The organism is Paenibacillus stellifer (genome assembly GCF_000758685.1).
Taxonomy (GTDB): Bacteria; Bacillota; Bacilli; order Paenibacillales; family Paenibacillaceae; genus Paenibacillus_AQ; species Paenibacillus_AQ stellifer.
The window spans coordinates 894,825-952,495 of record NZ_CP009286.1 but is presented as its reverse complement, the minus strand read 5'-3'; the positions used below and the strand labels follow the sequence as shown (position 1 = coordinate 952,495).

Here is a 57,671-nt window from a genome sequence, read left to right as displayed (position 1 = left end):
CCGGCGGAAAGCCAGCAGCTGCTTGCGCGGACGCTTCACGCGGGATTGCTCTGCGCGCCCGTAGAGCTGCACCACTTCTTCGCCCGGCAGGCTGCCGGTGTTGGTTACCCGGCAGGTCAGATTGATCCCCTGATCTGCCCCGGCCGATAGATGATCCTCGGCAAGGCGAAGCTCATCATAGCGGAAAGAGGTGTAAGATAAGCCGTGTCCGAATGGATACAAAGCTTCTCCTTCGAAATACTGATACGTTCTGCCGTTCTTGATAATATCGTAATCCATGAAGTCCGGCAGCTGGTTAACGGATTTATACCACGTCATGTTAAGGCGTCCGGCCGGGTTCGCATTACCGAACAGCACATCGGCCAGCGCATGGCCGAGCTCCTGACCGACATGGGTCGTATACAGAATGGCAGGCACATTGGCGTCCACCCAGTTCAGGGCGTACGGATAGCTGCCCACGACAACGACAACCGTATTCGGGTTGGCGGCATACACTTCCTGAATCAGCTTCTCCTGCGATTCGGGCAGCGTGATGTCCGGCCGGTCGATCGTCTCCTTGCCGTTGATCAGCGGGTGGTTGCCGACGAATACGATCGCCAAATCCGCTTCGCCCGCCGCTTCCTTCGCGGCTTCCAGCTTGTCCGTGATCATTTCGACTTCGAACACTTCGGCGCTGATCGCCTTCTCTTCCTCGTCTGACACTTCGGCGGCACCTGCCACGTTAATCTCGTTCGCCGTCTCCGCAGCCTGGCCGTCGCCAACCAGCAGCTCGCCCGATTCGGCGTTCACCGTCACCGGAGTACCGTTCCACGTCGAGAAGGTTACACTCTTCGGCTCGCCCGCTGCCGGGTTCACCAGGAAGACTTCCTTCGTGAACCACTCCCAAATCTGATCCGCCGACGCTTTCACGATACGATCGTCAGTTGTGAGATAGCGGCCGTTCTCTTCAGCGATCAGCGTGTGGCTGCCCCAGCCCCAATCGGTCATCTCAAATACCGAAGCCTCTTCCGCATTATCCGCTGCAGCCGCCAATGCCGCCTGCTCTCCGGCCTGAATCCGCACATACTTGCCGGTCTTCTTCGACTTCAGCCGGATGCGGTCCGTTCCGCCGGCGAAGAGCGTCTTCCCGGCTGTGCCAGCTCCGTCCAGCTTCTCCTGGATGCCCTGAAGCGGCGTTACCGCATACGGCAGCGAGCCGCTGTACCAGTCGCGGTATACGGTGCCGCCGAGCGGCCCGATGACGGCGACCTTGCTAAGCTTATCCGCCTGAAGCGGAAGCAGTCCGCTGTCATTCTTCAGCAGCACCGCCGCCTTGCGTGCGGCTTCCCGGGACAGCTCGGCATGCTCCGGACGCAGGATGACAGACTCATCGATCGCCGCATACGGATTGCCTTCCTCGGGATCGAACTCGCCGAGCCGGAAGCGGACGCGGAACGTGTTGCGAAGCGCCTCGTCCAGGTCGCCCTCGTCCAGCAGTCCTTCCTCAAGAGCCTCGCGCAGCGCCTGCTTGATCACGACCGAATCGTCCGTGATGCTGTCAATGCCACCTTCCTTGACCGAACGGGCGACCGCTTCCTGTAACGAATCGAGGTAGCCATGGTCGCGCACTGTGCCCGTTACGTCAAAGGCGTCGCTCACGACGAAGCCGTCCAGGCCCCATTCCTGCTTCACGATCGCTTTCACATCCGTGCTCAGGTTGGCAGGCACACCGTTGATGGCATTGTAGGCCGTCATCATCGACTGGGCGCCGCCTTCCTTGAACGGAATTTCAAATGCTCTCAAATAATATTCGCGCATATTGCGGGGATCGATGCTGACCGAAGCGTCGCCCCGGCCCACCTCGTTGTTGTTCGCTATAAAGTGTTTCAGCGTAGCAACCGCTTTCAAGTAAACGGGATGATCGCCCTGGATACCTTGAACGAGCGCGGATGCCAGCTTGCCGGTCAGGATCGGGTCTTCGCCATACGCTTCTTCCGTGCGTCCCCAGCGCGGATCGCGCTCCAGATCCACCGTCGGCGCCCACAGCGTCAGTCCGTTGATCTCCGGATTGCGCCGGTAGAAGCCTCGCGCCTCGTCGCCGATCACGCTGCCAATGCGCTTCATCAGCTCCGTGTCCCAGGTGCATCCGAGACCGATCGGCTGCGGGAAGCCCGTAGCCTCTCCGAGCCAGGCCATGCCATGCGCCGCTTCCGTTCCGTGTTTATACGCTTTCACACCAAGCCGCTCGACAGCAGCCTGATATTGAACCATCAGCTCTACCTTTTCCTCCAGCGTGAAGCGGGAGACCAGGTCATTTACCCGCTCTTCGAGCGGCAGGGAAGTATTTTGAAATGGAAATTCAGTTAGTGCAGACATCGCTATCAACTCCTTCAGGCGTATTGTAAGCCAGATCGATGGGAGCCGATACCCGCAAAATTAGAGGCGTTTTCATAGAGAATTCGACAAAAAAAGAAATAGGCCGCCCTGGCAAAGAAAGCGGTCCTGTTTAGGGAGTAAACTTATTAAGCCTTCCACTCTTAGAAGTGGCTGTGCTGTAATTTAGTGTTTTATATCCATAATATGATAATTAAGTGAACTTCTATGTTATATCTATTGGCACAAAGTCTTTCTTCTTATCACACATTTCCTTAACAATATAAAATCTATGACTTCGCTCTAAAAAGTGCCGGTCCGCTATTGCCATTGAAAAAATTCTCGAATACGTGGAGATCAAGGGCATGCGAATGCTGCGTATGTGTTGGATGAATGCGTGATGATTCCTATACGGAAGTGAGGAGTATCTCTAATTCCGGACTGGCTTCCTTCATTTCACACAAAAACCCGGACATTTCGTCCGGGGCATATCTCTTCGTATCCAAGAGTATCTCCTACTCCTCAAACCTCAACACAAACTTCATCTTCTCCCACACAAGGTCCCCGGCATGCACGGGATAGACGATCTCCGCCTTCGTGCCGGTATGCAGCAGCACCGGCTCGGGGGCGTCGGCCTCGACGGCGACCGTGAGGCCGGGCAGATTCCACCGGCCCGGCGCAATCTCCACGCCGCTGACGTCCTCGCCGCCGATTTCGAAGACGAGCTCGACCGGAGTCTCGCTGTGGAATTCCGCGGCGATGTCGAGCCGCCGCTCCGAGGCCTCCGCGTTAAAGGCCATGCCGCGCAGATGCGAGTTCCATGTCTCGCCGGCCGCCCGGCGGACCATGCGCATCGTATACCGCTTGCCGTCGCCCGCGAGCCAATGGGCGGTGGCGTTATGCATCTGCCCGTTCGTGTTCCAGCTGCCGGACATGCCGCCGATCATCAGCGCCGGGGTGATCCAGGCGCTCGCCGCGCAGACATGGCGGTTATGGCCGGGCAGATCCCGCTCGCACAGCTCCTTGAACCTTCTGAGGACGGTTCGCTCCCCTTGGGAGGCGCACAGCTTCATGCGCACGGCCTCCGGCACATCGGTGCCGACCAGGGCAATCATCGGGTCATGGCTTGTCTCGCAATTCACCCCGGTCAAATGCCGGTAATCCTCCCCGAGCGCCAGATACAGGAACACTCCGATTGAGCTGTGCTCGGTGATTTCATTCTCATAGCTGCGGGCAAAGGGACCGCAGAGATTCTCCAGATTCGGCTCGTAGAAATCGGCGATATCCTCCCACAGGCCATGCTCCAGCTCCTGCCCGATTCCCTTGAAGGAATCGGTCCGGCTGTAGCGCCGCCACATCCCCAGCACGGTCAGATCGACGCCGTAATACGTGCTGGAGTTAAACTCGGCGAACGAGTGAAACTCCCGATAATCCTGCAGCAGCCGCATGGCGCCGAGCTCGGCATGCACCGTCCATTCCAGCCGCTCATACCGGTGTCCGTAGTAATGCGAGATGAACAGATGCATCAGCTCGATATTGGTATTCGTAGGAATCGATTGCGACAGGAATCGTTCGAGCGAGGCCGAGACGGTCCGCTTCATGGCACGGTCGATCTCCTCCACCTGCTCTGCCGGCAGCTTCTCTTCAAAATGCTCCAGAATCAGCGCGAACGTACACGCAATGAACTCCCGCCAGTTCGGGTCGAAGCTTCTCCACACTCTGGGATAGACTTCATCCGCCGCTCGGCGGAACGCTCCGAAGAGCTCCGGGTCCTTGAGGCCCGCATACTGTGCAAAACGCCGGTACACCTCATCCATCGCATCCGAATTGGCATACCCGTAACCCGGCGGGAAGACTCCCCAGGCCGTATAGCCGACAGGAGGCCGGGGCCGCTGCGGGGACTGAACGAACGTGCCGTCATAGATTTCACCGTCGGCTGTAAGCTGCATATCCAGCACGCGATCAATTACCTTGACGGCGGTTTCGGCATCCTCCCCTTCATCTCTCAGCAGCAGGCCCAGGGCGTAGTGGGCGCTTTCTCTTGTCGCATGACACCACTCGCCCTTCACCTCTTCGCAGACCATATATCCTTTCCGGTCAAAATGGGCGTCCATTTCCTTCATCGCCTGAGCGACTAGGTACAGCTGTTGTTCCGTCATCTCAAGACGGGGATTGCTCGGCATCTGTCATCGTCCCTTTCTGTGTTCTCGTAATGACAAGCAGCAGCAGCGCGCCGAGCGCAGCGCTGATCGTACAGGCCAGGTTCATGGCGGACGGTCCGCCCGCTTCCAGCAAATAGCCGTTCAGCAGATTGCCGATCATGCCGGCAAGTCCGGAGAAGACAATCGACAGGATGCTCTGCCCGGTCGTGCGCAATTCCTCCGGCACGATCCGCACCATGAATTCCACCGCCGTCACGTACAGAAGACCGAAGGACAGGCCTTGCAGCACCTGCACGCCCACCATCACGGACGGGACCGGGAACATGAACTGGATGCCCCAACGCAAAATATAGGCGAGTGCTCCGAGAAGCATCGTTTTTTCCACACCGAAGAGTCTGATGATATACGCCGACAGGAACATGGAGGGAACATTGGAGAAAGCGGCAATCATCAGGGCGATGCCCGACCATTGGTAGCTGCCGCCCGCCATCTGAAAGACCACCACAAAATAGGTGTTAAACGCAGTCAGCGTCTGATTGATGAGCAGGCAGGCCAGCAGAAACAGCAGCACCGTCTTATTGTTCAGCAGCCCGGACATTCCGCCGGAGAAGCTCTTGGTCTTGACCTTGACCTCCGACTGCTTGGGAAAGCCAAGAATGATGAGAATCCCGATTACGGTAAACAGGAGAAACGGGATGCCCAGATATTTCGGCGCATAGGCCGCAACGAACGACCCTGCGATATAGCCGCCGAACGCGTTCCCGATGCTCTGGAAGCAGCGGATCGTTCCATAAGATGAACCTGCGGCATAAGCCGCCGTTACAGCGTAGGCGTCACTCACCGGGGCAAGCGGCGCGGTAAAAGCAATATAGATCATATAGCTCATAATCATCAGCGTGACCGACGGCAATTGGAACAGCAGAGCGGCGATAGCCGGAACGCCCAGACTCAATATGAGAATCAGCTTGGTCATGCGGTACTTGTCCGCCATCCTTCCCCAGAACAACTGGGCAGCGATAACGAGAAACGAGGAGACCGCCATGATCATGCCCACCCGGTCCCGGTTCAAGCCCTGATCGATAAAAATCGTGCTGATATACGGATTCAGCAGTCCTCCGGCCAGCCCGGTCAGCAGATAAAATCCCCGCAGGCGAAATAAAACGCTAGGAAAGCCTTGCAGCCATGTTGGCCTTGTCATTGTCGGCCTTGTCATTATGCACACCTTCTATTTGACATTCATTATCCCTTCACTGCGCCAACCATGGTTCCGTTCACGAAGTAACGCTGCAGCCACGGATACACGAGCAGAATCGGAATGGTTGCAAAAATGACGCTTGCCGCTTTAATCCCTTCCGGCAAAACCTTGAACATGCCAACCCCTTCGCTGCGCATCAGGTCGCTGGCCTGGGCATTGCTCACAATCTGATACAGCTTCAGCTGCAGCGGGTACAGTTCGGGCTTCGTGATGTACATGAGCGTATCCTGAAATCCGTTCCACCGGTTCACGGCATAGAACAGGCTGAGCGTGGCCAGTACCGGAGCGGACAGCGGAAGAATGACGTTCCACAGCGTTCTGAAGTGGTTGCTTCCATCGATTTCGGCCGCTTCCTCCAGCGATTCCGGAATTCCCTTGAAGAAGGTAATCAGAATGATGAGGTAGAACGGGCTGATCAGATTCGGCAGCACGAGCGACCAGGTGGTGTTGACCAGTCCCAGATCACGGATCAGCAAATATTCCGGAATCATGCCGCCGCTGAAGAACATCGTGATGACGATAATGAGCATGAACAGGCTTTTCCAGCGCAGACTCGATTTCGCGAGCGGGTATGCCGCGAGAATCGTCATCAGCATACTGGAAACGGTCGTGACCAGCGTAAGAAAGATCGTGTAGGCGAGCGAGCGCAGCATGGAGCTGTCGCCGAACACCTGCTTGTACGCTTCAAAGGTAATCTCCATCGGGAACAGCGTAACTTTGCCCGACATGATCGACCGGGACGAACTAAGGGATATCGCAATAATATGGAAGAAAGGTGCAATACAAATCACTACGGCCAACGTAATGAGTACGATATTCGAAATATCGAATAGGCGATTGGCATGTTTTTCACTCATGAATCCCACTCCCTGTATCTCTATTAGCTGTCTTTAGATAATGCCGTCGCCCGTCAGCCTCTTCGATGCGAAGTTCGCGATCAGCAGGAAGATCAGACCGACAACCGCCTGGAACAAGCCGACAACCGTCGCAATCGTATACTGTCCGGACTCGATGCCCATTCGGTATACAAAGGTGCTGAGCACATCCGAGTAGTCGCGCACCGCCATATTGCCGATAACGTAAGGGCGTTCGAAGCCGATGCTGATCATATTGCCAAGCTGGATAATGAGCAGGGTGACAATCGTGGTCTTCAATCCCGGAATCGAGATGTTCCAGATGCGCTGGAAGCGGTTCGCACCGTCGATCTCGGCCGCCTCGAACAATTCGCGGTTAATGCCGGTCAGAGCGGCCAGATACAGAATGGTTCCCCAGCCTGCGCTCTGCCAGACGCCTGTGATGAGATAGGTGATCAGCCAGCTCTGTTTTTCCGTGAGAAAAGGAATGGCATCCATGCCAAACGCTCCAAGCATATTGTTGATCATGCCGGATTGGGTGCCGAACACCTGATAGACGATACCGCCGATGATCACCCAGGAGATAAAGTGCGGAATGTACAGAATGGTCTGCGACAGACGCTTGAACCAGTTGATATTCAGTTCATAGAGCATAATGGCGAGGATCAGCGGAGCCGGAAAGGAAACCAGCAGATCCAGAAAGTTCAGCATCAGCGTATTGCGCAGTGTTTTGAAGAACTCCTGATTGTTAAATACTTCACGGAATCCGTCCAGGCCGATCCACTTGCTGCCGGAAATGCCCTGGAAGAAGTTGAAATCCTTGAATGCAATCTGCACGCCGTACATCGGGCCGTATTTGAAGATGAAGAAATAAATCAGAGGGAACAGCAGCATGGCATACAGACGCCAGTATCTCTTGTAGTAAATGCTCGCTCTCACGGGGGACGCCTCCTTCTTGAACGGTCCTTAAGGGCTGACTGCCACATTCGCGGGCGCCAGCCCCGCCGGACTTGAACTTTAGAACTTAGAACTTTAGATCAATGCTTACTTCTTAATCATTTCGTTGTAGACTTTCGTGCGCTCATCCTGGATAGCCTGTCCGCCGCCCGCCATGTATTCCTTCATCAGCGAGTCGTAGGTGCTGTCAAATTTGTCGGTGCTGACCATGGTCGCCTTGACGACGATTTCTTTATATTTGCTCTCGAGGCCGCTGCCGTACTTCGATTCAGCTTCGATCGGCACCGGCATAACGACCGGCTCGATCTTGTTCGTGTTGGAGATTTCGACGGATGTTCTCATCAGATCCTGATATTCTTCCGGAACCTGGCGGATATAGGCTTCGGCATTGCTCTTGTCATCGCCGATATATTTGCCGTTCACGATGATCGCCATATCGCCGTAGTTGTACAACCGGTCGGTAATCTCCTGCGGGGCATCAGCCTTCGCTACCGGGATACCGTCAACCATGGTGTAGTTCTCGCCTTCCACGCCATTTTGCATGAAGAACAGGTTGTTGCCCGAGGCCATCCAGTCGAGATATTTGATCGCCTCTACCGCATGCTTGCTCGATTTCGGGATCATGATGTACATGGCGTTCGGAGTGTAGCCCGGCTTAGCCGTTACTCCTTCGGAATTCGTATAGAGATCGATCGGCGTCAGCTTCGCACCGGCCACATTCGTCTCGAGGTTCTTGTTCGTGTTGTTGTATTCAAAATACAGCTCGCCCGCATCCTCCGTATAAGCGCCGACCAGTCCGTTCTGCACGTCCTGCCACAGCTGCTTCTTGTCTTCGTCGAGCGCAAAATCCTTGCTGATCAATCCTGCGTTGTACAGTTTATTCATATAGCGCAGGCCTTCCTTGAAGCCGGGCAGCAGAATCGGATCGTCGCCGGAGCCGAGCTTCTGCGTCAAGGTGTACTTCTGTTCCTCGGTAAGCGGCTCAATGAAGGACCAGAGCAGCGGCTCGAACTGCGCCGGAGCGATGCTCATGCCGAGCGGGATGACTTTGCCGCCTGTCTTGCCGGGGTCTTTCTCCTTGAACGCTACGAGTGTGTTGTACAGCTCATCGGCCGTCTTCGGCACCGGCAGATTCAACGCGTCCAGCCAGTCCTGGCGGATATAGGAAGCATATTTGCCCAGCACGAGGCGTCTTCCGGGAATCGACAGCTGAGCTCCGTCCACCTGGCCGTAAGCCAGCGTGTCTTCACCCAGGAACTTCTTCAGATTGGGGCCGTACTCATCGAGCAGCTTCGTCACATCCGTCAGCCCGCCTTGGGTCGCATAGCGGTAGAACGTACCGGAATCATAGGTGAACACAATGTCGGGAACGTCGTTGGCGCTCGCCATCATCACGTTCAGCTTCTGCGTCTCTTCGGAGCGGGGAACCGGAACATACTCCACATCGATGTTGTTCGGGGTGCCGAATTTCTCCTGCACATAGTTCGTCATATAGTTGTCGCTGATCGTCATCCCCGAAGGAGAGTTGCCCCGGTCGAAGACTTCTACTTTCAGCTTAACCTTCTCCGACGAACCGCCGCTGGCTTCAGTCGCCGAATCCTCCGACTTGGAACACGCGGATAATAATAAGGATGCGCTCAAAGTCAAAGGAACCATCATCTTCGTTACCTGCTTGAACCTGCTCTTGCGTTGTACCATGCCACTACACTCCCCTATCCGATTGTTTGTTTGTCTGTCCCGGCTGCCGCCTGTCACGGCGCATTCGGAATATCCACAGTATGGAGTCTCACATGAAAAAGGATCAATAAACTTGTTTTCCGCCGCTAAACCGGAATGAGTGTCACTATTCATGACGCGATAAATCGAATTTAAGCAATAAACCGAAAAAAATCGCATAACCACGCGGTTTTTTTCGGTTTATGTAACATTATATAACATAATAATGAGAGGGTTAATGAGGCCTATTCGCTGAAATCCGTCTCCGATACAAGGCAGTTAACCGGCATTTTGCCTGCGGAATTCACCCGGTGTCATCCCGGTTACGCGCTTGAACATCCGCCCGAACGTAATGGAGTTGGAGTAGCCCACGAGCGTAGCAATCTCCTGCTGCTGCATTTCGGACTCCAGAAGCAGATGCTTCGCCTTCCCGATTCGCAGCTGCAGAACGAAGTCGCCGAAGTTCTCGCCGAAGGCTTCTTTGAAGAGCTGGCTTACATTTTTCCCGTTCAGTTGGAACCGGTCGCTTAAGTGCTTCAGAGACAAATCCGGGTCATCGAAATGCGCCATGATATACTCGCGGATTTCAAGCATGGTCGAATGGAAGCCGCCGCCTTCATAGATCGCAACATACTCCCCATACGCGGCATGCAAAATCTCCTGCACCTCATCCTGCAGCGCATTCAGATCGTCGAACTTCAGCCGGGCCCCCGGCTCGCTCCCGCCGTTCCACAGGGAAGAGTTGTCGTCCAGAACGAGTATTCCTTCTCCCGCTTTCTTCTGTATCCATTTCATCAGCGATCCGAGCATCATGAAGATCGTCTGGTCGTTCATGCTCTGCGATTTGAACTGCTCGAAGAGGAGCTCCACCTTGCCGGACCAGCCATCATTGCGCATCTGGAACATTTCCGCGATCTCCGTGACCGCCGGCCAGAGCTGTACCCATTTGTGCTGCGCTTCTTCTTGAATGCGGTCTGCAAAAATGACGGTCGCGCAGCGCCGGGTCAGGCGGTAATCCAGCGCTTCCTTGGCCCCCAGGTAGGAACGCGGAACGTCACGCCACTGCTGGAAGGCATACCCTGCCCCGAACGTAAAGGCGAGATCGAACTGGCCCTTCACCCAGTCATAGCATTTGCCGGTCAGCGCGATAATGTCGGCTTCCGAATATGGGCTGCTTCCGGTAGGCGCGATAATGCCGAGACGGTTCCCGTATATCCATTCGCACCAGGAAGGCGACTCCTCGCTGCTGAAGAAGTCCAGCAGCATATTTTGCAGCGCGAGCCGGACCAGGGATTGTCCCTCCGCATCCAGATTCAAGCTCTCAAGCTCGATATCCGCAACGAGGAACAGCTTGTACTGGTCTGCGGTCTCCTCCTGAAGCAGGGGAATCTGCTCCCGCCAGAAGTCATCGAACTCGGTGACGGAGCCTTCGATCAGATCGATAAAGAGCTGCCGTTTCCTCGTCAGGAGATTGTCCTGGCTCTCCCGCTCATACTGCTTCATCTGGTCGGTCAAATCCTCCAGCGCATGCTCGATGAACCGCACGTCGCCTTCCTCGGTCTTGTTCAGAGCGGACTTCAGCTGGATCGTCTCCAGCTTGTTCAGAATAAGGGCGATCGGCTTGTAATTCCGTTTGGAGATATACACCACGTAAATCGTGCTGAGCACGACCACCGCCACACCGACCACGATCCAGGTGTAGGAAATCAGCTCGAACCATTGAAAGAATTGGCCGGATTTGATGCCGCTGCGGATCGTCCAGCTTGTATTGTCAATCGGTTGCTGCGCGAGAAAGACAATCTTGCTCCGGTCCTCTTCACTCTGCACGGTCTTCTCTGACGTCAGCACGACCCGCCCGTCCCGGTCCACAACATCCAGATAAGTGAGATTCCGGTTCTTGCCCATCTGGATGTCATTTGCGAAGCCTTCCACATTCACATTGATGACGGCGAGGCCGTCCTGGCCGAAGGGGATCGGCAGGCGCTTCACGAGCGAAATCACCGGAATGTGCTGGTCATCGTAATAGCTCGGAACGGTGCGGACCTCCGACCATTCTTCCGTGTTCGGGGAGCCTGCCAGCTGGCGCTTCAGGAAATCCCGGTCGTAGAACTGGCTGATCTCGGATTTGCCGTCTGACATAATGACCAGTCCGTCGCTGGCCCGGTACAAATAAATGGATTGAATGAGAGAATAATCATTCTTCAGCGAGCGGAGGGAAGAGGCGACTTCATAGAGCTGGATATCCTCCTGCCGGGAGGTTGACTTGCCGTCCAGAAAGTCCATGACGCCATCATTCAGCGTGAACTCTTTCAGGAACGCCTGCTCCACTTCATCCAGGGAGCCGACGATCATCTCCGAGATATACTTGGCAAAAATTTCATTGGCCCGCTCGGTCTCCCGCCGGGAAATGTCCGAGACCGTGACCATCCCGATCAGCACGATCACCGTGATCGTTAACAGAAAAATCGGAAAATAGGACAGAAGCTGTTTTTGATACCAATTTTTCACCCGTTCCACCTCTGTCAGTTCATCTGTTTAATGGTTAAATATTTAGAAACAATGATAAAGGGATTGCCCCGTTTGGGCAATCCCTCTTTGCCGATCCTTTTTCCCCCAGAAACATCGGGAGATATGGAGATCATTCTTTACCCTAGAATTCACAGGACGCGGCGCCGCCTTTTCTCCTGTGCTTGTCTTCGTACATCCGCCGGTCCGCCTCGGCATAAAGAGTCTCCATGCGGCCAATAGATACTTCGCTGAACGCGAAGCCGACCGACAGCTCGAGCGGAATATCCCTTCCTTCATTATAAAATGACAAGTCCCGAACCAAGCTCTGCAGCCATTCCTCCAGTTCCTCCCGCCCTAGGTCCGCAATCATGAAGGCGAACTCATCTCCGCCGATTCTAGCGGCTTGAACCATATCCGAAGAATAGGCCTTCATGAATTCAGCAGCCGCCTTAATCAAGGTGTCCCCTGTCCGGTGCCCCTTCGTATCATTCACAATCTTCAGATTATCCAGATCAATGACGACAAGGGCTACCGCGGTATCATCGGTCTTGTCGTAGGTCTCCTTCCATTTCTCAAAATAATCCCGGTTATACAGTCCGGTCAGCGTATCATGCGAGATGCGGTACTCAAGCTGCTTCTGGAGTTCATGCTTCTCGGTAATATCGCGCAGAATCCCCTGGAGCGCCACCAGCTCTCCATCCTTGTAGACCGGTGTCGTGTATTCTTCGAACAAAGTATATTCGCCCTTTCGGGCCGCCTCATTCCCCATCGCCATCCGATAGATGATAGGGAGATTATAATCCACTTCGCCGCGCAGCTTCTTCAGCAGCATTTCCCGGTCATCCGGGTGCACACGCTCAAAAGCCATCTCGGGATGGTCATATACCAGCTTCCCCTTCTCCTCACCGAACATCTGCTCAAAGGGAGGATAGGCATAGCAGTAACGCCATTTGGGCTGAAGCTCAAAATAATAAATAACATCCTTCGTATTCTCCACCAGCCCGAGCAGCCGTTTCTCGTTCTCATCGGTTGGGATCACCGCCTGCAGCCGGCTGCCTCTGGCAGCGGCGTAACGGAAACAGGCAAAGGCCAGCACTGCCCCCGCCAGTACTCCCGTTATAAACTCGATCATTGCGATCCCTCCCCAATGCCCATTCGAAGGCCACTCATACTAATGCACCAATTTTACCATGACTATAGGACTAGCGATATAGGTTTTTCCAAAAAATGATGCAAATGAATCCGCCTTCTTCGCCCGGCTGCTTTCGTATGGCTATAGCCGAACAGTTCGCCATATCGTCTCATAGATTGCGTAATTGCAAGGAAACGAAACATACGTAGCGGACATTGATCAACGGTAGCCAAACATGATGCTGTACAAAGGGCGGTTACCAATCATATCTAGCTTTCGCATTTGCGAAAATTATCAAGTTATGGTCCATCTGTGGAAACCTTATTCTACTGCACCGTCTGTTTCCCCCACGGACCGAATAGATATGAGTTATCAGGCTTCCAAGACTGTCACATTACAAATTCTCAAGGAGGGATGCTCTCTTGAATACCGTTCCATCCGGTTGCGCCGATGCCGATCCCCGGGTCCTGGCCACATTCCGGGCGCTTGTCGAAGCGATCGTTCCGAACACCCCGGTACTTGCTGTGTACGGACCCTGGCAAACCTGTGGCGCTGCCGATCTATGCGTTCATGAATACATGATCTGGGAATTGGACCACAGCCTTTCAATTGTAAGCGGACTTAATTTGACCATTATGCCGCTATCCGCTTCCACTGCCGGAATGCTGAATGCAGCGGCCGTTCAATTCATTGCCAAGAGGCAGGCACAATATGCCCCCTGTTATCCGGTCCGGGAGGTCAGCCTGTTCGCCTCGCTGTCTCCTGCCGACCGTATCCGTGTGCTTGAGATGCTGGAGGAATTGAAAGTGGATCTTGGGGTACTGCCGCCGCCAATTCCTGAACGTCCGCAACTGGAAGAAGATGATCTGGTTTGTTGCTCCGGTCATTTTTATCTTTGCGTTAATTCCGCAAGATGTTACACAAGCTTCCACTCATTATTTGCAAAATTACTGGGTGCCGGTCGCTATGCCCGTCAATATGCTTGGTCTGCCCCTGCTCCTGCTCATCGCCGGAAAGTGGAGACAGCGGAAAAGTCCGGCACCGGCGGCGCCGGCGGATAACGCATCATGACAAACTCCCTCTTCAGGGACAAGAAGGCCTCCGGACAATCGGTCACAACGAAAAAAGACCCCCGGTCCATGAAGCCATGAACCCGGGGACCTTGAATTAAGCTCCCTTAAAATTCTTCGTATACCGCCGGGTCCTGATCATTAATGCGGCCGGATGCGCGGCTAAGTCCGTTGATGCGCTCCATCTCGTCCGCCGACAATACGAAGTCAAAAATATTCAAATTATCCCGCTGATGCCCTGCGGAGGACGCCTTCGGAATCGGAATCGCGCCGAGCTGCACATGCCAGCGCAGCACAACCTGCGACACGCCCTTGTTGTGGGCATTGGCAATGTCGGACAGAATCTCCTGTCCCAGTAAATCGGTGTTGCGGCCGAGCGGACTCCACGATTCCACCGTGATGCCCTGACCGGCATCCCACTGCCGCTGATCCTGCTGGTTAAAGTAAGGATGCAGCTCGATCTGGTTGATGCTCGGCTTGACGCCCGTCTCGCGGATCAGCGTCTCCGTATGCTCCGGCAGGAAGTTGCAGACGCCGATCGAACGCAGCAGCCCCCGCTTCCGGGCTTCAATCATCGCCTCCCACGCCTCCACATACTGGCCGACCCGAGGATTGGGCCAATGAATCAAATACAGATCGTAATAATCCAAGCCGGCGCGGTAGACCGACTCCTCAATGGTCTCCAGCGCCTCCCGGTAAGCATGCGGAATACAAATTGCCTCATCCCCACACGTCATGGAGCATGGTCCGGAACAAATCGTCAAGCTGCTGATCCTGGTTGCCGTCACCGGGCCGCATTCCGGATGCCGTCCGCTCATAATACGCTATTTTCTCCTCCAAAAAGTCATTGATCGGGTTGATTCTGGCTTCAAAATCCATCTCGTCGCCTGCTCTTTTGCGAACCAGGAGTCCGTCAATAACTGTCCGTAGCAAGCTCTCCGCCGGCACCAGTTCTTCGACAAGCCGGTCAAATTCGATTGGTGGCATGGCGTCGTACTTCTCAATCCATTCACAGGCCAAAATCGGACGGAGAACATAGAAATACTTCTTGATCTTGACCTGATCCCCTTGCAGGTAGTCGCGGTAGTTCCCCTTGGCCATATGCAGATAATGATGAATGCACGACTTGGGAGAAAAAGTTAAGGGCGAGATTTCCCGGATTTGTTCGGTTATCAGACGGTTCTCCTTGTACACGAGCGGCGATTGAAGCCACTCCAAGAGAGGCGGGTTCGACTTGCGGAATAGGTTCAGCGCCTTTCTCAAATCCCAGCCGTTGATATCGAGCCTATCGCTGATCGGCCGTTCAATGACATCCCGTTTATCAAAAATCGATAAATACCAATCCACAGGCCGGATATAGAGAAATCTGACGTCGTAGTCGCTGTCCTTGGAGGGGAACCCCCATGCACGGCTGCCCGATTCACAGGCATACAGAATCCGAACCCCTTCTTCCTCTTCGATGCTTCTTAACTCTTCCAGAATGACCTGGTTTATATCGGACATGGGTGTCCTCCTCCTTATCCATCTATTTTTCCCTTAATCGTCTAAACGAAGCCCTTCTATCTTCGCTCATTATGGAGACGGCGAACATGGCGAAAGTATTACGACGCTGAACTAAAGTTTTCCATTCCGCCCAAATCCCGCCCCTGTTACAATGAAGAGAGAGGTCTGGAACGGGGGATTAGTGTGGCTAAAGAGAGCTTTGTTGAACGTTCCCCCACTTAGCTAACACTTGAAGTGGGGGATTCTTGGGTAATCCCTTCTACTGAAGGGAATTTATATCGATATTTTCTCATGAAAAATCGTATACCAAGCGATCCCTGCGGTTCCCGCAGTTTTCCAAAGGAACATCTGTACGGGTCATTCCGACCGTTGTATGATGCCTTAGCCAAATATCTAAGGAACGGTGGTCTTGATGTTTAAACACCAAGGCTTTTGATGTTATGTGCGGCATTTTCATCTCGATCATGATGGGTATGGCATGATGGGCATGTCCATTCTCGCACAGACAATTTCTTTGCTTCGGGGTGGATCGTGCCGCATACATGACACCTTTGGCTCGTTGGAGCGAATGTATCCGCTACCTTCACCGTCCGTCCATACCATTCCGCTTTATACGCAAGCTGACGGGCAAATTCACCCCACGACGCATCGGCGATGGATTTGGCCAGCCGGTGATTTTTGAGCATGTTCGCCACTCTCAGATTTTCGATGCTGATCGTTTGGTTTTCACGAATCAGCTTCGTGGTGAGTTGATGCAAAAAATCATGGCGGCTGCCCACAATCTTTTCATGGATTTGGGCAACCTTCTGTTTGGCTTTCTGCCAATTGGAGCCCCCTTGGTTACGGCGAGCCATGCGGCGTTGCCAAAATGCCAGTTTTTGCTCATATTTGCGAAACACTTTAGGATTGGCAACCCGCCTCCCATCCGAGCAGACCGCTAATTCCTTGAGTCCAAGGTCAATGCCGATCTCCTTATCGGTCTGTGGCAGAGGGTTCATTTCCACTTCGCAGAGGATGGATACAAAATACTTGCCTGCCGCATTTCGCCGCAGGGTAGCCGAAAGAATGCGACCTTCACACGCTCTGGAGTTGGCAAAGCGAAGCCAGCCAAGCTTCGGAAGCTTCAGTCGGTTTCCGTTCATCGCAATGTTGTCATTGGTGTATTTGGTGGTGTAGCTTTGAACAGGATGCTTTCGGCTTTTGAAGCGTGGGGCCTGATTTTGTTTCTTGAAGAAACGTTCAAAGCTGTCTGCCACGTTTCGCACCGCCGATTGCAGAGCAATGCTATCTACCGATTTTAGCCATTCAAATTGCTGTTTGAGTGCAGGAAGCTGCGTGGCACAGGCGTTATAGGACAACCCTTTACCGGTTGCCGCATAGGTTTCGCTCCATTTGACTAAGAAATGATTGAAGACAAAGCGGCAACAGCCAAACATTTGATGGATGAGTTGACGTTGTTTCGGGTTCGGATAGATCCGATATTTGTAAGCTTTATGTACCAACATGCCACGGGGCCTCCTTTCGGTAGGATATTCCCATTATAGCACATATGTTCGCTTTTAGGTGCAAAAACCGCCGAGAAGACTCCTCCCTATTGAGGAAGGAGTCTTCTCGGCTTTTTAGATAAAATCTTCATGTGCGCTCCCCCAGTAAATCATCTTAACCAAACTGTACCATATCCTGGTTACAAATAACGGTCTATGCACCTAAATTCAAGGAACCTATTTCATTCTTTTGCGTCTATATCTTCAGACAACAGCAAAACTCTAATAAGAGGTGAATGATGAAACACTTAGACGGTCTCTAGCTTCCCCCAAGGAGGTTAGAGAGCTTATGAGCAGAAGTGTCAAAAAAACACCGGCATTCACAGATCATAGCACCCCAGTCACCCGCTGGTGCAAACAACAGGCGAGCAAGACCGTACGCCGCTATACAGGCGATATCCCGCACGGCAAATGGTACCGGAAATTGTACTGTTCCTGGACTATTTGCGATTACCGTTTCTTCAAGACACGACAGCAGGCGATATGGGAATGGGAAACGTCGTCCTATCCATGTAATCGTTCCTTAACCCGCGCTGAATTAATTAACGATTGGGAGCAGTCCTTTAGAAGAAAATAACCAAGAAAGCCGGACAGGGAAGCCCGGCTTTCTTGGTATTTTACCGTAAAGTGCGAATGGCCGGGTTGCAATCATACTGCATTTCATCCCGAATGGTTAATGGCAGCACATGACTCGACAGCATGATTTGTACGAATTTCTTGCGGCATATAGAGCAGCAGCCCTTTTTATACAGCTCAACAAGAATGTTCTGACATAAGGGAGATGGACGCTCGGTAAAGATATCCGTAATACTAGACCCAATACTATGAAATGAATATTTGCTGCGCTTCTTGAACACCACATGCTCCAGCAGCGGCAAGTCTTCTTCCCGGTAATGGTGTATGAACAGGTCAAGAGCTTCAATTTCAGTATTTGGCTGACGGATAAGCTCAATGCCGAGCTGACGAATGCGTTCGTCCTTCACCTTGATCTTGCTTAGAGCACGAATGGCCGCTGAGCGCAGCCGCCCGTTACCCGACTTCGCCAAGTCCATCATTTTTTGCGGATCATGTGGAAAAGCCCTGGTTCTAAATATTTGCAAATAAGCCTCCAGCCTCCTGGGGTCCTCTTCATCCAGCAGATCATCAGCCGCCTTTACCAGATCCGCCTCGGAAGCTTTCCTTCCCCAACTAAAGTACGGATAAAGCGGTCCCGGCTTGGACCTAATGGATGATTTCAATTCAGCATAGGAGACCTCAACAGGTTGCGATGGAACATGGCTCTGCTCAACGGAGGAGGACTGTATAAAGGCTTGAATATTCGCGTCACGAATGCCTTCCAGCAGAGCGATTACTTTGTCCTCTCCCAAGGATTCATAGGCATGCTTCAACAGAAACCCAAACTCTTCATAGTCGGAGGAACGTATTTTCCTGCCGATTTGATCCGCTACAAATAAGAAGCCCTGCTCTCCACCAGCATCTATGATTTCCTCATCCCCGATGAAACTGTTCCATTCCTCGTGATAACCAAATCCTTTTTTCATGGCTGCTAATGCATTTGGGTTGCCGTTCAAGGCAAATATCTTCGCCAGCCGATATACCTGTAACAGGTCCCATCCCTCTTGGGTCCCCAACGCCAGGAGTATTCGCTCTTGCAGCAGAGCCGATGTCCGGACAGCTGAATATTCTCCCAGAGATAATCTTCTCTGCTTGTTTCGCACTGAGGATCATATGCAGTGTTCTTGATGCAGGCATCGTATATGGCATCAATGTGCTTCTCCGTAAGTGCCGGAGACTGCCTCAGATAAAGGATGATGCTCCCTAGCCCACGCGCCAAATCATACCGAAATCGTCTGATTAACAATATATCCCCCCTATAACTCCATCACCATCAAACTCTCACTCGGCACCCGGTCAGCCAGCCACACTTCATTGCCCGCATAGTAAAAGGTAGACCCCTTTCTGTCAGACACCTCATCTACAGCTACAGCCGCGGGTCGATCTCCCGCTCTTTCGCTACTTCAAACAGCAGTTTGGCTGCAATCTCCTTATAGGAGTCATGCTCCGGAGCGATCTGATCAAATGGGACCGCCAGCATCCTCATGCCAAGCTGATATTCGCTCAGCGAGGTGCGCAGCTTCTGACTTACATTTTTTGCTTAAGCAGCTTCCGGTATTTATACGGGAACTTGTAGTCATAGCCATAGATAATAGAGAGATAATCCAGATTGCGCACCTTCATATAGGGTACCGTTGATCCGTCCCAGACCTCCGGCTTGATAACGATCCCTTCCATCCCGTTCTCCAGCGTCAGCCTGGAAAAATACGACTCGGCCTTCTCCAGAGCGTCCGGCTCAGACAGATCGAGCGTAAGCGCCTCATCCTCCGACAGGAACCCGTACATCTCCGAGGTCTTCCAGTCCGGAATTTCCTCATGTCCGTCCTCATATACGAGCTTCAGCAAGGCAAACGGCTTATACACCATGTCTTCGTCCTGCGCGTAGAGCTCCATTTGTTGTTGATACGTGTAATAGGCTTCCAGATGCTCGGCCAGAGGCACATAGCTTCCCTGAATGTCATGAATATGCTTGTAGTTCTGGTATATGAATGAACCGTATTTGTCACTTAGAGCCGATTTGGGCAAATGATACTGGTCCTTCTCGAACCCGCTCGCGCTCGATATGAATCATATTGATAAACAAGGTATGCTCATAGCCTTCCGTATCCCGCTCATCCTGCGCCTTAAGGGGGGCAGAGAAGAAATCGTTAATCGCATTCAGCGGGAACAAAGGCGTGTTGTACCTCGACACATTCAAATACTCAAAGTCTTCCTGTGCATGCTGTTTATAGGAAATTTCATTATCCGCGTCCTTGAAATACACGTTGTAGGTCTGTTCATTCGTGTACCAGCCGTAAGCCATCCCCTTGCGGACCGAGCGCAGCTGCATGCCGGAATTCGGATTCTTCTTGATCAAAAAAGAGAACTGCGGATTGGTGGAACTCACCTGGACAATCGCCATCTCCATCTACTCCTAAGCTTCATATTGCGAATCATTATTTCTGCTTGTATTTTCGCAAATAATGGAAGCTCCGAACAGGGAAAAAGTATTACAAGTCCCGAAAATATTCCAAACGCCCCATAAATCTATGATATGATTTCCTTAACGTTAACTTTATGGAAGGAATCCCTAAGCAATTGATGGTTGTGCTGCTCAATATTGCGGTGGTGCGGTTTTGCCAGTAGCCCAAAATCCCGAGCTCAGAAGAGCTCGGGATTTTGTTTTTACATCACACCCAAAACTAACCACTTGTCGAAGACGAATTGGCGTGTTAATAATCCCGCAGAGCCTCTAAGCCTTCCTTGTAGGTGAGGACCTGCTGCAAATTCTTCGTCAGCCACTGTAAATTCCCGCTGCTATACGCCTTCAGCTTGTATGCAGGCAACTTTGTAACCGACGAGTCCTGGTGGACTTCCACTAGGTTTTTTCCAACAATATCGCTTGCCTGCAAGTTCATGCTCGCCGGCGCATGTTTGACGAGTGCGACAATCGCTTCCCGATCATCCAGCGTTATTTTTTGTCCCGGAAGAATGGTAATGTAGTAATCGGAATTTCCCGTTCTGCCCCAGTATTGGTCAAGCACTATGACAGAGGATTCCGCTCCCTTCTTCAAAAGATATCCGTACATGTACGGCGATGTTCTGACCAGGTCCGTTGAAAAAGGGCCAATTTTCGTAACTTGATCCGCATGAAAATGTTCTTTGATGCTGCTTATTTTGGGCTCAGGCCTGTGATCACGGAACTGATCTAACATCAGCGTCGTGATCTCGTTCCTGGCCAGCCATAGCGCAGCGCCAGCAATGCCAATAACGATGAGGATTAGGATCGTTTTCTTAAGCTTCATGCAATCAATTCGCCACAATCGCTGTAAGATAGGTTGTAATGCTAAGGCCGTCGATGTTCATGAAAGCGTCAACGCCATCCGATTGCCAATGGTCATTGATGGCGATAAAGCCTTCGGAGTAATTGTCGCTTCCTCCCGTCGTATAATTGATGGTCAGATTATACTTTCTGATTCCTTTCACGGTTACCGTATGAGACCCGTAAGGGTTTTGGTTAAAGCTGAGGTAATAAGGCCCATAGCTTTGCAAATACGATTTTAACGTGGAATAATTATTGACATTGGTAAATTTTTCAGGATCATCACTTGTAACCTGGGTTGGCTTGCCGATCGCTTCCGATCCGACTTTGAAAATTTGATCATTTTTGTCATAGCCTACACCGCTGGACGAGCTGAAATAGCTCGAATTTACAATAGCATTGTAAGCGGTCCTTTTTTGAGTGTTCGTTAAACTGCCCCATTTGTAGCCCATAATTTCTAGCGTGGCAACAACTGCGCAATCATTCGCGTAGTCAGTGTCGGATGAGGTCAAAAATTTCGATTTGCCTCTTTAATGATCGGCTTCTCACTTTCCGAGATGCTCATTTGTGGAGGAATGTAATTTGAAATCGAGTATGTAGCGCTTGATGTAGACGGCACGGCATATGCCACTGCTCCGAAAAGCTGTGTTGTCAAAGCCACCCCCACTGTCAAACTTAGTAATTTCCAACTCTTCCTTTTTCCCATTCATACTCCTTCTTTCTTCATTTTGAATGTATTTATTGCTAAGGGCTTGGCCCATAACAATCGTGAAGAAAGCTGTAACTATCAAAATATTCCAAGTATATTCTTGATATTATCATTAATTCATTAAAATGGTAATTAGGGGAATATGTATTATTTGCGAAATGTTTACAATGAAAGCTTTTCTGAACGCCAATATAACTCCCTCACATTCCTTGATGCATTGTTAATGGCACATGCATCCATCCCCTGTCCATCTCCTTATATCGAAACCCGCCCGGACCATCTATGGGTACAGCCTCCGAAGCATGAAGAGTCCTTCTCCACTCCCCGCTCCTGGCATATGCTAAGCGATGCCCTCAAGGAATACGGCGACCGGCTTCAGCCCGAGACGCTGGATGTTCTCGCGACTGGATGTCTGTCTCCGCATCATGCAGGACAGTTCAAAGCCCAGCTTCCTGCGGAGATGGATGGCCGTGCGGAGCTTCATGGAGAGAGGGCTTCTGGCTTCGCTGCATAGCCTGGGCACAGCCGGACACGGCTTCCAGGACATGATCCTGAATCCCCGGGGGTCCACCCCCTCCTACTGGAACAGCAATTAGGTGAATTGGCAGGACTGCTTGGGCAAAGGCTTGACCCTCGCTGTAATGAGCGCCGTTAAATGTGACGGCGGGCTATGAAGTGTATCTGGGGGCTAATCCGGACATTCTAACGCCGGCCATCAAAGCCCGCAACTGGTTCATCAGCAGCTATCCGCTGATGGGAGCGATGGCGGCCGATTTCCGCATCATTGAGGACCCTGTGCTGTGCAACCGGCTCTCGATTTCGGTTGCCGCTGTCGACGCAGAGGCCAAAGAAATCTTCATGGACCCGGCAGCCGGCCTCGACGAGCAGGAATGCCGGTTCGTGCTTGCTCATGAATTTCTGCATGTGGGCTTAAGGCATCATGCCTGCGCCGAGGGACGCGACCCGTACCTGTGGAATGTCGCCTGCGATTATGTGATCAATCAATGGCTGATAGAAATGGGGCTTTTCCGAGGATCGGAGGACTTCATGATCCGGAGATGAAGGGACTGTCGGCGGAATCGGTCTATGACCGCATCGTTACCAATATGCGGCTGTACCGCAGGTCGCCACATTCCGTGGAGTCGGCATGGGCGATATTCTGCCCCCGCGCGTTCCCGATTGGTGGGAGCGGACTGACGCTCGATGAATTTTACCTGACTGGATTACCATTACGACCAGAATCGCGGCTTCCTTCTCGCCGGCCTGGTTGAAGAAATCCGGGCGCTCTCCCAGCCGCCGATTCTCTGGGATGTAGAGCTGGAGAAGGTCCGCACCTACTCGCGGATCAGCCGCAGACAATCCTCCACGCCGGATATCCCGGGGACCCGCTGGGTGCCGGACTCCGGCGACGAGGACGGACGCACCTTCGGCGTCGTCCTGGACACGTCCGGCTCCATGGACACCAAGCAGCTGGGCAAGGCCCTCGGGACCATTGCCAGTTACAGCATGGCCAGGGATGTTCCGCTGGTGCGCGTCATCTTCTGCGACGCGGGCGTGTACGACCAGGGCTATATCGCCCCGGAGGTCATCGCGGACCGCATGTCTGTCAAGGGCCGGGGCGGCACCATGCTCCAGCCGGCCATCGACCTGCTGGAGCATGCCGAGGACTTCCCAAAGACCGGCCCGTTATTGATCATAACGGACGGCTACTGCGACCGGCTGCGCATCCACCGGGAGCACGCGTTCCTGATCCCCAAGGGCCAGCACCTGCCGTTCGTGCCGAAGGGGAAGGTGTTTCGGATGGACTGATACAAGAACAACTATTCTCACCAATCCTCGGAACACAAAGTTGAGGTACCTATATAATCGTAAATGAGGCCGCCAAATGTCATATCATAACTGATGGTACCCCTTTTTCATTGGTGAAAATGTTTCTACTCAGTTAGTAAGTAGAAGTTTTGCCTGCTCACTACATTTTTGAGTTTGGGGCGGTTCAGAGATCGATTGCTACTCCATTTCAGTATACTGAACCTCCACAACCCTACCCAAATCTACATATTGTTCATGGTCGAGTTTAACTTTTACTCTACCCTTTCTGCGCTTCTCACGCCATTCACGAATGTCTTCTTCCGTATCTAGGCGAAGCTCAGCGATTTCCAGAGCACGATCGAGGATATACTTACTCGTGAACAGAAGCGTGTAAATGCTCTGTCCTCCAAGCGCAATGGGAGTCTCTCGGCTCATCCATTTCTCAACCGTGAATCGCACAAACAGCCTTTCACCTGTCCCGGGACGAGGAGGAATCTCCCTGATTTCCTTACGCCGTAGCACCTTCCAATCTACAATCTTGCCTACCCAGTGGATTCCTGTTTTAGCGGTATCATTAAATTTCTTTCTGGATTGGCACATGGCTACATATTCGATTTGGGTTAGGATCTTGACATCAAGGTTCTTTAAGGGAACGTGATAGAATGAGTGTCTTAATGCGGTCTCGACTTGCTCAGGTCCTCGCACAGACCCCACTAATACATTTTTACCTGTGAGCTTGTTCGCGTAGTATTCCTTCGTCCCACGTGAACCTGTAGAGCGTTCAAATGCTTTTTCCGGACTATCTTGGATGATTTCATTTAAGAATTGCTCCACCAAGCTTGTAGAATTAGGCAAGAACGGCAAAGCTCCTATATTCAAAAGCTCGATGCTTTTATAGAATCGGTGGCTCTTAAACCGCTCTTCGTCTGGATAAGGAAATAAGACATAGGCACCAAACATGCTTCGCTCATATTCTCCCGAGCCTTTCTCCTGATAGACAATAGCGTCGCGATACCTGTGCATTGTATTAATATCTTCCTCTTCAGGTCCGGGTTGTCCATATGCTTTGTGATAGGGAGTTCCCTCATACGCTGAATTCAGACGATATTTCGCATCGAACACATACTTGTACTCTTTGACACTACCTGCATCCTTCTTCTTCAGTGTCAGGACATTATCCGGACGCTGGCTTAGAGTGGGAGTCTGTTCAGAGCTAGGAATTGCATTATAGTACAAAATAAACTGTTCTCCGTTTGTCGGATTCTCATAGACCATCTGAGCACTCCGCGATCGATCCAAGGTCACGAATATACCATTGCGATTAACCTTGATAATATCCTGCTTCACCAACTTATACTTCCGTCCAAGCAATTGATTAAGCTTTAAGAAGCACCAATACTCATAGAGTTGAGCCACATCTTTCATGGACAATCGGAACAAGTCACTTTGGATAGATAAGCCTTTCAAAAGCATCAAATAACAGCGATACACTTCTCGATATCCTGGCGCCATTTGCAGAACAAGCGTAACGGACATCTGTTTCAATAACCCGACCTCTCGCAAAAAATCCACTTTCAATAACCGCTCCAATTGAACAATCATATTCTCTATCCGCTTTACCAGCAGCGGGTCTTGTGTGCGGTTTTTCTCATGCCAACGAGCCTTCAACTCCTTGAGCTTCCCAAGTATTCGTTCCAGCATCCAGCGAATGAACCGGTTCTCATTTGTATCATAGGAGAGATTCCTTCGCGTCTCCAGTAAATGAGTAGCTGTGTATTTTCGGTCCCCAATCGTCAAAAATCCATAGGTCATGTCTTCTCTTAATCGCTCGGGATGTCTTGCCAGCTCTCTTGCATTCTCCCTTCCCGCTTTCTTCACCCGATTGGCATCAACCAAACGGCGGTCCTGAAGAAGCGTGTGATGGGGGTTGTTTTGAATCCGCCCCACTGCATCCAGTAGCTGACTAAATATGTGCTGTAGAATGGTAAAAAACTCTGTCAAGCTCTGATATTGTGTCTCCCGCAGCCCTGTCATTTGGTAGGTTCTACGTAAGAAATCAAACGCCAGGTTATAGATCTGCTCATTCACTTCATTCAAAATATTCTGGTAATCCTGCTTGTAATCCATCTTAGAAGGGAAAATCTCCATCTCGACCCGCAGCAAGGTCTGCCCCTCGTTACGAATCTCCCATTCGGTCAGACCGACCTCATTTCCAAAATTCAAAACACCCGCAATAATGGAATCGCCTAAAGGCTTGATGGCTTGCCGGAGAAGTATATTTTCATGATAGTATGAAAGAATGCCCGATACATTTTTCTTTTGGATGACCAACTCATACGATTGAGTTTCGTAGAAACAAGGAAACGTAGATTCTCCTGGCTGCCAATCTACCAATCCCATTACGTTAGGGGAAAAAACTTTAATCTGAGCTTCGCCGACTTTATCAGAACATGTGAGACCAAGCTGCGCATTCACCCATTCCTGATTAGAAGACCGATGAAGCTGCAATGTCTCCACTGTCGGATGGTAGGGGCGTCCTTGAAGATAGAGTGTAAAAAGCTCCGTGTCTACACGGAGCAATTCAACCGTCTGATTAAGAGAGCCAGTAGGAAGTGAATCCATCTTCTTCGAGCCTCCTCAGCATAAAAGCCAATTTCCGTGCACTTTGAGGATGCTTGGCCATGGGTGGAGTCTGACCTGCGTTCCATCTCGTGTACAACGGTGATGTATCCTCCATGAGGTCTTGAATATTGACCGAAATGCCGCTTCCGTTACCAAGAGCACCTTTAATTAGGTTTAGCAAAACTCGACGGACCGAGGCATGACTCCCTTGGATTCGCGGTAGAATCTTTTGGAGCAGTTGCCAATCAAAGGCTTCTTCTTCACTCATGAGGTTGAACCGATCGTTATAGATCATGTAGAAGCAAATCGCGTCGCGCACCCGAAAGCCCACATGAGCATGGATGTCCTCGAGTAAAACATTGATCTTAACTAATCTTTCCGTTGTGCGAATGATGAGCTCTTTATTAGCATCATAAGCGTCAACCAGTTGCAAATAATCCGAGCGCAGAAGCAAATGGTTCATTTCAGAAAGATCGAAAGTCTCACTAAGGTTCAAAGATTCATTGGAATCCGGATACTGTTCAAGATTGATATAGTTAAATTCTAATGTATTGGCTCGGTCCAGTACTTTTTTGCTAAAAGGGTACGTCGTTTCGTCCATGTTCACCGTTCCGATCAAGAAGACATTCTCTGGTATTGAAAGATTACCGTACTTCGCCTGATCATTAGGCATATCCAGCATGGTGGAGGAGATTAAACCTTGAGTCCGAATCTTACCCTCATGCCAATCTTGCGTCTCCAATACACTTAACAAATCGCAAAAATAATGCTCCACTCGAGCCAAGTTCATTTCATCTAGGCAAACAAAATAAGACTTATGCTGATTCTCTGGCTTTCTTGCTTCCGCTAGCACCTCAGTTAATGGGCCTGGCTTGAACCTGCCTGTAAGGTCCTTGTATCCGAGCAGATCAGAAGGGTCACTCCAATCCGGACGGACTGGAATTAAGGTAAACTGACCATTCTCCACCGTCGATCCGAGTGCTTCCGCGAATAGCTTAACCAAACGGGTCTTTCCCGTACCCGATATCCCTGCCAAGATAACGAAGGGCTTCGTTTTTAGAGAGAGGTAGAAGTTCTCGATGAGATGCTCAGGGAAGAAGAAGCCTTTTTGGATGATGAAGAATTGGATCTGTTGAAGAACACCAGCTAGTTGTTCATCCTGTAGTGGTTCTATTTCACTTAACAATGCTTCACCCCTCACTTCATTTGTTTCCTCATCTGAAGATGAGAGACTTTCCACATACAGACGGTAGTTTTCCATTACGTTCTGTAGATCTTCAATGAGCCGCTCATCATCCGGCACGTTACCTCTTTCGTACTTGATATAAGCAACAGTGGACACCTGATAATCCTGTCCCAAACCACTACTCATCAGATGAATGTCTTCATCTTTATTCATATTAGCAAGCGGAACAAGTTCTCGAATTTCTTTCGTTTTATTGCGCAGATATACATATGCCTCTTTACGCCCCTTCTCTTGTACAGGAATAGTCACTCCCTGAGCAAGTGTTAGGTAAACGGCACTCATATCCTCTGCAAATAAATATACGACGTACTCTCCGCGTTGAGTCGTTTCTGTGATTCGTTTATCCAATATGGCGAGCCAAGGTATTGTCGCCCAATTCCCCTGCCCAACAGAACCCTGAATTTTATACTGCTCATCTAAGAATGGCAGCGTTTTGAGCTCAGAAGGGAGTGTCTGCCTAAATTGGGTTCCTAACGGGTGACCAGCGAAGGTTTCTCTTTTAGCAAAGGTGTACTCCGCCAGTATCTTCTCCAGATGACCTTGTAGGGAAAAGTGCTGCAATGCAGCATTGTATTCCTGTAGTTCTTTGTTCGCCATTTGTTCCAACTGAAAGAGCTCTTCTTCTCCTAGCTGTTGTTGAATCTGGTTGTGAAAACCTATTGAATTATCCTCCGAATTCACAAACAAAATATGCGAGAGCGCATTAACTGGGCTGTTTACGATATCTTTAAGCTGGCTTGGGGTTGCCTCCATCCATAACTCCCGCCCTGGTGGCTTATCCACCCGATTTCCTCTTTCTTGTTCGGCAATAAAGTATCTAAGGAAAAGCTCTTTAACTCTATCGAATGAAACCCTCTCCTGATTGGATGCTCTCAGCTCTTGAATTAAGGATAGGATCAGAACCATCTTATAGGATTTTTGCTTTCTCTTAAAAATTTGAGTAAGTGATTCCGGTAGTGGCATGTGATGTTACTCCCCCGAAAATGATTTATTCTCCAACTTCTATAAGGAAGACAGCTTCCGTGAACCCTCCGCGCTCTTCTGCTTTCTTGGCACGAACTTCTTCCAGTTTCTCTGGCGAACCCTTATGTACTTCAGCAAGAGCATAAAGAAGTTCAAGCATATCCGCTAATTCTTCAAGTGCATCCGAGTCGTTCATGGTTTGAAAATACTCCTCTGTCTCTTCTCGGAGCTTCTTTCTAAGTTCAACAACATAGGATTCTTGATCTAAAGTAGTAAAAGCACAATCTCTACCGGAACCTCGTATGATCTCAGGAATTTTATCGCGGACGAGTTTGTTATAAGTGGGCATAGATGAAACTCCTAAAAATAATTATTTTGAGTTTATGAACCAGCTTTCAGAACGATGACAATTATTATGTTAATTCGACAGAGTGGAAAAAGTCACCTCCCCTTAAAAAGAAAAAGCCGTCGAAGAAAACGGCTTGTACATGCTTTGGACAGATTTATTAGGTTTGGGGTAACTCGGCAACTTAGAAAGACACAGTCTGCAAAGAGTCAGAGTTTTTACATCATCTCTTACAGACCACACGTGATAAAACTACAAGCTTAATGGACTGCCGAAGCCCCACTAATCCTTATACGGATCGAACTCATCCGCTCCAGCCATGCATACACCAATCGGCTTCAGCACATGCATGACCTCAATCGTTTCCGCATGTGCATCCAGCACTTCCTGAAGCTTCCGGTATACAAAAGGACTCTCGTCCGTCCCTGCGCCGCGCAGCTCAACACCGAAATTCCGAACGGCATTCATCATTTGTGCGGTGCTGATTTGGCCGCCGCTGCGGGTGCGGGTTTTCCAATTCATTTTGCCTGCCGCCTGGGTTCGGCTCATGATTCGTCCCGCTCCATGAACGGTGCTGTAGTAAGACTCCTTGTTCTCTATACTGTCCTTCCCTTTAACGATAACGGAAATATCCCCCATACTGCCGCCGATAAAACCAACTTGACCGGGCGCGGATGGGGTCGCCCCTTTACGAACGACAACGACTTCTTTCCCGTTGTGTATCTCCTTCCATGCATAGTTATGATGGTTATGCACTTCAAGGTCCGCTTCCATTCCCAGAATGGCTAATACTTGCTGAATCACGTAATCCCTTCCGGCATACGCATAACGTCCGGCCAGCCTCATCGCTCTGTAATACAGGTCGCCAAGCTCACTGCTCAGATCAAGCAGTACAGGCGGCTGGTCCATTTTCTCACCGGGGGCGTTCGCGAGGAACTCTCTGCCGGCAGCCAGATTGATAAATCCGCTTGCCGTCTTATGCCCGAAGCCCCGGCTTCCAAAATGATTCGCGATCCACAAACGGCCGGTTCCCGCTTCTTCAAACAGGTCAACGAAGTGATTGCCGCTGCCGACCGTGCCGAGCTGGCTTTGCGCCAGTGCTTTCAGCTTGTCATGCTCCTGCTTGCCGATCGCTTGGTAAACGGCCCAATCCGGATCATCGAAGAGGTCATGATCGACCTTCTCCTTATTGACCCGTCCCACCCCGAAGGAGATTTTACGGGCAATCTTATCCATAATCTTCGCCAATCCTGGCTTTATGTCTTCGGCAGTCAGACTGGTTCTCACTGCTTTATTTCCGCATGCAATATCATAGCCAACGCCGGAAGGCGAGATTTGCCCGTCATACACGACAACCCCGCCGATCGGCTGACTGTACCCTTTATGATGATCCGCCATCAGCAGTGTTTGAACCACATTGCCGGTTTCTGCACAGGTTCTCGCTTGAGCAAGCGCACCGCTGTCAGGATTGCCCCAGACACGCACGCCATCTATATTTTGATAAGCCATTAGGTCGTTCAACTCCTACATAAATATATTTTCTAAGTTTAGAGCCATTGGTGTTCATTACTGGCCTGACGCTTTCTTCTCACCGAGCAAAGAGCTTAACCGCTCCAGCAAATCTCCGCCGCCCGTTACCGAGATGGAGCCGATTTTCTCGCATATTTTCTCAAGGAACTCCAGCTCCTTCAGGCGGAACAGCGTCTGATTCTCGTCCATCAGCTTGGCGGTATTCAGCAGGCTGCAGCACATGATCATAGAACAAAAAACCGGTTTCGTAACTCGCGATCTCGCAGGACTGCAAATGGACCGCAAGCTTCGGTACAATCGAACGGTCTATCTCAGCAGGCAATTCAGGCTGTCTGATATCCGCATGCAAAAAGGTATGTTGTTTCAGCATATTCCAGTAGGCGTAGACGCCCGGCTTAAGCAGCTGCACGAATTGGCCGTCCTCGTAATGCAGCACGTATTCATGATCTTGCACCCGTACGACATCGAGCTCCCGCATGAGCTCTTCATCCTGAAGGAACAGCTGTAAGTCCTTGCCCTCAACAGCGAACGGCTTGGCGATATTCAACACCACAACAGTCGTTTGCGACCACGGTACAAAATGATAGGTCCCCGGAGCGAGCTTTTTCACATAGCTGCCTTTATGAAAGAGCAGACCGCGCTGGTCAGCTTGAATGGTTATTTTTTTAAACATAATCGTTAACCCCCTCATTGTTTCACCATTGGAATTAGAATCCCTCTGCGGTTTGGGCGGAATCGCGTTTTAGATCAGCGGGCTGCCAGGAATTTCCAAGGAGATTCGAGTCAGAAAGTTAACTCAGCTTCAGCTACCCTTCTTCCTCTTCCATCCCAGAAAAGCCTCCGGAATTTCGCATCATCGGTATCCACGGATTGCAAAGCCTTTTCCTACAGTGCGCATAAATAGCCGCCAGGGATTCTATCCTTTGGTCTTTTGATCAACTTTCGCTCGATTGAAAGTCGAGTGCTCTACCAGAATCGCTCCCAAGGCGATTGGGGAATCGAACCCCAAATAGTGGATTCTTACCGATCCGATCGTACAGGATACCGTAACCTAACAGGCACGGCACTGCGGGATAAACCGATATCCCCGCCTCGTTACGACCGTCCGCATAAGAACCGATGTATGATGAACGCCATCAGCGTCTACCAACTTGCACAGTGCGTCTTACAGGTTCTATAATCGCTCATTTCAAGCGGATCGAACATGGCGAAAGTATTACGACAGGTATAAAGTTTTCCATTTCACCTAGGTCCCTCCGGGGTAATTAATTAGATGATCGCAAAAAGAAACCCCGCTTCTTGCGAAGCGAGGCGCACATGGATAATCAGAACAGCCGCGTGACGAACCAATACAGCCCAATCAGACCGATGACCGCCGACAGGCCGAAGCTGACCCTTTTATACGATTTGAACCTCGCCGCCCACAGCAGCAGCGGAAGCAGAACTACCAGGACGGCCAACTGCCCCAGTTCTACTCCATTAAAGGAGAACAGCGAGAGCAAATAGCGATCGCCAAGCGTGCCGTTTGTGATATTCTCCGTTCACTGCGGAACTACTTCGATACGTCTCATACCGGCGTCGCCCATTTTACCAACACTGATTTCGATATGCCAAATCTTTTGACCGCGCCTTTGACGCCAACATGACCATCATATTCTCTTCGGAGAGCTTAAAAATAAATGCTCCCCTCACAGCAGCAGGTTTTGATTATTTCACCTGTCTGCCGTAAGGGGAGCATATCTTTGTCTTACACCTGCTAAGTTCAGAAGCTATCTTATTTTTAACCCAGCAAGTTATTTATGATTGGATCTTCCCTCAGCACGCGCATTATAACAGTCAAGGCCTCCGCTCTCGTAAGGTTAGCGTCCGGTTCGAACCGGTTCTGGCCCTTGCCTTGAATTATTCCGGCCGTTGTGGCTTCTTCAATGATCTTGTTAGCCCAATGCTGAGGTGCAACATCAACGAACATATTGGCTTCGCCAGACTTGCTTTCTTGTAATATCAAGATCTTCGAGATCATCGCAACCATCTCGGCGCGTGTAGTCTTGCGATCTGCGCGGAACGTTCCATCGGAGTAACCGTTGATGACCCCATTGGAAGCAAGAATTTCAATAGACTCTCGTGCCCAGGAGGTCTGGATATCCTGGAACGCATTCGTTCCGTTTCCGAGGCGCAAGGCGAATGCTTTGACGACCAGTGTGCTGAACTCAGCTCTCGTAATCGAGGCATCCGGTCTGAAACTGCCGTCTGGATAGCCGTTGATTATGCCTAGCTTGGCAGCAGTCGAAATATCTTTGGAAGCCCAGTGGGACGCCGCATCCTGGAAAGTTGCCGATTTCCCGGCAGCCAATGCGTCCTGAATATAAGCTGCGAGCCGATTGGTATCAACGAGATCGTAAAAAGCCTTTACCTCCTGAGCCGAAGGCGTTGGAGTGCTCGGAACGCTTGGAGTCGGAGTGGTCGGAGACGATTCAGACCCCGAAGTTGTAGATCCGTTTACCGTCACGCTTATATCCGCCGATTTCGTTCCGTAGACAGCCGTAACGACAGTGCTGCCTGCCTGGAGACCTGTAATCGTCCCGCCGGAAATACTGGCGATTGCGGGATTCTGAACGGACCAGGATACCGATGAGGTCACATCTGCTTGGAACAGGTCTGAATACATGGCCGTAATGGCCACGGAAGCCGTTTGTCCGGCCAGAATGCTTAATGTTTTCGGACTAGCGCTTAAGCTGCTTAATGACTTCAAAGTAATGCTCTTCATCGCACTGTGGCTGTTATTCGTGCCATCGTTTACGATGAAGCTAATCATGCGCGTCGCCGTATTCGGGGTGACGGCTGTGTTGTTATAGGTGACTGCTTGCAGAGCGTTTTGCCACTGCTCCAAGGTAGCCGCTGCGCCCGCTGACGTCAGCGTCAGCACGCCGCTGGCGCTCAAATAACCGGCCGTAATATTGCCGTATGTGGCCTCGCTGACGTTGGCGAATGCCAGGACATCTTCTCCAGCATTGAAGTGGTCCGTAATGGCAATCGTTGCGCTTGCCAAAGTTGTATTATCCAGGTCCGTAATCGCCAGACCGCTGTCAATAACGACAGGAATCGAAGTCCTGCTATCCCCCGATGTGAAGTGTGTTGAACCGCCGCTCGTGGTCACGACTGGTGTCTGGTTCGTCGCCGTCACCGTTACTGCTCGCGCTGCTGTATTGCTTGTATTGCCTGCACCGTCAATTACAGTGAAGCTGATTATACGCGTTGCCGTATTCGGTGTGATAGCCGTATTCGCATAAGTAATCGAACTCAAGGCGCTTTGCCACTGCGCCAATGTCGCTGTTGCGCCTGCTGACGTCAGCGTCAGCACGCCTGTGACTGCATCATAACTGGCCGCAACATTCCCCATTGTCGCTCCGTCATTGGCGAAGATCAGTACATCTTCTCCAGCACGGAAGTTGCCTGTGATCCCCACTGCTGCGCTTGCCAGCGTTATGCTGCTTCCAGCGGCTACCGTGATATCGGGGTCGATAACGACCGGAGTCGAGGATGTGTTATCTCCCGCCACGAATGAAGCCGAACCGCCGCTCACGGTCAGATTCGGAGGCAGGGTCACAGTCACTTCTACTATATGCGTAGCAGCAGCGCTGATCTTCGTTCCATCGCTTACGGTGTAACTAATGATGCGGTTCACTGGCGTGGTGCTCGTGCTCGAGAACGTAATCGCCCTCAACGCATTCTGCCACTGTGCCAAAGTTGCTGTTGCACCTGAGGACGTCAGCGACAGTACGCCAGTGACGGCATCATAACTGGCCGTAATATTGCCCATAGTCGCTCCGTCATTGGTGAAAGCCAGTACATCTCCGAATTGAAGACCGTTCGAGATGGATACTGTCGCGCTTGCCAGCGTTGTGTTATCCAGATCGGATACGCTCACGCCGGAATTCAATGTGATTCCCGTTGTACCGGCTACATAGTCAGCCGAACCGCCGCTCGTGGTCACGATCGGTGTCTGGTCCGTATCCGCCACCGTTACGGTTCGCGTTGCCGTATTGCTTGTATTACTTGCGCCGTCAGTCGCAGTGAAGCTGATCATCCGCGTTGCCGTATTCGGCGTGATCGCTGTATCCGTATAAGTTATCGATCTCAACGCGCTTTGCCACTGCGCCAAAGTCGCTGTTGCACCCGCCGACGTCAGCGTCAGCACACCCGTGAGTGCATTATAACTAGCCGTAACATTGCCCATGGTCGAACCGTCATTGGTGAAAGTCAGCACATCTTCTCCCGAATGAAGGTTGCCCGTGATCGCCACTACTGCGCTTGCAAGCGTAGCGCTGCTTCCATCGGTCACCGTTATACCGGAGTCGATAACGACAGGAGTCGAGATCATGTTATCTCCCGCCACAAATGAAGCTGAACCGCCGCTCGTGGTCAAGTTCGGAGGTCCGTTCATCACATTCACTGTTTTTACAGCAGCGGAGCTTGTTTTCGTACCGTCGCTCACGGCGTAGCTAATGATGCGGTTCCCTGGCGTGGCGCTCAGACTCGAGAACGTAGTCGCCCTCAACGCACTCTGCCACTGCGCCAAGGTGGCCGTTGCGCCTGAGGACGTCAGTGTCAATACACCGGTGCCTGAGTTATAACTTGCGACAATGTTGCCGTATAGGACCGAGCTAGTATTGGTATAGCTAAGTGTATCGCCGGGTTGAAGGCCGCCCGAGATGGATACGGTCGCGCCTGCCAGCGTTGTGTTATCCAGATCGGATATCGTCACCCCGGAGTCCAATGTGGCTCCCGTTGTGCCGGCTATGTAGGTAGTCGAACCGCCGCTCGTTGTTACAATAGGTGTCTGGTCCGTATCCGCCACCGTTACGGTTCGCGTTGCCGTATTGCTTGTAGTACCTGCGCCGTCTACTATGGTGAAGCTAATCGTACGCGTTGCCGTATTCGGCGTGATCGCTGTATCCGTATAAGTAATCGATCTCAACGCGCTTTGCCACTGCGCTAAAGTCGCTGATGCACCCGCCGACGTCAGCGTCAGCACGCCAGTGGCTGCATCATAACTGGCCGTAATATTCCCCATGGTCGCCCCGTCATTGACGAACATCAGCACATCTTCTCCAGCATGAAAATTGCCCGTAATCGCTACTGTTGCGCTTGCAAGCGTAGTGCTGCTGTCATCGGTTACCGTTATACCGGAGTCGATAGCGACCGGAGTCGAGGCACTGTTATCTCCCGCCACGAATGAAACCGAACCTGCATTTGTGGACACCTCAGGACCCGAGGCTGCGAAGGTTGTTGGCGTCATGAAATTTCCCAGACCCATTTGAAGGATCAATACAATGGCAATCATCATCTTCGATTTTCGCAATAGGTTCTTCATCGGCCTCTTCCCCATCATTCGGAATTTTGAAACTTAAAATTGTATTTTTAAATTACTTTATATAACGGTAAGTTGGTCAATTTAATGAAGAGAAGGAAACACTCAAAAGTCTATAATACCTCATGATAATCATGCGGCTGTTTGATAACTTCAAATGGAGGTCATTGAATATGGAACGAGTATGGGTTAAAACGGGCGCATAGCGAGGGCTGAGCAATCAACCAAATAAATATAATCTATTTCAAAACTGCCTCATTACAAAGATTTCAATGCCATGCTGCAAAATAAGAAAGACATGCCGAAAGTACAAGTGATTACGGATAAGAGAAGCATTGAAAAGTATGGCGGCGAGCGGATGTATTTTGCACCGCCTGTGGATTACGACCGGGTGATGAAAGCCGTGCCATTAGGCAAAGTTATTACAACGGGGCAAATCAGAGATGCCTTCGCCAAGGCAAACCATGCGGATTTTACCGATCCGATCACCGCAGGAATCTTTGTTTCCATTGCAGCATGGGCAAGTGAGCAAAGGAATGACGATAAAACACCGTATTGGAGGACGCTTAAAGCGGACGGTGAGCTAAATCCAAAATATCCAGGCGGTGTTGGGAAGCAAAAGCAGAAGCTTGAGGCAGAGGGCCACACCATCATTCAGCGCGGAAGAAGCAACGTCCGATACTATGTGCAGAATTACCAGGATAGCTTATATCCGCTGTAACAGCAGCCCAGCGCATAACTCCATGAGCCTCCGTTTCATATACGCCTCAATAATCTTGGGGAATAGGCGCCCTGTTTTAAGTCATTCTTCTAATAGGTAATTGTTTTGGTCATTGGCTGGCTCTATCGTTCTGATTTCAAAAGATTTACATCCTGAAGCAATGAAAGGATCTGACTTTGCAATCTTCATTGCTTCCTCCATATCTTCAGCCAAAAAGATGACCATGCCTCCGGGATAATCCGTAAAAGGCCCGCAAAATACAAGTTTACCTTGATTCTTTAACTCTTTTAAGTGTTCCACATGGCTCTTGATGAGTTCCTTATTCATTGGCTTTACATTGTTCATCAAATATATGTACGTCATTGTTCGGCCTCCTGCTGTTTCGGTATTTGATCAATCAGCTGCGAAACTTCTGGTTCACAGCCTCTTTCTGTACATCTGCTCTTCCGATTTTGCATACCCATTCTTCTCGTAAAATGCTTGGGCAATTTCATTCTGCTTCCCCGTAAACAGCTGATAGCCCTTCACATTCTTGTCCTTGAAATAATCCTCTGCGAATCCCATTAGTGCCGTGGCAACCCCTTGCTTGCGATACTTTTCTTCTACAAAAAGCTCCGTTATCTCCACATAGAATGAACGATAACACATGGACTTAAAAAGCTGCGCACAACAGAAGCCCGCTGCCGCGCCATCAACAGTCGCAATAAAAACCGCTTCCTGACCATTGTTGGCAATGGAGTCCTCGAGAAGTTCTTGTGACGTACTGCCTGCACCATTAAAGCGTTCGTTCATTTCAAATAAGGAAGCCGCATCGTTTGGGTTAGCAAGTCTGATCTCCATTTCACTGCTCCTTGTACACAAAGTGTCTCACTTCAGAACTGTAATGCTTCAGCAGCTCCTTGGCATTGACCGGGTACAATTCAAGCTCTGCAATCCGATCCATCTTGATCCACCTCGTAATACAAGCAAATTTGATGACAGGGCTTGCCTCCCCAAGGAAAAAAGATCTCGCCAACCCATCTCAGTCCGTTCACGGTGATATCCGCAGCCAGTTCTTCCCGGAATTCTCGAATAAGAGTTTCTTCATTAGTTTCGCCGAAGCCGACATGCCCACCGGGAACAACATATCCGGGATCATGGACAGGCTTTTGTAAGAGAACGCTTCCATTTCTGATCAAAATCCCGGCAACTCTGTAACTGAACACATGCTCATCTGTTTTAAAAAGAATGTCCGCCATTGTATTGTTATCTCCCGGTTCATTCAGGTCATGTTCCCAAAATGAAGTCAGGCAAGGACGACTTTCATCCGGGAGTGGATCGGCTCAGACAACTCTTAATATAAAGATCCGGCCAATATCCCCACGATTCTGTGATCTGACCATCCACTACTTTAAAATTCTCCAGCGCCTCAAAACTGATTTTTCTTCCTGTAGCTGCTATCCCCATACATTCGCCGGTATGAATTCCGGTATATCTTATTCTGGTGGCTACCATATCCGCTTCTTCAAACAGGTCTAAAACCTCTATTTTCATATCTGAAAACATATTTTCCACTAACTTAAGAATTCCAACTGCTTCTTCATTACTTCTTGCATTAGCCGGACTGTGATCCACATAATCTTTGGCTACATATTGCAGCACAAAATCATAATTATGATTCTGATAACTTTCTACAAAAAATCCTTTTACAATCTCTTTATTTGTCATAAGACACCTCCATGATGCCTGTATTTTATTTACAATATGATTATATCGCCATCGTTGTCTTGATTCTATTATATTTTCGCCATATACTATAAATAAATCGCCATCACTTGGTTTTGAAGGAAGAATGTAAAAATGAATCATGCAGACTCTACAGATTGCCATATCTATTTGGACCACAATAAAAGAGAAGTAAGACACCACGGAACAACCGATTTTCCATGCGCCGCCTATTCCACCACTTTCACGAATGAAGACGGAGATGACATTCCCTGGCACTGGCATGATGAGCTGGAGCTAATCTACATAATAGACGGGGAGTTGAAACTACAGACACCGTCCAGTTCTTTTACACTGACCAAAGGAGAAGGGGTCTTCATTAATTCCGGTGTTCTTCATTATGCTGTTGCATCACCTGTCTGCACCATATGTTCGGTCTTATTTCATCCAGATCTGATCAGTGGCAATAAGGAGAGTCTCTACTACACCAAATATGTTGGCCCTCTGATCACCGATTATGAACTGGAATCACTCCTTCTGCACCCAGACACATCCAAGCCAATTGCAGAATGGTTTACGACATCCTTTGAAGGATTAATGAATTACCAGAATAATGTTATGGAAGAAGGAATGGAATTTACCATACGAGAAGATTTGTCCAGAATCTGTCTGACCATCTGGAAGACTTCAAGAAAAGAGGCAGCTAAAGGGAGCTGCTCAATTGACACGTCACGCTCAAAGAAAATGATTGCATACATTCACGCCAATTTTGCAGAGAATATCTCATTAACCGATATTGCAGATGCCGCTGCCATAAGCACCAGAGAATGCCTGCGCTGCTTTAAGCATACGATCAAGACTTCACCGATACAGTATTTGCTCCATTATCGTCTAAGCCAGGCAGCCCTTATGTTGAAGAACGATTCCGTCAAAAATATATCAGAAATCGCGTTTCAATGCGGTTTTAATAATGCCAGTTATTTCACAAAAGTCTTCGCCCATCATTTCAATCTGTCGCCGAAAGATTTCCGAAAAAGGAATAGAGCGTATTAATACGTTCAGTGGTTGGCCATTACCAGCCCCCAAAGAAAGTCAAAATACTTCCATCGATTATTGTCACCGAGTAGATTTTTCCACCGATTCCAGCTACAAAGACCCGTCATTCGGCGATGGCGGGTCTTCGTTCGGCGGAAACAGCGTTCCTGGTCATTATGCGTCATCAAACTTCAGCCAGTTCATTCGAAACTTGCGTGGCCTCCACACTTTGAAATGTGATGGCTTTGGGTTCGGACTTATCCTCGCTCCGCTCCGGTGTTGTCCTTACTCCTGCTGCTCTTGCCGTTCGATCATCCCCAGATAGCGATCAAGTTGCTGCTCTTCCAGCGAGGCGATCATGTCGGCGAAGGGCTGCAGGTCCCGATGCACGGCGTAGGCTTCCAGCGCATTGAAGTAATCCAGCCGGGCTTCCTTAGCAATGGAGACGGGGAGAAAGCCGTTCGCTAGCAACTGATAGTTCATAATCAGCCGTGAGGTTCTGCCATTCCCATCAGCGAACGGGTGAATTCGGACAAACTCGGCATGGGTCCATGCCGCAAGCTCGATAGCGTTGGCAGTATTTTTCTCAGCCAGATCGGCGTAGAAATTTTCCACCTGACGATACATCTCATTAGGCGCAGGCGGAGTATGAGCAGCACCCGAAATATATACCTCCATATTCCGATAGATGCCACCCACCATTATATTCTCTGTCAGTATAGCGTGGATGTCCTTGATAATCGCTTCACCCAAAGGCTGCCTCTGGGCAATGCTGGCTTTAACATGCTGGTAAGCTTTATTATGATTAATGACCTCATAAATTTCCCGAAGCTTCTTGCCACCCACAGACAGTCCTTCCTCCAAAACAACCTTGGTTTCCAGAAGGGTTAACGTGTTGCCCTCAATAGCGGTCGAGTTATGCGTATATTCCAGTTCGAAGGCCTGTACGTAGCTTTTGACGGTAATGTCCGGGAGTGTGTCTTTAGCTTGTTCATATAAGACTTTTTTACGCAGTAATTCAGAGTAGTTCATCCTGCTCACTCCTTTCCTTTTTCATTACTGCATGTTCCGTTGTGTATGTCAAGCCAACCTACAATATTTCCGTACTCAGCGTAAAGCCCTCAATCACGACATCCTCGTCAACCTCGATCATGATGCAGCGTTTCCCCTGATAGTTCACCTGCTTCACATACCGCAGATCCTGCGGGCTGACGGAAATGGTGGCCACCTTAGTCTCGATCTTGATCGACTTCGAGGTGAATTTCGGGATCACGCTGGTTGCCTTCATTTCATAGTTGCGGTCATCGAGGATCGTTTCGAACGCCCGCTCCACCTTCTCGGCCGTCACATTCTCTATTCCGCTCGCCTGCAGGACGCGTTCTACATCCTTGAAATCAAGCGTAGGCGGCTCTTCCTCCCCTGCTCCATCTTCGATGACCTGTTGGATCTGCTCATACACCTGGGCAATCGTCGTCGTATCGAGCTGTTCGCCCGCCAATTCCTTCACGATGTCCTCAAAATAGGATCTCTCCTCCAAGGCCGTTACCGATGTCTCTGCATTCAAAACCTGCTCGATGAATCGCGCATCGGGATAATTCGATTTACCCGTACAATACAGAATGCGGTTCACATCGGAATAGTTGTCGGTCACACTTGGATAGAAGAACCCCTGCTCCGGCGAGCTTAGCTTAACAATCGGATCGACGATGACATTATACTTGAATTCCCGCTCTACATAATCGAACATAAGGTTTTTCCGCTGCTGCTCCGTGGAGTTCACACTGCACAGGATGAATTGATGCGCATACGTCTCGTTCTTCTCACTCTCTTCCGATTCTTCGCTCCTAGCCTTCGTCGGCCGGTGATACTGCCCGCGAACGAAGGTAATAACCGTATCCTTTTCATATTTGGTATCGACCAGCATCTTATCCACCAGCATCAGCATCAGGTCCTGCCATTCCTCCGGGTCGCCGGTCACTAAACCCTGGTGCAGCATGACCTTCGTTGGCTCCTCGGCTTCCTCCTGAAACTTCAGCTCGAACAGCTTATGATCAAGCTCGCCGGTCAGCAGTTTTTTGAAATTGCCCATATACAGCTCCTGCTTCTCCCGGTCCACGAGGCCAAACGGCAGACGCTCCCAATGATAGATCTCGCTGCTGTCCTTCATAATATACACGTTCAGAATGTCGTATAAGTTCAGCAAATCATGGTCCAGCTTAAACTGCTTGCGTATGTGTGCTACTTCTTTTTTATTCATAATGGGTTCAGCGGCTCCTTCGAAGAATTGTGCTTCATCCAGTATAAAGGACGGGGCGGGATTTGGTAAGTTTATTGCCGATGGTACAATGCAAAATGCCCGTAACGGATCGTTACAGGCATTTGCCGGTTAATGAAGCAGTTAGGCTAAATTATCCGTACTCGCCTTGGCATTTTTCTTCATAGACATAAGCCTCCTTTCTCCCGGTCCAGGGGAGTACAGATGCTGATACGCTACCGAAACTTATGCGTTGTATGAACTGGAATACTTCGTGTAATTCATCGTCTTATATTGGATATTCAAATAAAACCTGCCTTTAGGCGTTACCAGATACAGATTCAGCGCCTCCTGTTCGTAAGGCCCGCAGTCGATCTGGAACTTCCCTTCGCTGTCTAAGGTCACACTCACATTGTCTATCACTTTAAGAGGCTTGATGCCTGTTTGCACCTGCACTTTGAGCGTCTGGCCGGCAAATTGTGTGAATTTCCCTTTAATCACGAGTGTATGATCTTCAGCGAATTTCGCAAAGAATGTCCGGTCTTCGAGCGTTAACGGCTCAACATACACTTGTTTGGGAGGAAGTGCCGGTATACTTGAGCTTGGTGTTGCACTAACCGGACGTCCCCGCAATTCAGTAAGCTTAGGCCGCAAATACTGAAGAATCTGTGCAGCCTCGGCACGGGTAATCCATTTTCCACCCTGATAACCTGATATTGAAAGCTCCGTTTCACATCTAACATAATCCTTACCAAGGACGAGCTTCACAGCATCATTATTCTTGACGTTCAGCCCATCTGCTGCGGCTATAATCTCAGCGATCTTCAACCGCGTGATCCGGCTATCTCTTGCACTCACATTGGATAAACCATTAAGCGGGAAGTTGCGGTCCTTGGCAATCAGATAGGCGGCGTCTGCCCAATGCTTTGTTTTAGCAGGCTGATAAGCTTCAATATTGACATTATACGCTCTTAGAAGCATGGTCCAGAATTCAGCCTCGCTTACCGCCGCCTCAGGCTTGAAAAGTCCCTTGCTGGCTTCGGTCATGACGCCTGCCCGCAGTGCCCATTCGATGGCTGGCAGCGCCTTGTTCCCCGTAATGTCTGTCAGCTTGCCCGGGTTCGTCGCAGGATAGACTTTTGTTTTTAATTTAGGATACACCTTTACTTTTACTTGTGAAGATACAGACCCTGAAGATACAGTAAGGAGATAATCCCCTGATTTGACCCCCGATATCGCTCCGGTGGATGAGACCTTTAGACCATTATTCTGCTTAACCGTATACTTAACCTCACTGCCCGGCAGCACTTCTGTGGTTCCATCATCAAAGCCGCCTTCTACCTGCAGCTGGAATTGCCCGCCTTCATTCAGCACAATTTCCGTGTAAGCTGGCGTCAGCCCAGTTAGAGCATGCCCTTTGCCGGTTGTGAAAGACCATACCTTCTTCAGGGTGTCCGCAGAACTTTCCACCTGATATTCCAGAGATACAGTGTACCTGTGATTACCCTTTAATATAGGCTTAGGAAAAATATATAGATCATCGCCCTTTACTTCTTCATAAAAAGGAATCTCCGTTCCCATCTCATCAGTTATTTTCGCTGTATGCGAGGTTATGTCCTTATCGGTATGGGTCGAGATAATATAACCTGTCCGTTCGACAGCAAACTGGCTAAGCGGGTCCGGAATTTCGCCTCCATAGAACCCGACGGGAACATTGGTCTGCTGATCGTAGGGGTACACAGTGATCCCCACTTTGGCCTGCTGGCTCTCCCCAGGACCTCCGGCATCCAACACTGCCGTTCCCCCAACTATTGCAATTCCAATCTCAGTGAAGCCGGGGTCTAGAATAATAGAACGGTGATACGCTGTATCGAGCCAAGCTTGAATAGCTGCTTTACCGCTCGTCTGACCAAAATACATAACCTCTCCGTAGCTGTACCCCCGTGCACCCGACACCCAACCAGCCGCCGTCATCCGTTCGAATGCCGACTTCCCCGTATAACCAGGCCTTCCTGAAATTTCAGAGTGAGCACTGAGACCTGGAAGATCCGATTTATTGGCATTATAAAATTCAGCATGCGCAATTGCCGCCTTGGTAATGGTCGCGCTCAATTGAACGGACTGAACACCGGTGCGGCTGCGCACCTCGTTGAGGAAGTTTAGAGCTTCCAGTTGGTCTGAAGTATACCCTGCGCCCTCACTGGCTGCATCTGCTGCAACAATAGTAGTGCTGGTTGCACTGAATAATCCTGAGCTTACAATTCCGGTGAGCAGAGCAAAGACCACGGCATACCGTAACAAGCGTACACCTTGGCTGCGAACTGCCTGATTTCGATTTTTTCTGACAAAAAGCATGATTATCCCCCTTCTTTTAAAGATATTAATTCGACATTTTTCAATATTTTCCCTTTAAATAAGTTGAACTGCTTGAGGAGTCCGAGTTAGATCAAGGAAAAAAGGAGGATTTGCTGTGTGAAGACGAGTAAGCTATTCGGCCTATCTGGTCTTACAGTACAATTGGTTTCCGAAAGGAAAGCAGTGAAAAATCAAGATTAAAGGCCTATGGCCAACATCAGGGTACTAAGCTGTTCGCAGTGATCGATTATGAAACGGGTCATGTGCGAACTTGAGTTTAATCGTTAGCCACCTCCTCAATAAAAAACGCCTCAGAGATAGTCTCTGAAGCGTGATTAGTTGAGCTCCCGCTCTACAATAATCGAACATAAGGTTTTTCTGCTGCTGCTCCGTGGAGTTCACACTGTACAGGATGAATCGATGCGCATACGTCTCGTTCTTCTCACTCTCTTCTGATTCCTCGTTTTTAGCCTTCGTCGGCCGGTGATACTGCCCACGAACGAAGGTAATGACCGTATCCTTTTCACATTTGGTATCGACCAGCATCTTGTCCACCAGCATCAGCATTAGGTTCTGCCATTCCCCAGGGTCGCCGGTCACTAAGTCCCGGTGCAGCATGACCTTCGTCGGCTCCTCGGCTTCCTCTTGAAACTCCAGCTCGAACAGCTTATGCTGCCGAGAGCACAATGCAAAACGAATCGTTACAGGCATCTGCCGGTTTATGAAGCAGTTAGGCCTCGCTACTTGTCATCCTTACAGCTTCTCAACATACTGTTTCACCTCACCCAGAGACAAATCGGTATGCTGGCGGATGAGCTTGATTGCCAGAATCAGCTTTCCGTCTTTCTTCATCTGGCAGACTGTGTCCAGAATATCTTCGGGGGTAGATCAGCCGGATATTGCCTGCTTCCCCTCTGCGTTTCAGCTCAGCGACGGCTTGCTGCTCTTGTTCTGCCGTCAGAGATTCGTCAGTTGCAGTCTGGATTAACAGTATTCGCTGCTACGGCAACAATCTAATAAGGGCACCAAAATGGTTCCGACAACGGATTGAATTACCAGATATCTCCTGTGCCGATACAAATACAGCCATACGCTGCTGAGTTTCAGTACCTCCCCGTTAAGACAGCTTCTTTTTCTCAATAAGCAAAAGAACTATGTAAACTACGAGCACACCAGCAAAGAGGTATCCAAAATAAGTTTTGTATGTATTCAAATCATATTTATAATATCTATATAAACCGCAATTAAGATCATAACCTAATCAGTAAACGGTCAATCGTTTCCATTGGTTGTTTGTTGATTCGCTTCATAAATTGGCCGACATGAAGCTTGATCTTATAGAACTTCTCAAAAAACACATTATTGACTACATCGGATTTCAACCACAGCCATAGCCCCTCGACCGGATTCAGGTTGGGGCTGTACGGCGGAAGAAAGACCAGATGCAAGCGTGGATGTTCCTTCAAAAAAGGTTGTAGCCCAGTAGCATGATGAATCCGGCTGTTGTCCAGGATGATCGCTATTTTTCCGTTCGGGTACGCCGAAAGAAGATCCTGAAGGAAGCGAATAAACGCATCTACATCGGCCTTTTCTTCTTCACGGTGATGCACCTGTCCAGTCTCGTAATTGATTGCGCCAAACAGCTTGGCTCCTTCATGCTTGCCGTACGTGGGAACTTTACGCTGCTTGCCTCGCGGAAACCAGTTGTATTGCAGCGCTTGATAGGAACGGATCATCGATTCATCTTCAAACAGCAGATGTTCGATTTCTTCGGCTTCCACCTGCTTTTTCAGTTGAGCGAAGGTGTACTTCCGGAAAAAGGCTTGGGCTTCCTCGTCGGCTTTAGCCAGTGTATACGTAGCTTTGGTGAAGCTGAAGTTCATGCGTTTTAGCATGGCACTGATTCCGCGCACACTCATCGTGACCCCAAATTCTCGCTCGATCCATTCCGCTACAAGTGGCAGAGTCCAGGTATAGTGTGCCTCAAAGCCTACGTCGGCGGGCTGCTGCTGTTCCAGCATAGCCGCTAACTGATGGCGTTGCTCCTCCGTGAGTTTTGTCGGTTGTCCAGGGGAATAATCCATCTTTAGGCCAGACAGTCCTTGTGTCTGGTAGGATTTCCAATAGAGGCCGATGGTTTGACGCGCGCGGCTGAGTAGATCACCGATCTCCTCAAACGTATGTCCTTCCAGACGAAGACGAACTGCCAGGTACCTTTCATAGAGTCGTTTATCCGATGTCTGTTTCATCGCTGCATTCAACTGCTCGATTTCTTCGTTTCTCATTTTCATCGCCGCCTTCAGGTAAGTTATTACTATTCTTTACCCGATTTGGCCATTGAATTGACTTTGGTAGTTTCTTAAATGCGTTCTATATAGAGATAAATGGGCTCAAAGCGTAGCCAAAAAATAATAATGAAAATGCATAATTTAGCGGTCTGTTAGTGATATGCTTCCAACGTTCGTCTTTTCCTTCTCTAAAAGATAATATGATATTTAAAAGCAATCCACATGCAATCACAATCGCAATCCAATTATCCATTTTATTCTTCCTCCTCTTCTTCGTAAGGTTCAAAATAAAAGACTTCATTAATGTTTTTACCAAATATATGTGCTATTGCAAATGCAAGCTCAAGCGATGGAATAAATTTGTTATTCTCAATCGATGCAATGGTTTGTCTCGTTACGCCTAGTACTTTTGCTAAATCGGTTTGCGTCCATCTTTTCTCTGCTCGAAGTAAATAAACCTTGTTATTTACAATTCCAAAATAATGCATGCTTGGGAATCCTCCTTTGAATCTATTGTAATATAAAACAAACATAATGTAAATTGTATATAACATTTTGTTTCATATATAAGACACCAATGCACACTCTCCTCACAAAAACCAGCTAATACTTGTCAAGGATTTTGTATTGGTGATTCACGTTTCTCTTGGTATACTATTTTTATAGCATGGCAAAAAACCTTCATTGGCGTGAAGGTTTTGGATAATTATGGATTATGGTTGGAAGGGCTGCTGTTTACTAAGGATGGCGTATACGTGACGGAGTAGCTTGTTGGCGCAGGCGATCACGACCACCTTGTAGGGCTTGCCCTCTTTTCTTTTTTTCTCGTAGTACTCCCGAATCTTAGGATTGGTGCCTCCTCGAATCCCACACTGTACAGCCAAATATAACGCTCTGCGAAGCCTTTTGGAGCCTCGTTTGGTGATCCGGGAACTGGTTGCTGTGAATTTACCCGAGCTGAATATGCCAGGGTCTAATCCTGCAAAAGCCACCAGTTGTTTAGCTTCTTTAAACTGCCGCACATCTCCGATCTCTGCGACCATTGCGGCTGCCAGTTTATCCCCGATCCCCGGGATGCTCAGCTCATCCATCTGCTTCTCCAATATGCTCAATTGTTCGGTGAAGGCAAGAACTAAGCCCACCATACTGCATAAAACTGAGGTCTGCGCAGGACTCCTGAATTCTTCACTCCAGCGGGACAACACTTCCCTAAGGTGTTCTGCCTTTAGCTTCCGCCCACTTCTTAGAATGTGATTTCCCAGTGTTTTTTTGGATGACACCATGAAGATCCTCTACTTGATCCACTAAGCAACTGGCAAGTACGTGTAGAGACGTCACCGAGAATAGATTGCCAAAGACCTTCTCTTATTCCGGAAAAACTTGATCCAGCAAGGCCCTCATGTTTAACTTCGCTTGCACAAACATCCCGGTTACAAACTCATGCTGCCTCGTTACATGCCGAAGCTCCGTATATCCCTCCTCCCAAGTCCGATGTGGATTCACATCTCCCCGGTAGTACATCTCGGCTAAATGCCATGCATCTGCGGCATCCGTCTTCACCTTTCTTAACTGGGTGCCTTTGGCCCGCTTAGCCTGCAAGGGATTGACAATAAAATACGTCCAACCGCTGCGTTCCAGATAGGCGACGAGTCCACGATGATAGTGACCGGTCGCTTCCAGAACAACGACTGGCGATTGTGCTGTCTGTTTCTGCAGTTCTGTCAGTAGCCTGCCTAATTGCTCATATCCACCTGCCTCATGCGAGATGCTTATTGCCTGCCCCCAAGATTCATTTCGCTTTAAAAAAGCTTGTACCACACTGAATCCCTTAGCTACATCGACTCCCACTACAGGTCCCATAACAACCTCCTAAATCCGTATTTGCCGGCACTCCCACGATGGTTCCAAACCCATAGCTTCGCTTGTGATACGAGGTCAAATGCCCCAACCAGCTCAAACATGGTCATTGGAGGTAGTGGGAGAACAGTTTTTGTGACGGGGTCTGTGCCCCTAAAACCGCCACGTTCTCCCGGCTACCGCCATCATAGAACGCCCACAAAAATAGGCCAACCAGAAATCTCTGGCTGACCTGATAATACGAAAAACCTCCCGAAGGAGGTATTGTAATTCAGCATGTTAAGTTCAATTCCGATACAACACTGCTACCGACTCCATATTCACCGTATGCGGGAAGCAATCTCATTTCCACGGCATCTGTTTATAGTTGCTTAATATCGCATAGAATCAAGGTTCTTGCAATCAGTTGTCTTAGGATTCTTTTTCTTTACTATACTTTATCACATATTTTTGCGGCAGTTTTACGGCAATGATGCCTATGTTCATTACCTCATGTTCCACATGAAAAACGCTCGCGTATTACAAAAATTTTATATTATTGGGTTCTGGTGTTATTTCATTTGATTTATAATCTGTTGTAAACCTGTTAAATTTCCTTTACCCAAAGTAGAGTAATATTCTATATGCTGCTGAACAGCGTTTAAAGCCTTTCTGTAGGATTCGTCGCCAAACTCTTGTCTGATACTTTCAAGCAGAAATTTATTGGTAACATTATTGAAGGTTCTCTTATACACTTTCCCACTCATCATAGCCAAAAAAATTGTAATAAAATCCTGTGCCGATCCTTCATTCATACCCGTACGCTTATTAATTTCAATTTTCCCTTCACTTCTTGTTAATTCTCCTGAAAATACTTTTTTCGCAATTATTAATGCTCCTTTGCTCATATCTAGAGTGATTTCCATTGGTTAGCTCCCTTCATTTCTTCCCTTGTTCAATCGTTTAATTACGCCTTAACAAAATCTCCTAGTCGATTAATATTCGGTCTATGCGCTTAATATGGATAATCAATAGCTACTAAGATGTGATCATCAAGAGAATGAACGTTCCCCGTCCTCGTCTCTTTGACCAATATCTTGCCATCAATTAAAGTACTCCCCCTGAAGAAAAGACATTTATCCAGTACTGCACATCATCTACCATCTGCAAGTTTTCATACTTGAGCCTTATCCAATAGGGAAGACTTGCATCGGGTTTGGGAACCGGTTTGATATTTTCTAAATGCCCCGTAACATCTCGGCAGCGAATACACCACAGATGTTTGATATGATTAGGTTCCTTCTGCCGATTTGCCTTTCTAGCTATAGGAAACACATTGCTGCAATGGGGACATTTTAAATGACTGATAACAACACGTTGTACACGCCGCAAGGCCATTGCTATCACCTCCGAATTCAATAACATGTTCGTTGGTTACATTATGACTTTAGATAATGCCATATAGCGGTCAGCGAACAAACATTCGGAAATGGTATTAACAAATAGAGGTGACTAAGAGTATCTTTTTAATCTTGTAATCAAAAGAACAATATACATCACCATGACTCCAGAAAAAAGATAACCTAAGGCCATTTTATAAGTAGAGTTATCAAGTTTGTAGACTTGGTCAAAGGAACCAATCCCTGAGAAGCCCATAATAAGCGTGAGAAAACTAATCGATGTCGGATACCCGGATGCACGTTCCCAGTAAGTTTTTTTCTCATATTTCAGAAACACTAATAAATTGATGATTAAACCCAGAACAAGAACTGACCATATCAGAACCCCCATTACTATTCCTCCTCAAATAGAAATTTCGCAACAATCTCATGTCACTGGCCCAAATTATGCTGACCCTGCTGAAGAGCCTAGAAACCGTAGTCAGAACCAGCCAGAAATGTGAAATCTTTGGATCTACCTGCCTCGTATATTCCACCGGTTCAGAAGCTTATCTCCTTTCAGCCAGCTGGGGCGCCTGCTTGGACTGGCTACCTAGCCGTCACAGCGTCACATACTCGTTTCCGTGCAGAAAATACAGCCCCGACTCTTTGACCTTCATCCCGAAGGCACGCTCCAGTTCATTACGGTAGGCCTCAACCTGCGGACGGTAAAAGTCCACAAAAGCTTGCCGCTGCTGCTGCTCATACACATCGGTCTTGAAATCGACGACCACCCAGCCGTCTTCCTCCTCGAACAGAAAGTCAACGACTCCCTTGATAAGCAAGTTCTCTGAGCGGGTCCGGATCGGCAGCTCATGCAGACAGCGCTGGGCTCTCCGGCTTCTGTTCCACAGTTCATGCCTCTCCACTTCCCGAAGCATCGCCTTGACTTCGGGTATCAACCGCTCTTCGATTTGTTCCTCGCCCGCAATCCATTTAATCTCGTCTTCGAGCTCTTCAAGGGACTGCCCTCTGCCCAAAAGCTCGATACAGCGGTGAACTGTGCTGCCAAAAGCCATCCCTCTTCCCTCAAGCGGACGAGGCGGGTGTTCTCCCTTCTGCTTGGCCAGTTCCGTAACCGAAGCCACCCGGTAAGTCGGCCGGGCTAAGCGGCTCCGCATCGCTTGGCTTTCTTCTTCATCCGCGGTTCGATCGTGCTCATCTTCATAGATCGCAGGCACGGCCTTAACCGCTGAAACAGCTGGCAGCTCCGCGGCATCCGGAAGACTGTCCACTAAACCGCTCCAGGGATCGGCAGCCGGCTTGTCCGGATAACGGGAAATAACGAGCAGTTGCTTGGCCCTTGTCGCCGCAACGTACAGCAGCCGCTCCTTCTCGGCTTCCATGAACAGCCGCTCCTTGCCGCTGAGCTCCGCCCATCCCGGCGGATGGGCTAGCAGCTCCGTTTGGTAGCCTTTCTGCCGACTGATGCTGAAGTAACCTTTAACCGTCTCCCCGGACCGATCGATATATTCGGAAGCCTCATGGCTGCACTCCCCCACCGGACAAGCAAGAAAGACTACGTGCGCCTCAAGCCCTTTGGCTTTATGTAGATTCATAATCCGCACCGCGTCCAGCTGTCCGGCGAACAGATTGCCGCCTTCCAACGCCTCCTTTTCCGCCATACGGTTCAGCGCCACGGTCAAATCCGCCCAACTGCCAGCTTGAACCGGGTTTCGCTGGAGCAGCTGAACGACATTCAGCAAAGTCCCGGACCGGCTCAATCCATTCTCCCTGACGGCCGCAAGAGGAATCAGCCCCATCTCCTCCATGATCGATAGCAAGGCCGCCAGAGCCGGAAGCTCCCGGACCTTCCGATCGAACTCAGACAGCTTCGCTAAAGTAGCGTAAACCTGAAGCAGGTGCCCTGCAGGCATTTCCTCTCGCTCCCCAAGTCCGCGAAAACCGAGCCGGCGTCCCTCCTGCGTAAAGGCGTACAGCGACTGGTCGCTCAGGCCGAACAACGGTCCTCTCAGCACGGCCAGTAGCGCAATCCGGTCGTCCGGATCGTTAAGACATTGTGCCAGCATCGCCAGGGCCGCAATTTCCCCATACATGGCCGAACTGCCGGAGGTAATCGCTGGGATTCCGTAAGATTCAAGCTTTTGCGCATACAGGGAGATGAACTCTCTTTTCTTAAGCAGAATGAGAAAATCACCCGGGACCGCTTCACGCATAAGCAGCTCCCCCGTTTCATCCTTATCCTGAATCTGCAGGTTCCCGGAACAGGCCCAGGCAAGATATGCCGCGACCTGCTCGGCATCCGTCTTAGAGATAGCGGCTTTGCCACCCGCCATCTTGGGCAATGTCAATGTCCTCACGCCAAAGGTCGCCTTCTCCTCATGATTCGTAAGTGTTGGATTCAGCGTGACCGTATCCATGGCGACAAAAGAGGACTGATGCTCCGTCTCTTTCCCGGGAAACGTCCGGATAAACGTATCGTTCACGAATTCCCCGATGGCATGAACAGACCGGAAATTGGCGGTGAGCTGAAGCACTTCCCCGCAGTTGGTCAGCATCGCTTTGACCTGGTTGTAGAGGGAAATATCAGCCCGTCTAAACCGGTAGATGGACTGCTTCGGATCGCCGACAACGAACAGCGAACCCGGTTTCGGCCGGATCTTCCGCCAGTCGCCGGCAGCGTCCGGCTCTCCACATAACTGGAACATCAGCTCCGCCTGCACAGGATCGGTATCCTGAAACTCGTCCACAAGCAGCTTCGTGTACCGGCGGGAGAAGGATCTGCCAACTTCGGGATACTTGCGCAACATCTCCGTAGATCGCATCAGCAGGTCCTCAAAGTCGAGCAGTCCCGCTTCTCTACGCCGGTCGGCGCAGAACTCGGCGGCCGGCAGCACAAAGGAAATGAGCTGCGGATACAGGTATTCCCGCCAGGAGGCCAGAAACGGCTTCAGAACAGTCTTCTGCCAATCTGTAAAGGTAGTAGCGCTCTCCTTGGCCGCCGCTTTGTCCGTCCAGCGGTTTTGGGTGACTTTGATACTCTTGTCAAACAGCTGAGCCAGTCTCAGCATCTGCATGTCATCTTCCAGTCCATGCATCCGGACCAGTCTACTCCCATCCTTGATCATCTGCTGCAGCGAATCCCAGCCCGCTTCAGGCCTTGCCGAAGGGATATAGAGAGCCGCCTGCTCCATCAAGCGGGGAAGCGACAGCCGGATGAGATCAAAATCGGGACGCGGAGAAGGCTGGGTTTCAATCTTCACATCGGTATAGAGCGACACCTTGTGATATACTTCGCGCAGATCCTCCACCGTCAGCCCAAGAGCTTCCATATCCGCAATCGAGCGATCTTCCCCGTTCTCCGCCAAAGCCATCAAATACTCGTCCCAGCACTGGTCGCGAAAGACTTTCGCCTCTTCTTCCTCTATTTCCCGAAAAAGAGGATCGACTCCCGCCTCGATCGGCCGCTCCCGCAGCAGCCTGCCGCAGAACGAGTGGATCGTGCCGATAAAGCATTGATCCACATCCCTGAGAGCATTGGAAAGACGCCCAGACACCGGCGGCTGGGCGGCCGGCAGCCTTTTCTCCAACTCCAGGCGGAAGCGCCCATGCAGTTCGTCCGCCGCCTTCCGGGTGAAAGTAATGGCCGCAATTTGCTGGATCTCTGCGGCGCCCGTTTCAATATATGCGATCATTCGTCCTACGAGCGACGTAGTTTTTCCCGAGCCTGCGCCCGCCTCCACCAGAAAGTTTATGTCCAAATCCCTTACTATCCGTTCTCTTGCCAGCCGGTCGTTAATCAACGGCCCACACCTCCCTGATCGCTTTGAGTTTCGGATCGTCCGCCACCTGTTCCCATTTGGACTGCATCAGCTCAGCTTCACCACCGCAAACATTCTGGTAATCACAGCTGTTGCAGTGAGAACGGACCGGGTCATTGGTTGTAATGAAGATACCGTTCTCGAGCGAATCCAGCAAAGCGCCCAGCACCTTGCGAAGATCGTCCCGCCGGTTCTGCAGGCGTACGTCCTCTTCCCCTTTCCCCCGTTCGGTTGGAAAACAGTAAGCCGACTCCACCACCTTGGCCTCCAGATCGGTTCCGGTTATTCTCATCCACTGCTCCAAAGCCGCGGCATACAGGGAATGCTGCAGCTGGGTACCCCGAGCAAAATAAGCACCCTCGCTGTATTTCTTTGGATTACCGGTCTTGTAATCGATGATTTTATATTCATGCGGACGGATCTCGTCAACCCGGTCAATAAAACCTTTCAGACGAATCGTCAGCCCTTCTCCAAGATCAACAGTCATCGGTTCGCCGCCTATCGTCAAATCCAGCTCAAAATACCGGGGCCGGGTCATCCGTTCCGTCTCCATTTGGTAGAACACCCGGATATCTCTGCGGATCGCCTCGGATTCTTTGCCCAAGATATGCGGACTTGGCGGAGGCACTTTGTCTGCAAATTCCCGGATAACGGCTTCGGTGAGCAAAGAAAGACGCTGCCAATCATGCATCGGCTCTCCAACGGGATTCTGAGCTACCGTTTCGCGCAAATACCGGTCAAAAACTTGATGAAGCAGGCTTCCCCGTTCGGCGGGATTCAGCCACGCCGAACGTTCGAATACCGGAGATTCCTTCGGCTTGATCCTCAGCACCGACTGGTAAAAGAACCGGCGCGGACATTCCGCATACCGTTCCAGTTGGGTCACGCTGACATGGCTGGCCTCCGCCCCCCTGAATGCTGCATTGAAGCTCTCCTCTTCGAGCAGTCCGTCATATCCGGACAGGGAAGGTTGCTGTCTGACGACCGCCCCCTCATGGGCCTGTTCTGCAAAAGCAAGAGACCGCCGAACGACCCGGCTCCCGTCCGCCAGCGCCCCCTGCCCCGCTAGCCGCTCTATCCACCGGTCCGTTCCATCAAGATGAAACGCCTGTGAACCGGCGGACCCGGTCAGAGCATAAAGCACAGGTTCACCCAGATAACGAGCAAGCGAGGAATAATCCATCGCCGGATCTCTGGACAGGCGCCTTGCCGCCAGTAGAAAGTCGTAGGCGGGATGGGATTCTTTCTGTTCCAGAGGCTCATACGCAGAGAAGCTCAGGGTAACTGATCCGTGAATCGCCCCCATACGTTTATGGCGTTCCGTCAAGGTCCAAGCCGCCTGCTCGGAGGAGAGCTTCAGGCTGCCAAGGTTCAGCCGCTCCTCATCCAGCAGCACTGGATCCTGCTGTACATGTAGCGACCAAGAGGAATCCTTCATCCCTGTAATAAAGGTATGGGCTCTTCCAGATTCGCCGCCGTCCTGAAGGGAAGAGACATGCAGATGCCCGCTTTTAGGCCCCTGCCCCGCCGAATGGAGCTGGTCCAATCTCTCTCGCACATAGCGAATCGCGGTTTCCCGGCTGACCGGAGTCTGCTGAACCAAAGCCATCTCAGCCCCGAGTGTACGGAGCTCGTCCAGCATCAGGGCATCCGCTTCATTTCTCGTCACCCCGCACTTCTCCAAGAACTGAACCAGTCCCTGAAGCACACCGGCAGGCGTCCAGGCTCCCTCAACTGGCAATCCGGCATAAAGAGACTGGAACCCCTCGCTAAGCTGCGACCAAAGCTTCCGGGCTTCCTCATCCTGCTCGTTCCCTGCCGCCACTTCAAGCAGACGATACCGTTCTCTCCCCCACCCGATGCCGCACCGTTCAAGCAGGCGAACAACAACGGAACCGGAAATCCGGTCTCCGGCGGCTGGGCCGGTGCGGAAGGCGAGATAACGGTGCCTGAATCCCTTGAGCAGACATTCGATTTCATAGTTGCTCTCCAGCCAATCCAGGTAGGCGAAAGCAGCTTTTCCCATACCATAAAAAATCGCCGGTAGCCCTTGGGAGAACGTGCATGGTACTGCCAACGCTTCAGCCTGTGTATGTACAATCGTGCTGTATTCCTTATAATCCGACAGAATGATTTCCGTTTGGTCGAACGGGATAGCTCTACTACAGATCCGCCGTAGCACTTCTCGAACCTCAGCTGTTGAACCGGCCGCATGAAAGATCTCAACCCGGTTGCCTTTATGCTCAAGTAGAGACTCGGGAAAGGACTTCTTATCTTCAAAATAATAGAGCTGTCGGCTGTCGAACAGCTTGCCCAGCATTTCATGTTCATAGGTAGATGTGACCAGTTGCGGCGGAATCATTACCAGCGTACTGCGTTCACCCACTTGTTCCGGAAGATAGGCAGTCAGTCCGGCATAATCAACCAGCCTTTGCTCCGCGAGCCGCCGTTCGTAGCCGGCCAGAAGCTGCTTGATGTATAATCCTTTCGGCCTGCTGTCAAAGACCTGCAGCTCCAGATCTCCTGCCTGTTTACCGGCTTCCCGAAGCTCTCCGATTGCGCTGTGAAAACTGCGGACCAATCCTGGTGTGACTTGATCGGCTGGAAGGAAATCCGGAAAGGACTCGGCCAGTTCCAGCATCAGACCATGAATCAGCCAATAGACCTGATCCCGGCTTATGAACGTCATCCCTTCGGCATCCAGCTTTCTCTTCGTATATTTGACGGCCAGCGTCCTTATCGTTTCAACCTCTACATTCATTAAAGGACCGTAATCCCTGCAGAGCCGGTTCAGCCACTGCTCTCCCTGATCGTAACGCGCGGTCAACAGGAGCTTTTTGCGGAACGGATCCTCTGACAAGCACTCATACAGCTCGTCTAACCAAGTTGACTTCATTCCAATACACCCCTACTTTAATCTAAATTTCCATATTCCCATATTCGCGAATAAGCAATTATTCCCTCTTTACCATCAAAGCTTTGTTCCCTAAGACAACCTTACCATGGTAAAATGTCACGGGATTGTCTCGAATGTAAGTTCGCCTATTTCTTCAAATGAGGTCATTTTCTGCCCGATTGTATTTCTCAACGCGCACAGGCACGATAATGCTGATTTTCGGATTCACAATGCTTCCCCCTTTCTTTTTTGGCGCTGCAACAAATCCCGCAGCATATCAAGATCCTGTTTGCCAAGCCATAAACCTACCGCCAGGAATAGAGGGATTATAACGATCGATAACATTACCGCAGCCATTATGAAATCGATAAATGAATCAACCGGCAGTTGAAATGATTTGAATGTCAGATATACAAGGATCAGCAGCACGAACTGAATCAGCCATTTTTTATAGGTCATCCAGGGACTTCGGTCCAGAACTTTCCGGTTGGTGTACCACGTTAAATCAATGAACCGGTAGCTCAAGGCAATAACTGTTCCCAAGAGAACACCATAAACACCCAAGGGAACTACTAAAATTACGGAACACACGAAATTGATTGCCGTTTCCAGAATAGACCTTGTCTGTGTCTTTTGGAAGTGTCCGACGATATCGATGAGTACATCTGATGATTGTCTAGAGTTGAATAGTAATTTTACTGAAGCGAACAAAAGGGGTAATAAAGGATCTATATAATTCACATCACTGATTCCAGAGGTGTACAGCTCCATAAAGGGCAGAATTAATAGAAGAGTAAGCAGAATCGAAGAAAACACGATTGAGATATAGCAGGATTCAAACAGGTTAAACATTTTGAGAAATTTGACATAATCGTTGCTGTATTTCTGTCCAAGCGCAAATTTAAAGCTGTCCCGGAATATAAAGGTGAGGTTTCCGACCATATTGAAAATCAGGCTGTACATCGCGTAAACACTAACCACTTTCAAATTCGTAAACAGAGTAAGGAGAATGATATCGGTATTGGCAAAGATCAGATAAGAGAACTGATGCACCAAAACCGAATTCTTCTGGCTGATGGCCTGAAAGTCGGGAGCTGCTTTTACATCCAGCCACTTGTAATTTCGTCTCATATAAATCTGGTACACGATAATCTGAATGATGGTAAACGCGAAGAAAACCGCTTGAACAAGGACAAGATTACAATCGTTAAGCATAAGAATAATCCGGAGCACACTGTTTAATAAGGTCGATACAGCCACTACTGATGCTTCTATATAATTTTTGCCTTCCGCAGCCAGCAAGATCCGGTATTTCCCCTGAAAATAGTAATTCACAGCCCCACCTATACCGCTCAATAGGATCACGGAGGAAATGGTTATCCTGCTAAATTCACTCTGTACCGCCAGCGGATAAATAATGGAGATCAGGATAACGCCCAGAAAATAATACAATCCCGTTTTTTTGTAATACACCGATGTTGCCGACAGGATCTCATTGACTCTTGCTTTATTATTGCTGCCAAGCGGCTGAAATAACGCCTGAAGGGAAGCTGCGCCCACACCCGCCTCCAGTAAAGACAGATAGGAAATGACCTGAGTCACCGAGGCAATAAGTCCGTTGGCCTCCGATCCATAAGTCGAGATCACGATCCTCGGTATAAAAACTCCAAGAATAATCGTAGTAAGCAGACTAATCATTCCGATCGTCATGTTCAGAAATCCTTTTTTAGCCGTCATATCGTATCCATACCTTCCCTCTTTCTAGTGCTTCCTTCTCATTCGGTAAGCTATGTTGATGA

The 57,671-nt window shown here is 50.0% G+C and carries 41 protein-coding genes and 6 pseudogenes (2 of these 47 cut by a window edge); 6 read left to right on the top strand and 41 right to left on the bottom strand.

Features of this window, described 5'->3' with window-relative positions; all coding sequences use genetic code 11:
* The 8 genes from PSTEL_RS04440 to PSTEL_RS04405 all read right to left on the bottom strand — a co-directional run.
* Window positions 1–2,355: the 5' portion of a glycoside hydrolase family 3 protein gene (locus PSTEL_RS04440; RefSeq protein ID WP_038693743.1), read on the bottom strand. 558 nt of this gene lie to the left of the window's left edge; the window shows 2,355 of its 2,913 coding nt (coding positions 1–2,355); it begins with the start codon at window positions 2,353–2,355; its stop codon lies off the left edge, out of view.
* A 512-nt stretch (window positions 2,356–2,867) separates the two neighbouring features.
* Window positions 2,868–4,511: a DUF8769 domain-containing protein gene (locus tag PSTEL_RS04435; RefSeq protein WP_156995775.1), complete on the bottom strand. Its 1,644-nt coding sequence runs from the start codon at window positions 4,509–4,511 to the stop codon at window positions 2,868–2,870.
* Window position 4,512: 1 nt separating this feature from the next.
* Window positions 4,513–5,727, bottom strand: coding sequence for an MFS transporter (locus PSTEL_RS04430; protein ID WP_052098188.1), 1,215 nt, complete (start codon window positions 5,725–5,727; stop codon window positions 4,513–4,515).
* Window positions 5,728–5,753: 26 nt separating this feature from the next.
* Window positions 5,754–6,626: a carbohydrate ABC transporter permease gene (locus tag PSTEL_RS04425; protein ID WP_038693741.1), complete on the bottom strand. Its 873-nt coding sequence runs from the start codon at window positions 6,624–6,626 to the stop codon at window positions 5,754–5,756.
* A gap of 33 nt (window positions 6,627–6,659) precedes the next feature.
* Entirely contained in the window at window positions 6,660–7,517 is an 858-nt protein-coding gene (locus PSTEL_RS04420; RefSeq protein ID WP_425415273.1) for an ABC transporter permease, read from the bottom strand.
* Window positions 7,518–7,667: 150 nt separating this feature from the next.
* Window positions 7,668–9,278 (bottom strand): extracellular solute-binding protein, encoded by a 1,611-nt coding sequence (locus PSTEL_RS04415; protein WP_038693738.1) that lies wholly within the window; start codon window positions 9,276–9,278, stop codon window positions 7,668–7,670.
* Between the two features lie 297 nt (window positions 9,279–9,575).
* Complete coding sequence (locus PSTEL_RS04410) at window positions 9,576–11,804, bottom strand: AraC family transcriptional regulator (protein WP_038693736.1); 2,229 nt, start codon at window positions 11,802–11,804, stop codon at window positions 9,576–9,578.
* A gap of 142 nt (window positions 11,805–11,946) precedes the next feature.
* Window positions 11,947–12,936: a sensor domain-containing diguanylate cyclase gene (locus tag PSTEL_RS04405; RefSeq protein WP_038693735.1), complete on the bottom strand. Its 990-nt coding sequence runs from the start codon at window positions 12,934–12,936 to the stop codon at window positions 11,947–11,949.
* 578 nt (window positions 12,937–13,514) lie between these two features.
* On the opposite strand from PSTEL_RS04405, the gene PSTEL_RS26015 reads away from it, so the two are divergent.
* The gene (locus tag PSTEL_RS26015; protein WP_156995774.1) at window positions 13,515–13,997 is read left to right on the top strand and encodes a hypothetical protein; all 483 of its coding nucleotides are present in this window, start codon (window positions 13,515–13,517) and stop codon (window positions 13,995–13,997) included.
* 116 nt (window positions 13,998–14,113) lie between these two features.
* On the opposite strand, the pseudogene PSTEL_RS04395 reads toward PSTEL_RS26015, so the two are convergent.
* The 8 genes and pseudogenes from PSTEL_RS04395 to PSTEL_RS04360 form a co-directional block, all read right to left on the bottom strand.
* Window positions 14,114–14,710: pseudogene (locus PSTEL_RS04395) on the bottom strand (aldo/keto reductase); the annotation flags it as partial.
* 16 nt (window positions 14,711–14,726) lie between these two features.
* Entirely contained in the window at window positions 14,727–15,509 is a 783-nt protein-coding gene (locus tag PSTEL_RS04390) for a nucleotidyltransferase domain-containing protein (RefSeq protein WP_038693731.1), read from the bottom strand.
* 416 nt (window positions 15,510–15,925) lie between these two features.
* Window positions 15,926–17,014: an IS200/IS605 family element RNA-guided endonuclease TnpB gene (tnpB, locus tag PSTEL_RS04385; protein WP_038693729.1), complete on the bottom strand. Its 1,089-nt coding sequence runs from the start codon at window positions 17,012–17,014 to the stop codon at window positions 15,926–15,928.
* Window positions 17,015–17,670: 656 nt separating this feature from the next.
* Window positions 17,671–18,624, bottom strand: coding sequence for a hypothetical protein (locus tag PSTEL_RS04380; protein WP_245625074.1), 954 nt, complete (start codon window positions 18,622–18,624; stop codon window positions 17,671–17,673).
* 410 nt (window positions 18,625–19,034) lie between these two features.
* Window positions 19,035–19,723: pseudogene (locus tag PSTEL_RS04375) on the bottom strand (metallophosphoesterase); the annotation flags it as partial.
* Window positions 19,716–20,069 (bottom strand): annotated as a pseudogene (locus PSTEL_RS04370) (SAM-dependent methyltransferase); the annotation flags it as partial. The pseudogenes PSTEL_RS04375 and PSTEL_RS04370, both read right to left, overlap by 8 nt.
* 310 nt (window positions 20,070–20,379) lie before the next feature.
* On the bottom strand, window positions 20,380–20,952 hold the full coding sequence (locus PSTEL_RS04365) for a hypothetical protein (RefSeq protein ID WP_038693725.1): 573 nt from the start codon (window positions 20,950–20,952) through the stop codon (window positions 20,380–20,382).
* 4 nt (window positions 20,953–20,956) lie between these two features.
* The gene (locus PSTEL_RS04360) at window positions 20,957–21,481 is read right to left on the bottom strand and encodes a hypothetical protein (protein WP_038693724.1); all 525 of its coding nucleotides are present in this window, start codon (window positions 21,479–21,481) and stop codon (window positions 20,957–20,959) included.
* A 420-nt stretch (window positions 21,482–21,901) separates the two neighbouring features.
* On the opposite strand from PSTEL_RS04360, the gene PSTEL_RS28310 reads away from it, so the two are divergent.
* From PSTEL_RS28310 to PSTEL_RS28300, 3 genes are all read left to right on the top strand, one after another.
* Window positions 21,902–22,192: a hypothetical protein gene (locus PSTEL_RS28310; protein WP_245625073.1), complete on the top strand. Its 291-nt coding sequence runs from the start codon at window positions 21,902–21,904 to the stop codon at window positions 22,190–22,192.
* Between the two features lie 143 nt (window positions 22,193–22,335).
* Window positions 22,336–22,740: a DUF2201 family putative metallopeptidase gene (locus PSTEL_RS28305; protein WP_038693723.1), complete on the top strand. Its 405-nt coding sequence runs from the start codon at window positions 22,336–22,338 to the stop codon at window positions 22,738–22,740.
* A gap of 393 nt (window positions 22,741–23,133) precedes the next feature.
* Entirely contained in the window at window positions 23,134–23,487 is a 354-nt protein-coding gene (locus PSTEL_RS28300) for a hypothetical protein (protein WP_179944898.1), read from the top strand.
* A 198-nt stretch (window positions 23,488–23,685) separates the two neighbouring features.
* Here the strand turns inward: PSTEL_RS28300 and PSTEL_RS04345 are convergent, their stop codons facing one another.
* The 7 genes and pseudogenes from PSTEL_RS04345 to PSTEL_RS04320 form a co-directional block, all read right to left on the bottom strand.
* Window positions 23,686–26,109: a restriction endonuclease-like protein gene (locus PSTEL_RS04345; protein WP_038693722.1), complete on the bottom strand. Its 2,424-nt coding sequence runs from the start codon at window positions 26,107–26,109 to the stop codon at window positions 23,686–23,688.
* The gene (locus tag PSTEL_RS04340) at window positions 26,081–28,318 is read right to left on the bottom strand and encodes an MrcB family domain-containing protein (RefSeq protein WP_038693720.1); all 2,238 of its coding nucleotides are present in this window, start codon (window positions 28,316–28,318) and stop codon (window positions 26,081–26,083) included. Before PSTEL_RS04340 ends, PSTEL_RS04345 begins: the two co-directional genes overlap by 29 nt.
* A 25-nt stretch (window positions 28,319–28,343) precedes the next feature.
* On the bottom strand, window positions 28,344–28,667 hold the full coding sequence (locus PSTEL_RS04335; RefSeq protein ID WP_038693719.1) for a nucleoside triphosphate pyrophosphohydrolase: 324 nt from the start codon (window positions 28,665–28,667) through the stop codon (window positions 28,344–28,346).
* A 279-nt stretch (window positions 28,668–28,946) separates the two neighbouring features.
* Entirely contained in the window at window positions 28,947–30,173 is a 1,227-nt protein-coding gene (locus tag PSTEL_RS04330; protein WP_038693718.1) for an RtcB family protein, read from the bottom strand.
* A 57-nt stretch (window positions 30,174–30,230) separates the two neighbouring features.
* A pseudogene (locus tag PSTEL_RS04325) lies at window positions 30,231–30,867 on the bottom strand (SPFH domain-containing protein).
* A 652-nt stretch (window positions 30,868–31,519) separates the two neighbouring features.
* On the bottom strand, window positions 31,520–31,696 hold the full coding sequence (locus PSTEL_RS27390) for a HupE/UreJ family protein (protein ID WP_156995773.1): 177 nt from the start codon (window positions 31,694–31,696) through the stop codon (window positions 31,520–31,522).
* Between the two features lie 278 nt (window positions 31,697–31,974).
* On the bottom strand, window positions 31,975–35,565 hold the full coding sequence (locus tag PSTEL_RS04320) for an S-layer homology domain-containing protein (protein ID WP_052098185.1): 3,591 nt from the start codon (window positions 35,563–35,565) through the stop codon (window positions 31,975–31,977).
* A gap of 274 nt (window positions 35,566–35,839) precedes the next feature.
* Here PSTEL_RS04320 and PSTEL_RS04315 point away from each other — a divergent pair, with 274 nt between their 5' ends.
* Window positions 35,840–36,283, top strand: coding sequence for an MGMT family protein (locus tag PSTEL_RS04315; RefSeq protein ID WP_038693714.1), 444 nt, complete (start codon window positions 35,840–35,842; stop codon window positions 36,281–36,283).
* Window positions 36,284–36,364: 81 nt separating this feature from the next.
* Here PSTEL_RS04315 and PSTEL_RS04310 read toward each other — a convergent pair whose 3' ends face one another.
* From PSTEL_RS04310 to PSTEL_RS04295, 4 genes are all read right to left on the bottom strand, one after another.
* On the bottom strand, window positions 36,365–36,646 hold the full coding sequence (locus PSTEL_RS04310; RefSeq protein ID WP_038693712.1) for a YciI family protein: 282 nt from the start codon (window positions 36,644–36,646) through the stop codon (window positions 36,365–36,367).
* 54 nt (window positions 36,647–36,700) lie between these two features.
* Window positions 36,701–37,123, bottom strand: coding sequence for a GNAT family N-acetyltransferase (locus tag PSTEL_RS04305; RefSeq protein WP_052098184.1), 423 nt, complete (start codon window positions 37,121–37,123; stop codon window positions 36,701–36,703).
* Window positions 37,124–37,203: 80 nt separating this feature from the next.
* Window positions 37,204–37,521 (bottom strand): NUDIX hydrolase, encoded by a 318-nt coding sequence (locus PSTEL_RS04300; protein ID WP_052098183.1) that lies wholly within the window; start codon window positions 37,519–37,521, stop codon window positions 37,204–37,206.
* A 64-nt stretch (window positions 37,522–37,585) separates the two neighbouring features.
* The gene (locus PSTEL_RS04295; protein ID WP_038693710.1) at window positions 37,586–37,990 is read right to left on the bottom strand and encodes an ester cyclase; all 405 of its coding nucleotides are present in this window, start codon (window positions 37,988–37,990) and stop codon (window positions 37,586–37,588) included.
* Between the two features lie 132 nt (window positions 37,991–38,122).
* On the opposite strand from PSTEL_RS04295, the gene PSTEL_RS04290 reads away from it, so the two are divergent.
* Window positions 38,123–39,040, top strand: a complete 918-nt coding sequence (locus tag PSTEL_RS04290) for an AraC family transcriptional regulator (protein ID WP_038693709.1) — start codon at window positions 38,123–38,125, stop codon at window positions 39,038–39,040.
* A gap of 267 nt (window positions 39,041–39,307) precedes the next feature.
* Here PSTEL_RS04290 and PSTEL_RS04285 read toward each other — a convergent pair whose 3' ends face one another.
* The 14 genes and pseudogenes from PSTEL_RS04285 to PSTEL_RS04220 form a co-directional block, all read right to left on the bottom strand.
* Complete coding sequence (locus tag PSTEL_RS04285; protein ID WP_038693708.1) at window positions 39,308–40,054, bottom strand: Fic family protein; 747 nt, start codon at window positions 40,052–40,054, stop codon at window positions 39,308–39,310.
* A gap of 58 nt (window positions 40,055–40,112) precedes the next feature.
* On the bottom strand, window positions 40,113–41,279 hold the full coding sequence (locus PSTEL_RS04280) for a DUF4317 domain-containing protein (RefSeq protein WP_038693706.1): 1,167 nt from the start codon (window positions 41,277–41,279) through the stop codon (window positions 40,113–40,115).
* A 243-nt stretch (window positions 41,280–41,522) separates the two neighbouring features.
* Complete coding sequence (locus tag PSTEL_RS04275; RefSeq protein ID WP_038693704.1) at window positions 41,523–43,631, bottom strand: CAP and S-layer homology domain-containing protein; 2,109 nt, start codon at window positions 43,629–43,631, stop codon at window positions 41,523–41,525.
* 357 nt (window positions 43,632–43,988) lie between these two features.
* Window positions 43,989–44,300: pseudogene (locus PSTEL_RS27385) on the bottom strand (DUF4317 family protein); the annotation flags it as partial.
* Window positions 44,301–44,881: 581 nt separating this feature from the next.
* Window positions 44,882–45,922, bottom strand: a complete 1,041-nt coding sequence (locus tag PSTEL_RS04265) for an IS630 family transposase (RefSeq protein ID WP_084064691.1) — start codon at window positions 45,920–45,922, stop codon at window positions 44,882–44,884.
* A 79-nt stretch (window positions 45,923–46,001) separates the two neighbouring features.
* Complete coding sequence (locus PSTEL_RS27380) at window positions 46,002–46,172, bottom strand: hypothetical protein (RefSeq protein ID WP_156995772.1); 171 nt, start codon at window positions 46,170–46,172, stop codon at window positions 46,002–46,004.
* Window position 46,173: 1 nt separating this feature from the next.
* Window positions 46,174–46,407: a helix-turn-helix transcriptional regulator gene (locus tag PSTEL_RS04260; RefSeq protein ID WP_038693699.1), complete on the bottom strand. Its 234-nt coding sequence runs from the start codon at window positions 46,405–46,407 to the stop codon at window positions 46,174–46,176.
* Between the two features lie 225 nt (window positions 46,408–46,632).
* Window positions 46,633–47,779, bottom strand: a pseudogene (locus tag PSTEL_RS26715) (IS110 family RNA-guided transposase).
* A gap of 548 nt (window positions 47,780–48,327) precedes the next feature.
* Entirely contained in the window at window positions 48,328–48,681 is a 354-nt protein-coding gene (locus PSTEL_RS04250) for a hypothetical protein (protein ID WP_038693697.1), read from the bottom strand.
* A 586-nt stretch (window positions 48,682–49,267) separates the two neighbouring features.
* Window positions 49,268–49,546 carry a hypothetical protein gene (locus PSTEL_RS04240; RefSeq protein ID WP_038693693.1) on the bottom strand — a complete coding sequence of 93 codons (279 nt, stop codon included), beginning with the start codon at window positions 49,544–49,546 and terminating at the stop codon, window positions 49,268–49,270.
* A gap of 208 nt (window positions 49,547–49,754) precedes the next feature.
* Window positions 49,755–52,958, bottom strand: a complete 3,204-nt coding sequence (locus tag PSTEL_RS04235) for a UvrD-helicase domain-containing protein (RefSeq protein WP_038693691.1) — start codon at window positions 52,956–52,958, stop codon at window positions 49,755–49,757.
* Window positions 52,951–55,872: a PD-(D/E)XK nuclease family protein gene (locus PSTEL_RS04230; protein WP_038693689.1), complete on the bottom strand. Its 2,922-nt coding sequence runs from the start codon at window positions 55,870–55,872 to the stop codon at window positions 52,951–52,953. Before PSTEL_RS04230 ends, PSTEL_RS04235 begins: the two co-directional genes overlap by 8 nt.
* 225 nt (window positions 55,873–56,097) lie before the next feature.
* Window positions 56,098–57,582, bottom strand: coding sequence for a sugar isomerase (locus PSTEL_RS04225; RefSeq protein WP_169744534.1), 1,485 nt, complete (start codon window positions 57,580–57,582; stop codon window positions 56,098–56,100).
* A gap of 51 nt (window positions 57,583–57,633) precedes the next feature.
* Window positions 57,634–57,671: the end of a glycosyltransferase family 2 protein gene (locus PSTEL_RS04220; RefSeq protein ID WP_038693687.1), read on the bottom strand. 1,027 nt of this gene lie beyond the right edge of the window; 38 of the gene's 1,065 nt are visible here — the last part of the coding sequence; its start codon lies beyond the right edge, outside the window — the gene reads right to left on this strand; it ends in the stop codon at window positions 57,634–57,636.

Bases quoted from the DNA above. Each gene is read 5' to 3' on its own strand.
- PSTEL_RS04435 (WP_156995775.1), bottom strand. From the start codon at position 4,511: ATGACGGAACAACAGCTGTACCTAGTCGCTCAGGCGATGAAGGAAATG.
- PSTEL_RS04430 (WP_052098188.1), bottom strand. From the start codon at position 5,727: ATGACAAGGCCGACAATGACAAGGCCAACATGGCTGCAAGGCTTTCCT.
- PSTEL_RS04425 (WP_038693741.1), bottom strand. From the start codon at position 6,626: ATGAGTGAAAAACATGCCAATCGCCTATTCGATATTTCGAATATCGTA.
- PSTEL_RS04420 (WP_425415273.1), bottom strand. From the start codon at position 7,517: ATGCTGCTGTTCCCTCTGATTTATTTCTTCATCTTCAAATACGGCCCG.
- PSTEL_RS04415 (WP_038693738.1), bottom strand. From the start codon at position 9,278: ATGGTACAACGCAAGAGCAGGTTCAAGCAGGTAACGAAGATGATGGTT.
- PSTEL_RS04405 (WP_038693735.1), bottom strand. From the start codon at position 12,936: ATGATCGAGTTTATAACGGGAGTACTGGCGGGGGCAGTGCTGGCCTTT.
- PSTEL_RS26015 (WP_156995774.1), top strand. From the start codon at position 13,515: ATGATCTGGGAATTGGACCACAGCCTTTCAATTGTAAGCGGACTTAAT.
- PSTEL_RS04390 (WP_038693731.1), bottom strand. From the start codon at position 15,509: ATGTCCGATATAAACCAGGTCATTCTGGAAGAGTTAAGAAGCATCGAA.
- tnpB (WP_038693729.1), bottom strand. From the start codon at position 17,014: ATGTTGGTACATAAAGCTTACAAATATCGGATCTATCCGAACCCGAAA.
- PSTEL_RS04365 (WP_038693725.1), bottom strand. From the start codon at position 20,952: ATGAAGCTTAAGAAAACGATCCTAATCCTCATCGTTATTGGCATTGCT.
- PSTEL_RS28310 (WP_245625073.1), top strand. From the start codon at position 21,902: ATGGCACATGCATCCATCCCCTGTCCATCTCCTTATATCGAAACCCGC.
- PSTEL_RS28300 (WP_179944898.1), top strand. From the start codon at position 23,134: ATGGACACCAAGCAGCTGGGCAAGGCCCTCGGGACCATTGCCAGTTAC.
- PSTEL_RS04345 (WP_038693722.1), bottom strand. From the start codon at position 26,109: ATGGATTCACTTCCTACTGGCTCTCTTAATCAGACGGTTGAATTGCTC.
- PSTEL_RS04340 (WP_038693720.1), bottom strand. From the start codon at position 28,318: ATGCCACTACCGGAATCACTTACTCAAATTTTTAAGAGAAAGCAAAAA.
- PSTEL_RS04335 (WP_038693719.1), bottom strand. From the start codon at position 28,667: ATGCCCACTTATAACAAACTCGTCCGCGATAAAATTCCTGAGATCATA.
- PSTEL_RS04330 (WP_038693718.1), bottom strand. From the start codon at position 30,173: ATGGCTTATCAAAATATAGATGGCGTGCGTGTCTGGGGCAATCCTGAC.
- PSTEL_RS04320 (WP_052098185.1), bottom strand. From the start codon at position 35,565: ATGAAGAACCTATTGCGAAAATCGAAGATGATGATTGCCATTGTATTG.
- PSTEL_RS04315 (WP_038693714.1), top strand. From the start codon at position 35,840: ATGCTGCAAAATAAGAAAGACATGCCGAAAGTACAAGTGATTACGGAT.
- PSTEL_RS04310 (WP_038693712.1), bottom strand. From the start codon at position 36,646: ATGACGTACATATATTTGATGAACAATGTAAAGCCAATGAATAAGGAA.
- PSTEL_RS04305 (WP_052098184.1), bottom strand. From the start codon at position 37,123: ATGGAGATCAGACTTGCTAACCCAAACGATGCGGCTTCCTTATTTGAA.
- PSTEL_RS04300 (WP_052098183.1), bottom strand. From the start codon at position 37,521: ATGGCGGACATTCTTTTTAAAACAGATGAGCATGTGTTCAGTTACAGA.
- PSTEL_RS04295 (WP_038693710.1), bottom strand. From the start codon at position 37,990: ATGACAAATAAAGAGATTGTAAAAGGATTTTTTGTAGAAAGTTATCAG.
- PSTEL_RS04290 (WP_038693709.1), top strand. From the start codon at position 38,123: ATGAATCATGCAGACTCTACAGATTGCCATATCTATTTGGACCACAAT.
- PSTEL_RS04285 (WP_038693708.1), bottom strand. From the start codon at position 40,054: ATGAACTACTCTGAATTACTGCGTAAAAAAGTCTTATATGAACAAGCT.
- PSTEL_RS04280 (WP_038693706.1), bottom strand. From the start codon at position 41,279: ATGAATAAAAAAGAAGTAGCACACATACGCAAGCAGTTTAAGCTGGAC.
- PSTEL_RS04275 (WP_038693704.1), bottom strand. From the start codon at position 43,631: ATGCTTTTTGTCAGAAAAAATCGAAATCAGGCAGTTCGCAGCCAAGGT.
- PSTEL_RS04265 (WP_084064691.1), bottom strand. From the start codon at position 45,922: ATGAAAATGAGAAACGAAGAAATCGAGCAGTTGAATGCAGCGATGAAA.
- PSTEL_RS27380 (WP_156995772.1), bottom strand. From the start codon at position 46,172: ATGGATAATTGGATTGCGATTGTGATTGCATGTGGATTGCTTTTAAAT.
- PSTEL_RS04260 (WP_038693699.1), bottom strand. From the start codon at position 46,407: ATGCATTATTTTGGAATTGTAAATAACAAGGTTTATTTACTTCGAGCA.
- PSTEL_RS04250 (WP_038693697.1), bottom strand. From the start codon at position 48,681: ATGGAAATCACTCTAGATATGAGCAAAGGAGCATTAATAATTGCGAAA.
- PSTEL_RS04240 (WP_038693693.1), bottom strand. From the start codon at position 49,546: ATGGGGGTTCTGATATGGTCAGTTCTTGTTCTGGGTTTAATCATCAAT.
- PSTEL_RS04230 (WP_038693689.1), bottom strand. From the start codon at position 55,872: ATGAAGTCAACTTGGTTAGACGAGCTGTATGAGTGCTTGTCAGAGGAT.
- PSTEL_RS04225 (WP_169744534.1), bottom strand. From the start codon at position 57,582: ATGACGATCGGAATGATTAGTCTGCTTACTACGATTATTCTTGGAGTT.